This window comes from Peribacillus sp. AS_2, from assembly GCF_026891895.1.
In the GTDB taxonomy this organism is placed as follows: Bacteria; Bacillota; Bacilli; order Bacillales; family DSM-1321; genus Peribacillus; species Peribacillus frigoritolerans.
Genome location: NZ_JAPTGA010000005.1, coordinates 345803 through 397715, shown reverse-complemented (window position 1 = coordinate 397715; position 51913 = coordinate 345803). Strand labels below are relative to the sequence as shown.

42 protein-coding genes, 1 other RNA gene and 2 pseudogenes (1 of these 45 only partly in view) are annotated in these 51913 nt (G+C 39.1%); 37 read left to right on the top strand and 8 right to left on the bottom strand.

Features of this window, described 5'->3' with window-relative positions:
* Positions 1 to 386 precede the first annotated feature (386 nt).
* The gene (locus OTG27_RS12100; RefSeq protein ID WP_098185977.1) at positions 387 to 1097 is read right to left on the bottom strand and encodes a Dph6-related ATP pyrophosphatase; all 711 of its coding nucleotides are present in this window, start codon (positions 1095 to 1097) and stop codon (positions 387 to 389) included.
* A gap of 359 nt (positions 1098 to 1456) precedes the next feature.
* Between OTG27_RS12100 and OTG27_RS12095 the strand changes: the two genes are divergently transcribed.
* The 5 genes from OTG27_RS12095 to OTG27_RS12075 all read left to right on the top strand — a co-directional run bounded on the left by OTG27_RS12095 (position 1457) and on the right by OTG27_RS12075 (position 5966).
* Entirely contained in the window at positions 1457 to 2128 is a 672-nt protein-coding gene (locus OTG27_RS12095) for a GntR family transcriptional regulator (RefSeq protein WP_106026344.1), read from the top strand.
* Between the two features lie 17 nt (positions 2129 to 2145).
* Positions 2146 to 3363 (top strand): L-2-hydroxyglutarate oxidase, encoded by a 1218-nt coding sequence (lhgO, locus tag OTG27_RS12090; protein WP_268937055.1) that lies wholly within the window; start codon positions 2146 to 2148, stop codon positions 3361 to 3363.
* Between the two features lie 27 nt (positions 3364 to 3390).
* Positions 3391 to 3732 (top strand): DUF3870 domain-containing protein, encoded by a 342-nt coding sequence (locus OTG27_RS12085; RefSeq protein WP_034306813.1) that lies wholly within the window; start codon positions 3391 to 3393, stop codon positions 3730 to 3732.
* 328 nt (positions 3733 to 4060) lie between these two features.
* Positions 4061 to 4999 (top strand): glutarate dioxygenase GlaH, encoded by a 939-nt coding sequence (gene glaH / locus OTG27_RS12080; RefSeq protein WP_095392070.1) that lies wholly within the window; start codon positions 4061 to 4063, stop codon positions 4997 to 4999.
* A 208-nt stretch (positions 5000 to 5207) separates the two neighbouring features.
* Positions 5208 to 5966 (top strand): uracil-DNA glycosylase family protein, encoded by a 759-nt coding sequence (locus tag OTG27_RS12075; RefSeq protein WP_268937054.1) that lies wholly within the window; start codon positions 5208 to 5210, stop codon positions 5964 to 5966.
* Between the two features lie 314 nt (positions 5967 to 6280).
* Here the strand turns inward: OTG27_RS12075 and OTG27_RS12070 are convergent.
* A pseudogene (locus OTG27_RS12070) lies at positions 6281 to 6599 on the bottom strand (transposase); the annotation flags it as partial.
* Between the two features lie 355 nt (positions 6600 to 6954).
* The gene (locus OTG27_RS12065) at positions 6955 to 8067 is read right to left on the bottom strand and encodes an NAD(P)/FAD-dependent oxidoreductase (protein ID WP_268937053.1); all 1113 of its coding nucleotides are present in this window, start codon (positions 8065 to 8067) and stop codon (positions 6955 to 6957) included.
* A 173-nt stretch (positions 8068 to 8240) separates the two neighbouring features.
* On the opposite strand from OTG27_RS12065, the gene OTG27_RS12060 reads away from it, so the two are divergent.
* Positions 8241 to 8834, top strand: coding sequence for a branched-chain amino acid aminotransferase (locus OTG27_RS12060; RefSeq protein WP_268937052.1), 594 nt, complete (start codon positions 8241 to 8243; stop codon positions 8832 to 8834).
* Between the two features lie 443 nt (positions 8835 to 9277).
* On the top strand, positions 9278 to 10216 hold the full coding sequence (locus OTG27_RS12055; protein WP_268937051.1) for an MBL fold metallo-hydrolase: 939 nt from the start codon (positions 9278 to 9280) through the stop codon (positions 10214 to 10216).
* 201 nt (positions 10217 to 10417) lie between these two features.
* Here the strand turns inward: OTG27_RS12055 and OTG27_RS12050 are convergent, their stop codons facing one another.
* Positions 10418 to 12025, bottom strand: coding sequence for an FMN-binding glutamate synthase family protein (locus OTG27_RS12050; RefSeq protein ID WP_057277607.1), 1608 nt, complete (start codon positions 12023 to 12025; stop codon positions 10418 to 10420).
* 140 nt (positions 12026 to 12165) lie between these two features.
* Positions 12166 to 13260 carry a CdaR family transcriptional regulator gene (locus OTG27_RS12045; RefSeq protein WP_268937050.1) on the bottom strand — a complete coding sequence of 365 codons (1095 nt, stop codon included), beginning with the start codon at positions 13258 to 13260 and terminating at the stop codon, positions 12166 to 12168.
* A 300-nt stretch (positions 13261 to 13560) separates the two neighbouring features.
* Between OTG27_RS12045 and OTG27_RS12040 the strand changes: the two genes are divergently transcribed.
* The 4 genes from OTG27_RS12040 (at position 13561) to OTG27_RS12025 (ending at position 17541) form a co-directional block, all read left to right on the top strand.
* Positions 13561 to 14706 carry a glycerate kinase gene (locus OTG27_RS12040; protein ID WP_268937049.1) on the top strand — a complete coding sequence of 382 codons (1146 nt, stop codon included), beginning with the start codon at positions 13561 to 13563 and terminating at the stop codon, positions 14704 to 14706.
* Positions 14707 to 14710: 4 nt separating this feature from the next.
* Positions 14711 to 16057: a GntP family permease gene (locus tag OTG27_RS12035; RefSeq protein ID WP_063576201.1), complete on the top strand. Its 1347-nt coding sequence runs from the start codon at positions 14711 to 14713 to the stop codon at positions 16055 to 16057.
* 160 nt (positions 16058 to 16217) lie between these two features.
* Positions 16218 to 16565: a PadR family transcriptional regulator gene (locus OTG27_RS12030; RefSeq protein WP_034306796.1), complete on the top strand. Its 348-nt coding sequence runs from the start codon at positions 16218 to 16220 to the stop codon at positions 16563 to 16565.
* Positions 16552 to 17541, top strand: a complete 990-nt coding sequence (locus OTG27_RS12025; protein WP_268937048.1) for an HAAS signaling domain-containing protein — start codon at positions 16552 to 16554, stop codon at positions 17539 to 17541. The genes OTG27_RS12030 and OTG27_RS12025 overlap by 14 nt, the downstream gene beginning before the upstream one ends.
* A 175-nt stretch (positions 17542 to 17716) precedes the next feature.
* Here the strand turns inward: OTG27_RS12025 and OTG27_RS12020 are convergent, their stop codons facing one another.
* The gene (locus OTG27_RS12020) at positions 17717 to 18244 is read right to left on the bottom strand and encodes an IseA DL-endopeptidase inhibitor family protein (RefSeq protein WP_268591739.1); all 528 of its coding nucleotides are present in this window, start codon (positions 18242 to 18244) and stop codon (positions 17717 to 17719) included.
* A 646-nt stretch (positions 18245 to 18890) separates the two neighbouring features.
* Here OTG27_RS12020 and OTG27_RS12015 point away from each other — a divergent pair.
* The 5 genes from OTG27_RS12015 (at position 18891) to ssrS (ending at position 23878) form a co-directional block, all read left to right on the top strand.
* Positions 18891 to 19283, top strand: coding sequence for a sporulation protein (locus OTG27_RS12015; RefSeq protein ID WP_063576204.1), 393 nt, complete (start codon positions 18891 to 18893; stop codon positions 19281 to 19283).
* A gap of 22 nt (positions 19284 to 19305) precedes the next feature.
* Entirely contained in the window at positions 19306 to 20187 is an 882-nt protein-coding gene (locus OTG27_RS12010) for a mechanosensitive ion channel family protein (protein ID WP_268937047.1), read from the top strand.
* Between the two features lie 460 nt (positions 20188 to 20647).
* The gene (locus OTG27_RS12005) at positions 20648 to 21901 is read left to right on the top strand and encodes an MFS transporter (RefSeq protein WP_268937046.1); all 1254 of its coding nucleotides are present in this window, start codon (positions 20648 to 20650) and stop codon (positions 21899 to 21901) included.
* A gap of 204 nt (positions 21902 to 22105) precedes the next feature.
* Positions 22106 to 23587 (top strand): UDP-N-acetylmuramoyl-L-alanyl-D-glutamate--2,6-diaminopimelate ligase, encoded by a 1482-nt coding sequence (locus OTG27_RS12000; protein ID WP_268937045.1) that lies wholly within the window; start codon positions 22106 to 22108, stop codon positions 23585 to 23587.
* Positions 23588 to 23691: 104 nt separating this feature from the next.
* Positions 23692 to 23878: non-coding RNA, 6S RNA (gene ssrS / locus OTG27_RS11995), on the top strand.
* Between the two features lie 138 nt (positions 23879 to 24016).
* Here the strand turns inward: ssrS and OTG27_RS11990 are convergent.
* Positions 24017 to 24559, bottom strand: coding sequence for a ribonuclease H-like YkuK family protein (locus tag OTG27_RS11990; protein WP_034306780.1), 543 nt, complete (start codon positions 24557 to 24559; stop codon positions 24017 to 24019).
* A 623-nt stretch (positions 24560 to 25182) separates the two neighbouring features.
* On the opposite strand from OTG27_RS11990, the gene OTG27_RS11985 reads away from it, so the two are divergent.
* The 5 genes and pseudogenes from OTG27_RS11985 to OTG27_RS11965 all read left to right on the top strand — a co-directional run.
* Entirely contained in the window at positions 25183 to 26388 is a 1206-nt protein-coding gene (locus OTG27_RS11985; RefSeq protein ID WP_268937044.1) for a nitrate/nitrite transporter, read from the top strand.
* A gap of 53 nt (positions 26389 to 26441) precedes the next feature.
* Complete coding sequence (gene nirB / locus OTG27_RS11980) at positions 26442 to 28763, top strand: nitrite reductase large subunit NirB (RefSeq protein WP_268937043.1); 2322 nt, start codon at positions 26442 to 26444, stop codon at positions 28761 to 28763.
* A gap of 106 nt (positions 28764 to 28869) precedes the next feature.
* A complete protein-coding gene (nasC, locus tag OTG27_RS11975; protein ID WP_268937042.1) occupies positions 28870 to 31020 on the top strand; it encodes an assimilatory nitrate reductase catalytic subunit NasC in 2151 nt (716 codons plus the stop codon).
* 101 nt (positions 31021 to 31121) lie between these two features.
* On the top strand, positions 31122 to 31892 hold the full coding sequence (gene cobA, locus OTG27_RS11970; RefSeq protein ID WP_268937041.1) for a uroporphyrinogen-III C-methyltransferase: 771 nt from the start codon (positions 31122 to 31124) through the stop codon (positions 31890 to 31892).
* Positions 31893 to 32239: 347 nt separating this feature from the next.
* Positions 32240 to 32429, top strand: a pseudogene (locus tag OTG27_RS11965) (transposase); the annotation flags it as partial.
* 253 nt (positions 32430 to 32682) lie between these two features.
* Here the strand turns inward: OTG27_RS11965 and OTG27_RS11960 are convergent.
* Positions 32683 to 33009, bottom strand: a complete 327-nt coding sequence (locus tag OTG27_RS11960) for a MerR family transcriptional regulator (RefSeq protein WP_034311054.1) — start codon at positions 33007 to 33009, stop codon at positions 32683 to 32685.
* A gap of 204 nt (positions 33010 to 33213) precedes the next feature.
* Here OTG27_RS11960 and nirB (OTG27_RS11955) point away from each other — a divergent pair, with 204 nt between their 5' ends.
* From nirB (OTG27_RS11955) to OTG27_RS11880, 16 genes are all read left to right on the top strand, one after another.
* Positions 33214 to 35628, top strand: a complete 2415-nt coding sequence (nirB, locus tag OTG27_RS11955) for a nitrite reductase large subunit NirB (protein WP_268937040.1) — start codon at positions 33214 to 33216, stop codon at positions 35626 to 35628.
* Between the two features lie 17 nt (positions 35629 to 35645).
* Positions 35646 to 35963: a nitrite reductase small subunit NirD gene (nirD, locus tag OTG27_RS11950; RefSeq protein ID WP_268937039.1), complete on the top strand. Its 318-nt coding sequence runs from the start codon at positions 35646 to 35648 to the stop codon at positions 35961 to 35963.
* Between the two features lie 197 nt (positions 35964 to 36160).
* A complete protein-coding gene (locus OTG27_RS11945) occupies positions 36161 to 37777 on the top strand; it encodes a family 14 glycosylhydrolase (protein WP_268937038.1) in 1617 nt (538 codons plus the stop codon).
* Between the two features lie 504 nt (positions 37778 to 38281).
* Positions 38282 to 38707 carry an OsmC family protein gene (locus OTG27_RS11940; RefSeq protein WP_057277627.1) on the top strand — a complete coding sequence of 142 codons (426 nt, stop codon included), beginning with the start codon at positions 38282 to 38284 and terminating at the stop codon, positions 38705 to 38707.
* Between the two features lie 360 nt (positions 38708 to 39067).
* Positions 39068 to 39388, top strand: a complete 321-nt coding sequence (locus OTG27_RS11935; RefSeq protein ID WP_057277628.1) for a hypothetical protein — start codon at positions 39068 to 39070, stop codon at positions 39386 to 39388.
* 267 nt (positions 39389 to 39655) lie between these two features.
* A complete protein-coding gene (locus OTG27_RS11930; RefSeq protein WP_268937037.1) occupies positions 39656 to 40117 on the top strand; it encodes a hypothetical protein in 462 nt (153 codons plus the stop codon).
* Between the two features lie 894 nt (positions 40118 to 41011).
* Complete coding sequence (locus tag OTG27_RS11925) at positions 41012 to 41335, top strand: ArsR/SmtB family transcription factor (protein ID WP_034306755.1); 324 nt, start codon at positions 41012 to 41014, stop codon at positions 41333 to 41335.
* 2 nt (positions 41336 to 41337) lie between these two features.
* Positions 41338 to 41730 carry an SRPBCC family protein gene (locus OTG27_RS11920; RefSeq protein ID WP_063593577.1) on the top strand — a complete coding sequence of 131 codons (393 nt, stop codon included), beginning with the start codon at positions 41338 to 41340 and terminating at the stop codon, positions 41728 to 41730.
* Positions 41731 to 41813: 83 nt separating this feature from the next.
* Entirely contained in the window at positions 41814 to 42407 is a 594-nt protein-coding gene (locus tag OTG27_RS11915) for a YdeI/OmpD-associated family protein (RefSeq protein ID WP_268937036.1), read from the top strand.
* A gap of 1036 nt (positions 42408 to 43443) precedes the next feature.
* Positions 43444 to 45465, top strand: a complete 2022-nt coding sequence (locus OTG27_RS11910) for a transporter substrate-binding domain-containing protein (protein ID WP_308789441.1) — start codon at positions 43444 to 43446, stop codon at positions 45463 to 45465.
* Positions 45466 to 45489: 24 nt separating this feature from the next.
* Entirely contained in the window at positions 45490 to 46866 is a 1377-nt protein-coding gene (locus OTG27_RS11905; protein ID WP_268937035.1) for a sigma-54-dependent transcriptional regulator, read from the top strand.
* 162 nt (positions 46867 to 47028) lie between these two features.
* On the top strand, positions 47029 to 48036 hold the full coding sequence (locus tag OTG27_RS11900) for a TAXI family TRAP transporter solute-binding subunit (protein WP_268937034.1): 1008 nt from the start codon (positions 47029 to 47031) through the stop codon (positions 48034 to 48036).
* 19 nt (positions 48037 to 48055) lie between these two features.
* Positions 48056 to 49156, top strand: a complete 1101-nt coding sequence (locus OTG27_RS11895; RefSeq protein ID WP_034306740.1) for an ABC transporter substrate-binding protein — start codon at positions 48056 to 48058, stop codon at positions 49154 to 49156.
* Positions 49157 to 49175: 19 nt separating this feature from the next.
* Positions 49176 to 50336 carry an ABC transporter ATP-binding protein gene (locus OTG27_RS11890; RefSeq protein WP_268937033.1) on the top strand — a complete coding sequence of 387 codons (1161 nt, stop codon included), beginning with the start codon at positions 49176 to 49178 and terminating at the stop codon, positions 50334 to 50336.
* On the top strand, positions 50300 to 51244 hold the full coding sequence (locus tag OTG27_RS11885) for an ABC transporter permease (RefSeq protein WP_048684420.1): 945 nt from the start codon (positions 50300 to 50302) through the stop codon (positions 51242 to 51244). The genes OTG27_RS11890 and OTG27_RS11885 overlap by 37 nt, the downstream gene beginning before the upstream one ends.
* Positions 51244 to 51913, top strand: the 5' portion of a protein-coding gene (locus OTG27_RS11880; RefSeq protein WP_095678476.1) for an ABC transporter permease. Its footprint extends 137 nt past the window's final position; 670 of the gene's 807 nt are visible here — the first part of the coding sequence; its start codon is at positions 51244 to 51246; the stop codon falls past the right edge of the window. Before OTG27_RS11885 ends, OTG27_RS11880 begins: the two co-directional genes overlap by 1 nt.

Below are 51913 nucleotides of genomic sequence, written 5' to 3'. Positions count from 1 at the left end.
ATCTAATGAATATTTTGTCATAAAAAAACACCTCCAATTGTTAGATGGTGTCTAACAATTGGGGTGCAGTTCAAATATATAGTCTTTTTTTGATGTGACCAGTACTGATTTTAATCGCTTAATTTCTTATTAAAATAGTATATTAGAAATATTTTCTCTTCTAAAAGTCTGTTGTTCTTCTATTTAACAAATAATGAATTAGAAAGTTATCAGCAATGAATGATTGCTGCAAAGTTAAGTTACTATAATTTTATTATGTTAACTAAAATAATTTTATCCTATTGTTAAAGGACTCCTCAGATGAACTGCACCTCAATCCTTAAAGAAAATCACATAATTGGGGTGCAGTATAGAGTTGTTGCCAGGAATATTGATAATAAGTTCGGTTATAAGGTACTCTTATTCGTCATCTTATCTAGCTCCAAAGGTAAAAAAGCATACTCCCCGTCTTTAATAATCTCACATTTCCGAACTGGAATTGGCTGTTTAAAAATAGGTCCATCTATTACTGTTGTATGAAACTCTCCACCTTCGCCGCAGGGGTCAATGCCGCGAGCTTCAAGTTCCTTCACGTATTCATGGGTTAATGTTCGTCCTAAATCATCCTCTCGCATTCCCAATGATAAATTAACGGTTACAATGATCGTAACGAATCCTAGATTCATGAACTCTTCGACAGCTTCACGATGGTTCATTTCCCATAAAGGCATTCCAAGCTTCAACCCGGCATTCTTCGTAACCTTTTCATGCCAACAGCCATGGGCAGGCATATCCAGGTCTCCAGTTACCAACACTTCTGCTCCTTGATTCTTTGCATCTTCTAAAAGGCGCATAAATACCTTTTCATATTCAGTCCAACTCGCAGCCGCAGTATATACAGGCAAACCTATTGATTCAGCTTGGGCTTTTATGAGTTCCGGAGGCATTCCATGGGATCTGGAACGTTTTCCTTCCTCCTCCAGCATGACAATCAGTCCTACAGCTTCTCCAACCTTCAATGCCTTATATAAGGCTAAAACACTATCCTTTCCTCCGCTAAAAGATGCTATGAATTTATGCCCGTGAGCACTATTTTTCCAATCGATTAATTCTGCCATGCAATTTTCCCCTTTATTCTAATGACTTTTACCAATTTCAAATTTTGTATTTCATAACTATATTTGTTTGATTTTAACACGCTTGGAGCCTGCAGATAAGATATTAATGTATCTTGATACAAAAAGACTTGATTTGAATGGAATTTCATCCTAAAAAAACTTCTTTTAAATCACTAGTGTTTAGCTACATATAAATGAATGCCATAAATTATCTTTATATGAGAAAAGTAGATGTTTACCTAGTATTGTATCCAGTGTTTTTTAAATTGGATACAATTTATTTAATTTTCTGTATTGTAATCGCTTCATTAAGTTGATATAGTTTAAATTGTATCCAATATCGAAAGGTGGACGCTGAATTGGATAATGCTAATTCTAAAAGAGATAAATCTACAATCGTAAAAAATGTAACGAAAAGTCTTAGGAAAGCGATTTTGAATGGGACGTTAAAAAAGGGGGAGCGACTCATCCAAGAGGAGTGGGCAGATCGCCTGGAAGTAAGCAGAATGCCCATTCGTGAAGCCCTTACACAACTTCAAATGGAGGGGTTGGTGGAAATGGTTCCTCATAAAGGAGCAATCGTCACACCTATTACCCGGGATGATATTGAAGAAATTTATCATACCAGGTCTCTGCTTGAAGGCCTTGCTGTAGAAAAGTCGCTTCCTTATTTAACAAAGGAGGATAAAGAAAAATTAAAGGGAATTTTGATTGAAATGGAAGGGATTCAGTTATCTGATGAAACCAATGAACATTATATCCTTTTGAATGCGGCTTTTCATGAAACCCTCCGAAAAGGGTGCCCATGGCCAAGAGTTCAAAAAATGGTAGAAACGTTGGGTATCTCCCCCATTGCGCCGAATTTGCTGATTGATTATTACCCAGAAACGCAACGGGAACACCGGATGATATATGAAGCGGCACTAAGAGGGGATCCTGCAGAACTAAGGGCAGCAGTAGAATTTCACATCTTACGGACTAAGAACAATTTAATTACGTATATGGAGTTGCTGAATACTAAAAATCATTAATAAAAGGAGTGTTAATTGTGTATGATTTCGCAATTGTTGGCGGGGGAATTGTAGGTTTATCGACGGGAATGGCCCTTTATCAGCGGTTTCCTAATGCTAAAGTGGTAGTCATTGAAAAAGAGGCTGTTGTTGCAGATCATCAAACGGGGCATAACAGCGGAGTCATCCATTCAGGAATTTATTATAAACCAGGCAGTTTCAAGGCACGGTTTGCCCGTCAAGGAAGCAAATCAATGACGGAATTCTGTAGGATGCATGGAATTGATCATGATATTTGCGGCAAGGTCATTGTTGCAACAAAACCAGAAGAGTTGCCCCTTCTAGATGATTTATTTTCACGCGGTTTACAAAATGAGCTAGCTATCCAAAGAATCGGTGTGGAAGAGTTAAAGGAAATTGAACCGCATGTTAATGGACTTGGAGCGATTCGCGTCCCGCAAGCCGGCATCGTCAATTATCGTCAGGTAAGTGAAAAGATGGCGGATATCATCCGAGGCAACGGCGGTGAAATCAAGCTGAATACAAAGGTGGAGAAGATTGACGAGGATTCTGATGAAGTCATCATCGCTACGAACAACGGGACAATAAAAGCTAGGATAGTCATTAATTGCGCTGGATTGCACAGTGACCGTATCGCAGCAGCCGCGGGGTATAAAACTGATATGAAAATTGTCCCGTTTCGCGGTGAATATTTTAAATTGAAGCCCGAAAAGCGCTTTCTTGTCAATCATTTAATTTATCCGGTACCTAACCCTAAGTTTCCATTTCTAGGAGTTCATTTCACACGGATGATTAGCGGCGAAGTAGATGCTGGCCCAAATGCTGTACTAAGTTTCAAACGTGAAGGTTATAAAAAAACCGATTTCAATGCGAAGGATTTAACTGAAGTTTTAAGCTATAAAGGTTTTTGGAAACTGGCCAGTAAATTCATGAAGGAAGGGATGGAAGAATATGTCCGTTCTTTTAGTAAAAAGCAATTTACGAAAAGCCTTCAGGAATTGATTCCGGAAATTCAAGAAGATGATTTAATCCCTGCACCTTCCGGAGTCCGAGCACAGGCGTTACAGGATGATGGTAATATGGTGGATGATTTTCATATTATAATGGGGAAACGGACCATTCATGTTTGTAATGCACCGTCACCTGCAGCAACAGCCTCCATTGAAATTGGAAAAGAGGTTGTTACCCGCATTCCGGAACAAACACACTTATTGGAAGCTGTATTGACAAAATAATATTCGTTAAAGAGAGGAAGAGGCCTCATGTTCAATGGTAAAACAATTTTTATTGCAGGTCATGCACGTTTACCTCAAGGGATGGCGGCGAAAAGTGTCTTTGAAACATTGACCATCACTGCAGAAGTCGATGCTAAATATGGTGTTATCCTGGAGGCTTCTTGTACACTGGCAACAGAGCATGGACGGGAATTTATTGGGCGTTTATTAAAAGGGATCAGTTTAAATGATGGTGTTGATGAAGCGATAGAATCGATTACATCTTATTATCGGGGGAAAGCGGCAAATGCATTGATTGCTGCATTGAAGGACCTGGATCTCCATTTTCAGCAAATTAAAGCGGCAGAAAAAACGAAACTACCAAGTTAGTAAAATAATTTATCAGAATAATTTGTAAAAGATGTTGACAATTATATGAAAAAACGTTTTAATGTAATTAAGCCAATATTATGACATTAACACCTTTTGGAAACTACCTTTTCAGAATCGTGTAAAGATCTTAATTATTGGAAACAGGAAAAATAAATCATACATAAACTGCATATTCGCTGTGACTCTATTTGCATAGAGCAGTGAAGTGAATATAAGCCAGTTGTACAGTTGGATTCCCATTTTATTTGGGAATCATGTGCGACTGGCTTTTTATATTTCCTGTTAACTTTGTCACCTATATTACAAATAACAGGAGGAATCATTCATGAACATTGCAGAAAAAAAGAGAGCGAAGTTTGAAAGGAAAACAGAAAAATACGAGGTGAAAGTTCACCCTCAATCCAGCCGTTTATATCATATTGAAATTTCAAAAGAGGCGATTGCTGCTTTTTTAGAAACGGTATCCAAGGATAATCAGTCTGTTCAACATCTGGAATATACGCCATATGCACGACTCATCATTGCTTCATATCTTTTGGATCAAGTTGGGGAAGACTTTGGTGAATTGCTTCGTAACATCGTTCATGATCGTGAATCCGGCGGCTTCACCCTTGGCTTGGAGGGTGTCACGGAGAATACAGATGAATATGTCATTTTTGCAACGGCCATTTCATACTTGCTGGGAACTCCAAACCATGATTCCATGTCAGGGAAATATTATGCCCGCTTTAGTGTTCAAGACACGGATAGCAGTGATTCATATTTACGTCAGGCTTATCGTTTATTTACACTTCATACGGATGGCACCTTTGTAGATGAACCAACGGATTGGTTACTAATGATGAAGATGATCGAACAAAATGCACGCGGTGGCGAATCACGTTTATTGCATTTAGACGATTGGAAAGAGCTTGATATGTATGTGAATCATCCATTATCCAGCCACAAATTCACGTATAAAGCTCCAAAAAGTAAGAACGTTGACCAGGAAATTGAAAGATTGACCTTCTTCAATCATAATAACAAACCTGGTGTATGTTTTATCGATCAATTTGTTTATCCTGAATCAATCGAACAAGCCAAATACTTGCGCGATTTATCCAATTCATTAGAAAGTGATGAAAGTGTACTCGAACTTGAACTGCCTGTTGGAGATTTAGTTGTTGTCAACAATATATTCTGGCTTCACGGCCGCGCTGCATTTGAAAAGGATCCGAACCTGAATCGTGAATTACTTCGCCAACGCGGAAGATTCAATCAATAGTTTCAATTTGTAAACCCAAACATTTTTTTCATCCCCAAATACCATTTTTAAGATAAATTCTTTTCAATCCAAGGGTTGGAAAGCAATTTATCTTTTTTTTGAGAGGTTTCCAACAAGATTCATAATGCCCCTATGTCGGTGGCAAATCTGAATTTCTGATATACTATATTGGTCAAAATAAATAAAGGGAAGAAGGGGGTAGTAATTTATGGGGATCGCTAATTTTTCTAAGTTTACGCAATTTAAAGACTTAATTAAAGCTTTACCTGCTGTCCATACAGATGAAATGATAAAGAGTGAGCAATTTTTGCTTGAAAGAGAAGAAACGAAAAAACTCGAAATATATTATGCTCCTTTCGAATATATAAATGAACGGGCCAAAGTGGTGATTGTCGGAATCACTCCTGGTTTACATCAAATGAAAAAATCTTATTCTACCGTAATTGCAAGAGGGCACCTGCATGGTGACGAAGAGATCCTGCACGAAGTAAAAAAAAATTCCAGTTTTGAAGGAACGATGAGAAAAAATTTAGTTAAAATGTTGGATGAGCTTGGATTACACACATACTTAAACATTTCGTCCACACTGGATCTTTTTGACGAAGCGAGTCACCTCGTTCATACTACCTCAGTTTTAACCTACCCAGTTTTTTATAACGGAAAAAACTATAGTGGAACAACTCCGAACATTTTAAAGACCGAGTTGCTTAAAAAAAATATAATGGAAGGCTTTGCTACCGAAATAGGTACCATTGAACGTCCGCTTATTATTCCTTTAGGCGTTAATGTTACCAAGGTCTTAAACTATTTAGCGGGTCAAGATTATTTGGATGCCAATAACATACTTCTAGGATTTCCTCATCCATCTGGAGGAAACGGTCATCGTCATAAGCAATTTGCAGCAAATAAAGAGCAAATGAAAATGATGTTACAGCACTATTTTTCAAAGGAAATGACCGTGGGTTAAAAAGGAGTGCTGTATGCTCATTGAAGCTTTTGTAGGTATGAAAGGATGGGGAACAGTTGATTATTGAATTCTATAATTCATCTATTTGTGTTAAAAGTAAAATTAACTATTTACTACTGATATTATGGTGATTATAATAAGAACGAATGTTCTTGATTATAGGAGGCATTAACATGGATGAATTAGAGGAATTTTTAAAAACACTCACTATTGAAGAGTTAAAAGTTATTTATGAAGAAGTAAGTGAACCTGATATTAATAAATAGATGAATAAATTGAAATGGAAGAGTCTTTTTTTTTTCAAAGAACAGCATGTTTTTTCCTGAACGTGGAGTAGGAGGTACTTTATCATGAAAACCATAGCCTAAGAACCAACGGTAAGCCTTATTTGTTTCCGCTTCTTCAATCGTTTTACGCATGGAACGAATACCAAAGGTATATTGGCTAAAATAACTGGATCAATACTTGGGCGTCCTAACTCTGAATACATATCTTTCACCAAGTCATAAATGAAAGTGAAGTCAATGGCAGCCTCCATTTACGAACCAAATGGTTCGGTGGCACCAGTTGAACTAAATCTAAAGTAATCATTTCAAGTTGATCTCGCTGAATAGAATCATGTTTAGAAAGAATCTTCATCACCTCATGTTTTAATACTTCTATTTTAAAATGACCCTAGGCAGAAGTGTTCTATCTAAGAGTTCAAGCAAAGTTGATTGGAGCGGGTGTTCGAGACTCCTGCTTAGAAAAGCGCGTCTAGGGCCGACCTCCCGCGGAAAGCGATGCCCTACGTTCCAATCAACGTCCCAATTGGACAAGCCATAAAAATAGACAAACTCGATTTTCCTCGAGTTTGTCTACAGTCTGAATCAAGGACCCATTAAAGGTCCTTGATTTTTTTTTGAAAAGGACCATTTAAAAAAAACGGAACTGATCATTTTCTGATCAGTCGAGTTCATACAGCAAGTTAATTAAAGGGAAGTTAAATTTATAGCGCACCTCTTACATCATAATTATCGATTTCGATTTCAATTTCTCTGTCAAGTGCGAGGTTTGCCAATAGTGAGCCTATATATGGGCCCATAGTTAAACCTGAAGCTCCAAGACCATTGGCTACGATTATGCCTTCCCAGCCAGGTAAAGGTCCCATGACGGGAAGGAATCCCGGCGTGAATGGACGGAATCCGACCCTTGCTTCAACAAACGTGCTATCTGTCAAACCGGGGGCGGTTTGCAAGGCTTTGTTGAAAACCTCCTGCAGCCCTCCTGCGGTCATTCGGTTATCGAAAACTTCCGTATTTTCATGAGTCGCCCCAGCAACGATTTTATTGTTATCAAAAGCCAAAAGATATTGATCACTCGGAGGCATGACTACAGGCCAGTTATTTGTATTTTCATTTGCCATTTCCAGATGAATGATTTGAGCCTTTTGGAAAGTGACTTGAAAATTCACGCCCAGTGGTTTCAGTAATTCCGGTGCCCAAGCGCCAGCACAAACAATTACTTTATCAGCAGGAATGAATTCATCTCTAAGTGTTACACCTGACACTTGAGTACCGTTATATGTAAGATTAGCTTCGCCATACATAAGTTTTGCACCGTATTTTTGTGAAGCCCTCAATAAGGAATCACGTAGTGCGCGTCCATTGACCCGCGCTGCACCACTCACATGAACGGCTGCATATTCTCTGGAAAGAGGCGGGAATAAGGCACGTGTTTCCTCTGCGGAAAGTAAGGTGATCGCCCCCATCTCCGGTGCTTCTTCTTGCCGTTTTGCCGCCCGGTTCTTCATGGCATTCAGTTTAGCTTCATCTGTATGCAGACTTATGGCACCGACCTGGGCATACCCAGTCTCGGTTTCACCGTCCCGTTCAAGTTCTTCAATTAAGCCCGGGTAAAAGGCCGCACCATTTTTGGCAAGAAGATACCAAGCTTGGTTACGCCTTTGCGATATCCACGGGCAAACGATTCCTGCAGCTGCAGATGTTGCCTGACCGGCATCTTGGCGGTCAATAATGATCACTTCAACCTCATTTTTAGCCAATTGATAGGCAGTAGAAGCTCCCAAAATTCCTGCACCAACTACAATGATTTTTTGCATGATTCAACATCTCATTTCTTTCATATGTATAAACGCTTACCACTACTATATCGGAGACCAGAAATGATTGCCACATTTGATATTGTAATTTCTTTCACAAAGTTATTTTATCTATACTGAATATGCTATGATTGAAATTGTGAACGCTTGAAAAGACACTAGGAGGACATATCATGCTAAAAAAACAAATGGAATCATACATATCAGAATCCGTAATCGAAAACAAGATTGAGTTATTTAAAGAAGAAAAGGATTATGTAGAAAAGCATAAATTACTCGCCGAGGATATCATCATAGTGGAAAAAGAGAATGCATCGCGTTTTACGGATGCTTATATAGAGCGCAGTAATAAAGAGAGCGAAGAATTAATCTCTGAAGAGAACTCTGCATTTTTATCACAACCTATTGAGTATTTGAAAAAAAACAAAGATGAATTCCTTTACTTTGAATCACGATGGTTCGAATTAATCGGCGTTGAGGCACTTTCGTTAGAAGTCGATGATGTTTTCGGTACATATAACGCGATGTTCGGATTGAAATTCCAGAAAAAAATGGGAGAAGTTTTAAAAACGTATTTAACCAAGGAACTCCAAGAAGGAATTGGTTCGTTCAGTTTAATGTTTAACCAGGGCGACGGGCTATGGGATGTGAATTTAGCCTTGGATAACATTAAAGGGTTTCAAGAAGACATGTCATTGGAAGAAGCTTTTCATTTAATTTATCATTTTCTTTTCAACCTTGTTCAAACGATCGAGGAAGATATGTAAAACGAAGTGCCGTAAAAGGTAAGACAAAGTTGATTGGAGCGGGTGTACGAGACTCCTGCTTAGAAAAGCGCGTCTAGTAGGGGAGACCTCGCAGGCGAAAGCCGAGGGCCGACCGCCCGCGGAAAGCGAGTGCCCTACGTTCCAATCAACCTCCAAATTGTACAAGCCATAAAAATAGACAAACTCGATTTTCATCGAGTTTGTCTACAGTCTGCCGCCATTAATTTTAATGGCGTTTTTTTAAATTTTCATGAATTAACCATTGCGCCCAGGCTATGGCTTCTGTATTTTAATCGATTGGCTGTGGATATGATTAAAGGAAACTGACAAAATTCGTCGAATTGATTAATGATATACGTTATTTAATAAACTTAAATGTTTTGTTTTTAGCAAATTCGATTTTTTTCATGTAAATGTAGTTACATCGGAAGGGGAAGTTATACTTGCTGAATGAATTGAAAGTTACTCAAATTACGATTCCATTGCCTTTTAGATTGGACCATGTCCATTGTTACTTGGCGGAAGGTGAAAAAGGATGGACTATCATTGATGCGGGATTAAATAACAAAACGACCAGGGATTTATGGAACCCAATTATCGAAAAACACGATATTGCCGATATTATCATCACACATTATCACCCAGATCATTTCGGGTATGCAGGGACATTACAACAATTGACCTGTGCGGATGTATGGATGACAGAAGTGGATGAGCATGCGGGAACTACGTATTGGGAAGCCGATTCGCTGAATCTGCTTAAAGATAATTACAATGCGTGTGGTATGGAAGAAGATGTCGCCGCGGCCTTATCCAGTGACGAAAGCGGATTCATGCCCCAAGTAAAACCCTATCCTACCGTAAATCATCATCTTGAAGAAGGAATGAAGCTGCATTTTGGCAAATATGAGTATGAAGTGCTTTTCACTCCGGGACATTCGGACGGCCTGATTTCCTTATATAATAAGGAAAATAGCGTCCTTTTCTCGACAGATCATATATTGCCCAAGATATCTCCAAATATATCTTATTGGTTTAAAGGTTTCAGCAACCCGTTGGAAGAGTTTTATAATTTTTTGAAAAAAATACAAAAGCTTGACGTTGAATATGTCATCCCTTCTCATGGGAAACCGTTTCAAAATGCCAATAAAAGAATTGTTGAATTGTTGGATCACCACCAGGACCGATTGCATGTAATTCATGAAAACATGAAACAGCCGATTTCTGTAAAAAGTGCTTGCCAGATCTTATTTGGAAATCTGTCCATTCACGAAACCAGATTTGCTGTAGGTGAAACATTGGCACACCTAGAATATCTTCTTTTGAATGACCAATGCAGAAAGTTTAAACGTGATGGCAAATGGTATTATCAATCCATCTGAAATTTTTTCCAAACTATAGTAAAGTCATCTAAACCGCTAATTACTCCATCTTATGTTTATTATCGCTATGGAAAGCTGGCGGGTAAGGGAAAAGTGGAGACAGGGGATACTCGAATACATGCCTGATACCATTGGCCTATAACGGATTCATTGATCGAAAAAGAAAAGACCATCGCCCATCATACTTGGGCGGTGGTCTTTTCATTGCCTGGACCCTATTTGTCCATTAACTTCTTTCATAATATCTTCAAGAGATGTGACAATTCCTTTATCGTCCTTATAGCTAATGTGCTTAGGCTGAAAATGGAGAGGCGATTCTAAACCAGCTGCGGCTGAGATCCGAAATAATCCTTTTCTAAGGGTAACAAGAAAGTTAACCACACGGTATTTCTTTTCATCGATGACAAGTGCTTTCTGCAATTCCGGATCAGTGGTGGCCACCCCGACAGGACAAGCATTGGAATGGCATTTCATCGTCTGTATACATCCTATCGCAATCATGAAACCCCTGGCTATGTTAACAAGATCTGCTCCCATGGCTAGAGCGATCGCAATTCTATCAGGCGTGAACAATTTACCGGAGGCGATGATTTTGACCCTATCACGGACTCCGTATTTTTCCAGTGTCGATACTAAAATCGGTAAAGCGGATTTTATCGGCAATCCTACGCTATCGATCAACTCCTGATAAGAAGCACCGGTTCCTCCTTCACCGCCATCCAATGTAATGAAATCCGGACCTTTCCCGGTTTCTTTCATGTAGCTAGCAAGCTCTTCAACACTGTCAGTTCCGCCGATTACCATTTTGATGCCTACCGGGATTCCTGTATGGTCCCTGATTTTTTCGATAAAATCGCACATGGATTTTACGTCATCGTATTGGTGAAACCGATTCGGACTATCAATTGCCTTGTACGGAACGACCTTACGGATTTCAGCGATTTCCGGATTCACTTTTTCAGCATCGATATGCCCTCCGCGAGTTTTGGCGCCTTGGGCCAATTTGATTTCAAATGCTTTGATTTCGGGTATTTCACTTTTTCTCTTTAATTCATCCCAATCCATTTCGCCGGTACTATCCCGAACCCCAAACATGGCTGGACCAATTTGCATGATGATATCGACGCCGCCGATTAAATGGTAAGGAGATAGTCCGCCTTCACCTGTATTCATCCAGGTGCCTTTTGCTGCAGCCAATCCCTCAGAAAGCGCAGTGATTGCGTTCTTACCCAAAGAGCCATAACTCATGGCGGACATTCCGATAAGACCTTTTAGCCGAAAGGGATTCTTAGTGTTTGGGCCGATGATTACGGCATCCTCATCATCCAATAAAAATGCAGAGGAAGCTTCATCTTCCCATTTTTCTTCTCGTTGTGAGAAAAGCGGGTCTTTCAATAAAATGTATCTTTTTGTCGTCACTTTGGTTTCACGATCATATTTTTCTTCTTCGGCCAATTTTGGAAACATGCTATTTTTAACAAAGAAGCCTTCCTCATCAAAATCCCGCTTTGAACCAAAACCTATGACATCCCGTAAATATTTTGAACTTTTCACCATATGTTCATAGTCATCGCGGGAAAAGGGTTTTCCTTCGTTATCACTGTTAAACCAATATTGCCGCATCTCAGGTCCGATCTTTTCCAGAAAGTATCGTATTCTCCCAAGCACGGGGTAATTTCTTAAAATTGCATGGTGCTTCTGCATGCGATCAAAGAAAATCATATAAATTAATAGTAAAACCAAAATGATGATAATGATGAAAATAACGGTAAATCCAAGGATAATTAATACATTTGCGATGCCACTCATTCAATCCCTCCTGATATGCAAAAAAATCATGTATTTTTAATCTACTCGGTAATTCGATCAATTATACAAAATTCCAATGCAAGCTTTTATAGGATTGAACGAAAAAAATTAAATAGGCATTATCGTTCTCACAATGTCTTTCAACTTCTCCTTTTCGATTGGCTTACCCAAATGGCTAACTGCAAAGTTATGGCATCATGCAGCACTTGTGGATTATATCCGGTAATTTCCTTGATTTTTTTTAATCGGTATATAAGGGAATTACGATGGATATACATTCTTTTGGCACAATCCCCGATATTTAAGTTACTAAGGAAAAATTGATGCAGTGTCTCAATCAGCTTCTCAGATAAATTGCCTAGAATTCTTTCCTGAAATTGCTGTTTCGTCCGCTCATCTATCCTTTCCAACAGAGCTTTTGTTTCCACATCAGTATATCTAGATAAAGCTTGTTTTGCTTCACCTAGTAAAAGTGCTGTTTCAGCTTCGCGGAAAGAGTGGACGATGGATGATTCCTTATCCACGATAGAGCCCAAACCGATTCGTATAACGAAGTCTTTTGCTTTTAATTGTTTGATGGCTGAATCCAGTCTTTTGTCAATGTTATTTCCGCTAAGCGCCGTAGTGAGAATGAAAACCCGATTTACACTCAGGAACCCAACAAGGGCATACTGGGAACCAAAAACTGATTCAGTCATCTGAATCAGCTCATTCTTATTTAACGGATTTAATTTCATTTCCATTACCCCCACTTGATAGGGAGGTTCTAATTTCATTCCAATCAGTTCAAGTCTCTGATCAATCGAATGCTGATTGATATCTTCCTTTAATAAGTCTTCAAATACCAATTCTTTCAAGTGTTGTTTCCATTCGAGCTGTTCTGCCATAAAAGCTTGATGAAGCATCATTTCCGTTATCATTTTCACCAATTCGCCGAATTCCAAAAGTTCAGTCGGATCTCCGGTGATCCCGATGACGCCTATAATTACATTTTGAAAATTAATCGGCAAATTAATTCCAGGAAGGACACCTACCCATTGATGACGATCATTTTCGGGAATGATTAACGGCTTTCCCGTTTTCAGTACTTCCATTGCTCCTAAATGCAATTGGTCGATGCGTTCATGATTTCCGGAAGCGATGATGATTCCTTTATCATCCATAATATTAATGTTTCTGTTAAGTCTATTGGTGGTTTGTTTGACAATTTCCATTGCAATTTCTTGGGTCAGCATTCAAGTCATCCTTCTAGAGTTTTTTTATTTGCTAACAGAATGGTGATCATATTTTATGCAAACAAGCTATGATTTTTCATGTAAAGGGGAATCGTCGATAGCTTAAACCTTTAGCTATCTTATATTTTATGAAAATGGGAAAATAACAGAAAACTTTTCAAACAGATTATTTTTTCTGTATAGTATAACCAAAAAAATCCAATATGTCATACTTATTTTCGTTTAGAATGAACGATGATTAAAATATTTCCGAAGATTATAATTAATTGATATAAAAATATATTCAAAGGGGAACTCAGCATGAAAATTGTTATTGCACCAGATTCCTATAAAGGAAGTTTATCAGCAACAGAAGCTTCAAAGGCTATTGAGAGAGGAATCAGGAAGGCACTGCCGGATGCGGAGACAGTACTGGTTCCTGCGGCGGATGGCGGGGAAGGCACGATGGATAGTCTTGTAGCAGCTACAAATGGTCGAAAAGTTGAAGTGACCGTTAAAGGACCTTTACTTGAAGATGTTCAGGCAGCATATGCAATCTTGGGCGATCAAAAAACTTGTGTGATTGAAATGGCTAGTGCATCTGGTCTTTGCCTTGTCGATCCAGCTGAGTTGAACCCATTGATCACTACTTCATACGGGACAGGGGAGCTTATTCAAAAGGCATTGAATGATGGCTGTCGAAAGTTCATTTTAGCGATTGGCGGAAGCGCTACCAATGATGGCGGTGTCGGTATGCTCCAGGCTTTGGGAATGAAGGTGTTTGATGAAGAAGGTAAAACTCTGGGATACGGAGGTGCCGAATTATCACGGATATCCAGCATTAATACGGAGGATTTTGATTCCAGAATAGCGGATTCCGAATTTTTGATTGCCTCGGATGTCCAAAATCCGTTAGTCGGTCCTGATGGGGCATCAAGGGTATTCGGACCTCAAAAAGGGGCGACTTCTGACATGGTTGAAATGCTTGATAAGGCTTTATCATCATGGGCTGATTTGGTGGAAATCAAAACAGGCATACACTTGCATGATAAAGCAGGTGCTGGTGCTGCAGGAGGAATTGGAGGTGCATTTCAAGCCTTTTTCCGTGCAGAAACAAAAAGGGGCATCGATGTTGTCATGGAGTATACGAAACTGGGTGAAAAATTGTCCGGTGCAGATTGTGTCTTTACCGGTGAAGGACAAATCGATTACCAGACTGCTTCAGGCAAAACACCCATGGGAGTTGCACAAGAAGCCAAAAAGCATGGTATTCCGGTATTTGTTTTGGCTGGATCGATCGGAACAGGTATTGAAGTTTTATATGACCACGGAATAACGAGTGTTCATAGTTTGGTGAACGCTCCCATGCCTTTAAAGGAAGCAATGGAAAGAGGAGCTGAATTGTTGGAAGTTTCAGCCGAACAAGTAATGCGGGCTTTTTTGGCAGCGATCAAAAATAGGGGGTAATCTTATGTTATTTATTGTTTTGGCCATCGGCGTGTTCTTAATTGTTTTTTCGACAACTAAATTCAAGCTGCATCCGTTCTTATCGCTTCTATTAGGCACTTTATTTGTGGGTTTTGCTTCTGGAATGCCTCTGGATCAGATTGTTGAGAATATCAACGGCGGTTTTGGCGGATTGATGACAAGCATTGGACTTGTAATCGTTTTCGGTACAATAATCGGGACCATTTTGGAAAAGGCCGGTGCCGCATTAAGAATGGCCGAAGTTGTATTGAGGATTGTCGGCCCTAAAAGACCGCAGCTTGCCATGAGTATGATTGGCTTTATCGTTTCCATACCCGTTTTTTGCGATTCAGGTTTCGTTATTTTATCGAGCTTAAGAAAAGCGTTGGCAAGACGCGCAAAAGTAGCGGTTGCTTCCATGTCAGTTGCACTTGCAACTGGTTTGTATGCAACACATACACTTGTACCTCCAACTCCAGGGCCAATTGCGGCAGCCGGAAATATCGGAGCGGACGGATACTTGGGGACTGTCATTTTGATAGGTCTTATTACGGCCATACCAGCTGCACTTGCTGGTTATATATGGTCAATGAAAGTAGCGACCAAGATAGAAGTTGAAGATGACCGAAGTGACCTGGATTACGATTATGATGAAATTGTCCGTTCATTCGGCAAGATGCCTTCTGCCTTACAATCATTTTTACCGATCGTTTTACCGATTGTCTTGATTGGAGCCAGTTCTGTATTAACGCTCTTTGGAACGGAAGGGGGGATTGCCGCATTTTTCGTATTCTTGGGCCAGCCGGTCATCGCATTGCTCGTAGGAGTAATTTCCGCTTTGACATTGCTGCCTAAGTATGATGAAGAAACATTAACAAACTGGATAGGAGCCGCCTTATTGGATGCTGCGCCAATTTTATTGATCACCGGGGCGGGCGGAGCATTTGGTACCGTCATTAAAAATACGGGGATTGCAGACATCATCCAAAGTTGGGATATGGGCAGCATCTTTAGCGGTTCCTTGTTCCTGTTGGTCCCGTTCCTAATTGCTGCTGGGTTGAAAACGGCTCAGGGTTCTTCGACAGCATCACTGGTCATCACTTCATCTTTGATTGCCCCCATGCTTCCAACGTTGGGTATTGAAGGGGCTGTTCCTCTTGCATTGGTAGTCATGGCTGTTGGAGCAGGTGCGATGACAGTAAGTCATGTAAATGATAGCTTCTTCTGGGTGGTCACCCAATTTAGCGGGATGAAAGTGACGGATGCCTATAAAGCTCAAACAATGGCAACCTTAATACAAGGAGTGGTCACGATTATCACGACGATGATATTGTGGGTCATTCTTGTGTAATATGAATATTGGAAAAACGGAGAGGCGTGACCCGCTTCTCTTTTTTATGCTTTAAATAAAATATATTTTCATTTTTATGGTGTTGTAAGAACTAAAATAGTGTATGATGCATAGTATAAGGTATGGTGTACGTCACATAGTATAGAGAAGGGGTGATTGGATGAGCACTTTACTGAATTCATTAACCACTGAGCTGCGCAGAGGCACTTTGACGTTAGCTGTCTTAAGTCAGCTCAAAACTCCGCAGTACGGGTACTCGCTTGTCCAGCGTTTAGAGAAGTCTGGAATTACCATTGATCAAAGTACTTTATATCCTTTGCTTCGCCGCCTGGAAAAACAAGAATTGGTGACCAGCAGCTGGGATACTTCTGAAAGTAGACCGCGCAAGTACTATTCTTTAAGTGATTATGGGGGAGAAATCTTCACGCAGTTAAAGGAAGAATGGGAAAAAACTTCTCAAGAGCTTTATATATTATTAAAAGGAGAGGGAGAAGATGGAGCTGATTGAACTTTATATTCAGGAAGTGACCCGAAGGCTGCCAGAAAAAAACCGGGCGGATATTGCGCTTGAGCTTCAATCCACAATCGAAGATATGCTTCCGGAGGATCATACGGAGCAAGACGTGAAAGCGGTACTTTTAAAATTAGGAGATCCGGTTACACTGGCAGGTGGTTATCGTGATCGGCCAATGCATCTGATCGGACCTCGTTATTATGATGTTTATATCTGTCTGTTGAAGATGATTTTACCAATCGCTGCAGTCATTTCACTAATCGCATTAGTAGGGGACAATCCGTTTCGGGATACGGGGAATACGGTTATGGAAGCAATTTTAAAAATAATCGGGAAAGGAATTTCAGGTATCATCAGTACAGGTATCCAAGTGTTTTTCTGGTTAACGCTTTCATTTGCCATTTTAGAACGCTTTGATTCTTCAAAAGACCAGTCGCCCGTAACAAAAGACTTGAAACCATGGACACCGGAAAACTTAAAAGATATTCCATACATTTCAAAGATAAAAGCGGTCCCTATGATCGAGGTTTTTGCAAGTTTGTTAGGCCTTTCCGTATTCGCAGCCCTTTATTTCAATGCAGCAAACCTGTTAGGCGTCTATGAAAAAAGAAATGGCAGTCTCATTTTCGTGACACCTTCTTTTAATCAAGATGTATTGAATTCCTATTGGCTTCTGGTATCCTGCGTCATAATCATTGGGGTGCTCTTAGCGATATATAAATTATTTTTAGGTCGATGGACCCTGAAATTAGCTTTTTTTCATGCCATATACCAGCTGTTGTACACACTGGCTTTCATCATCATCATCAGTAATCCTGATTTATTGAACCCGGAATTCCTTGCATACCAAAGAACACTATTCTCAATCGATGAATGGAAAAGCTCGATATACTGGGGTCTCATACTCCTCTCCATCATTTTTGCCGCCTACGATACCTATCAAGGCTTCCGAAAGGCAAAAATCCGTTAAGGCACAGCATCCTAGCTGTGTTTTTTTTTGAATGTTTTGTGAAGTGAAAGGTGAGCTGATACAAGCCAGAAAGATTATTTCTCAAGATATAATGGTCAACAAAAAAACACCTCATATGTCATATAGTTTTTAACTAACTATACAGCATATGAGGCGTTACATTTAAACCAATGTTTTATTGAACTGCATCGAACTGATTGACTTTCCAAGTAGATCCGGACTTATAAAAGGTCACCGTTCTTTTTACTGACTCACCGTCGACTGTAGGTACTGTTAAATTGTATGACCTAACGTTTTGTTTTTGATAGACTAATTTAATTTTTGCTTTTTTCCACTCTAACATGCTAAAGCCGTCTCCGACTGGACGGGCTAATTTCCCTTTATGGGTAATGTAATTATATTTAGTCAGCCCTTTTTCAACTGCATTATTAGTAAATGTCTCTGCTAAGTAGGCAGTCAATTTATCTTTTGTATTAAACTCTTGGCAAAGGTATGAATACTCTGTCCCTTTATAATTGAAAGTTTTTTGTGAACATGAACGGGTTTTGTATCCATATAAAGCATTCCAAAAATGTTTGCTGGCATTATCGGCTATCTTTAATGCATTTGTGTCAGACAATGATGTCGTTTTTGCGGTAACCGGACCACTTAATGTGAAAAATAAAATGATAATGGATAATAACATACCTAAAAGTTTTTTCATATCATATCTCCCCAATCCCTAATAGGATACTTATGTAACGAAAGTTTAATAAATATTACAATTGTTACATTTATATTACAACATATGTGGCATAAGTAAAAGAGAAATCTTGTAAATTTTTAAATAAATTTTAGGTTTTATTACATATTCATAGTTTGTTCACTATATTCTTTTTGAAAGGGCGTTCACAGATTTGCAATAAAATGAGGTTACATACTTCCTATTCCACCAACTGACCTTTTTAAAACCAAGAAGTGAATACTTTCAACGGACAAGTTCAATCATTATATTTTCATTAATAACAAGATATGTTCAAATAACCCGAATTACCCGGGCAGAGCCGAAAAAAATAAAATATAATGGTTTGACAAACTTTCTAATTCTACCGTATTATAAATTATATACTTGAATACATTCTCCAAAGGGGAGTAGCTTTTACAACAATGTCGTCATTACGGAGCTCTTTGCTCTCGGTGTTGTTGGCAGCATATTGTTGTTAGCCAGACCTTACCTATTGGTAAAGGTCTATTTTGTTTTAGTAAACCTTTACCCAAGTGGTAAAGGTTTTTTTGTAGTCCCCTTAAGGAAATGTATAAACATGTAGGTTTTAATAGAAAAACAAATAAATATAAATGGAGTGTATTCTTTGATACTTAGAAAATCTTTGCTACTTTTAGGAATAGGTTCTGCACAAATAGATTTAATCCTTCCGAAAAATACGTATAAATCCGGTGAATGCATAAATGGATATTTTTTGATTAAGGGAGGTACCCTTGCGCAAAGAATAAGAAGGATTGAATGTGATTTGATCATGGATACTCATTCTACGGGAATGGAAGAGATCCTTAAAACGAGCACCATTTTGTCTACAAGGGAGATAAATTCAGGGGAAAGCAACGAAATTCCTTTCAACTTTTGTCTGCCTATATTGAAGGAGCCTTATAAGCGAGGGGTATCTTATCGCCTTAAAACGAGACTTATCCTTGATAAAGGGATAATCGGAAAGGATGATGACTGGATTTTAATCGAATCTGAATAAACGTGAAAATGGAGGTGAAAACATGAATATCTTGAAACTTTCTGAGCTTGCTGTGGATTACTGGGAAGAATTTTTATTATTGAGGCTTTTCATTTTGGCTATACTGTTATTGGCTGTTTATTATATTTTGAATAAACTGGTTGAATGGTTTTTTAGAAGATCCAATTTTTTCGACGAAGAAGTCGAAAAAACAATACAGGGGGTTACTCGTTCTTCTCTTAGGTACGGTATATCCGGGCTTTTCCTTATATATTTGATTGGACAGTTTATAGACCTAAAAGGAATTTTAGCTGGAGCTGGTATTTTAGGGGTCGTGATCGGATTTGCCGCTCAGCAAATGCTTAAGGATATCTTATTGGGATTTGTAAGGCTTTCGGATAATGAATTCCGAGTCGGGAATTTCGTGACATTCAACGGGACAAGTTCCGGGACGATTGAGGAAATCGGTATCCGGTTCATGCAGATCAGGGAATGGTCAGGAAAATTGCTGACCATCCCACATAGTGAAATCAGGACGATTCAAAATTTTAATAAAGGGAGAATGCGAATCATTGAACGCATTACAGTAAGTTACCAGGAAAATCCTGAAAAGGTAAAACGGCTGTTGGAGGATATATGTATTATCTGTAATGATAAGTATGGTGAAAGCCTTCTAAGGCTGGAAGATGGTACACCCGAAGAGGATTTTAGATACATAGGCATTACGGATTTAAATCCGAATCTAAAATATGTTGGATATGAACTATGCATAGTGGGACTTGTGAAACCTGATGATTACTTTGAAACATCGAGAAGCGTGAGGTTTGAAATGATGACTGCTTTATATGAACATCAAATTCTAATGCCATCTTCCCATTTGCTTGTACAGGGCAATCCTAATCAAGAACGTTTATTGGAAAACTGAAAAGAAGAAACACATTTGCTTGAGATATTCCGGGAAAAGATCAAGAAAAAATGATGGATAAGGTAACAAAGGGCAGAAGCCATATTCGGCGGCAGCCCTTTGAAGCTTAAGGATATTAAAGGGCTTTCTTTTAAAGGAAGTCCATTTTTTATATTAGAAAAATAGAACAAACCCATCCCAAAAAATAGTTTTATTTTATTAATTTTTCCCTTGATTTATCAGATTAAATAAATTATTATGAAAATAACATTAAATGGAAGGGTGACCTTTAAACAATGATCATTTAATCCTATTTTTTAAGAAAAAATGCGTGCTTAAAACGAATTTTTTTCTGGATAGGATTAGTCTGTACATTAAAATACAAACAAAGATCATTGTGTCCTTCGATTAGGGATATTTTTCCTTGTTATATTTGTATTGTACTGCCTCCTGTCCAGATATTTCACAGGGGGTTTTTATATTGGCGAATAACACATCTGAAACATTAAATAATAAGGAACCTAACATTTTTAAAAATCGAGTATTCCAGGCCATTATCTTCTCAGGGCTGTTTTTACAAATAGGGATATGGGTACGGAATTTTGCCGTTTTGTTATTCGTCATGGAGAAGACAAATGGAGATGCCTTTGCCATTTCCATGATATCAGTAGCAGAATTCGCACCCATTTTTATTTTTTCATTTATTGGAGGCACATTTGCTGACCGCTGGAGTCCGAAAAAAACGATGGTTTGGTGTGATGTTTTAAGTGCAATGTCCGTATTTGCTGTGCTTATTTCGCTAATCTTCGGCAGTTGGAAAATGGTTTTCTTCGCAACTTTAATTTCGGCGATACTTTCTCAATTTTCTCAGCCATCAGGCATGAAGCTATTTAAGATGCATTTGCCAGAAAGTCAAATCCAGACAGGGATGTCAGTTTATCAGACCGTTTTCGCAGTATTTATGGTTTTAGGTCCAATTCTTGGTACATTTGCCTTCCAATCTTTCGGGATCAACACCTCGATTGCGATTACTGGCCTGGCGTTTCTACTTTCAGCTGGCGCACTCGCCTTTCTTCCAAAAGATCGCAAACTGAATGAGGGGACAGCAAAAACAACATTATGGCAGGAAATGAAAAGCGGTGTGAGCTACGTATTAGGAAAAAAAGAACTAAGTTTGCTTGGTTTATGTTTTCTGGCTGCCGGGCTCGGACTGGGTTTCATTCAGCCGCTCTCGATATTCCTTGTTACAGAACAACTGGAACTGCCTAAGGAAAATCTCCAATGGTTATTTATGGTGAATGGGTTTGGTATGATTTTAGGCGGAGCCGGTGTAATGATCTTTGCCAAAAAGGTGGCACCTCAAAGATTATTAGCTTTCGGAATGCTTGTGAATGCCATAGGATTGGCGGTAATGGGGCTTTCGACAAATCTTTGGATTACACTTACTGCCGAGTTCTTTAATGGGCTAATGCTTCCTTGTATCCAAATCGGGATCAATACATTGATATTGCAGAGGACCGAGGGAGAGTTCATCGGAAGGGTCAATGGAATCTTAAGCCCATTATTCACTGGATCGATGGTGTTGACCATGAGCGCGGCAGGCGTGCTGAAAGAGCAATTTTCACTCGTCGCCATATTTGAAACCGCCGCTTTCTTTTTTATTCTAGGAATGTTTTTCATATTGCCATTGTACAATCAGAAGGCCGAAACGAAACCACTGGAAGTTCAATCGTAAGCATCTTGCGGTGTGCCAGCACCTAAATACAGCTACAACCATTAGAAAAGCAGCCAAAATTGGCTGCTTTTCTTTCTTTTTTCTTCATACTGTCATTGAAATTTACAAATTCTGGATTTACATTTATTTTAGGAGTACTGGTTAATACTAAAAATGGGCTTATTGTACTTATGCAAGTGAATAGCTTACAAAGGAGAAAAGTTAATGATCCTTAAAGACATATTGAAAGAAGCGATAAACGGGGATTTGCCAAAGGACGTTGAACATATATCCATAACAGGTGTAACCGATAACTCTAAAGAAATAAAAAAAGGATTCCTTTTTGTTGCCGTAACCGGATATAAGTCCGATGGCCATAATTACATCAATGATGCAATTCGCTTAGGGGCATCGGCTGTGATTGGCAATCGAGATATTAAGGGTTTGGAAGTTCCTTATTTAAGAGTGGAGAACAGCCATAAAGCATTAGGACAAATCGCCAAAAGGTTTTATGGAGATCCCAGCAATAAAAAAATAATGATAGGAATTACGGGCACAAATGGAAAAACTACAACTAGCTATATGCTTCAGCAAATATTAGAAGAGAATGGAGTAACCTGTTCAGTCATTGGTACGATACAGCATATTATCAATGGAAACAAAGTTGATTCCCATAATACGACTCCAGGTACCATGGAATTGAATTCCTTGCTGGTTGAAAGTAGGGACATGGTTGTCATAATGGAAGTGTCTTCACATGGATTAGCTCAATACCGTTTAGAAGGAATTGAATTTGATTTCTGTGTTTTCACGAATTTGTATCATGACCATCTTGACTTCCACGGTACGATGGAGGATTATTTCCTGGCAAAATTACTGCTTTTTGAAAAATTGAAACCTAGTGGTCTTGCGGTTATTAATGGAGATGATTTCTGGGGGGGGAAACTGCAAGAATACTTATGGGAGAAGAATGTCAGAGCCTTTGTTTTTGGAAAATCCAATCGCTGCGATTTAGCCATAACCAATTATAATACCGCAACGAACCCCTTTATTTTATTGAATGAGAAACAAGACTTTGTGAAAATTGAGTTACCTTTACCTGGACTTCATAATTTATATAACGCAACAGCTGCCTATTCCGTAGCGAAGATGTTTCCAATTTCAAAACAGGATATTCTCACTTCATTGAAACGATTTTCCGGTGTACCAGGAAGGTTTGAAATATATAAGAAAGCATCTGGGCCGACTATAGTCATCGATTATGCACATACTGCAGATGCCATTCATCACATGCTTCAAACGGCCAAAGAATGTGGGGCCAAAAAGATTTATCATATCTTTGGTTTCCGGGGTGGACGAGATACAACCAAAAGGGCTGAAATGGTTAAAGTATCTTCGGAACATAGTGATGTTTTGATTTTGACAATGGATGATCTGAATTCGGACGGGATGGACGGGATGGAATCCACACTAAATAAACTGCTTAGCGATTACTCAGCTGGAAATGGGAAGGTTATTCCTGATCGTACCTTTGCTATCCAGGAGGCGTTACAAGCAGGAAAAGAAGGGGATTGGATTATCATTACAGGTAAAGGAATTGAGAGGTATGATCAAAAATTCGGACTGCCAACCATTTCTGACAAAGAAACGGTATTATATCTGCAAAATGAGGACCAAGGGGATTTTATCGGTTATTTTGATCAATAGTTGATTATAACGAATCCAGCTTCCATCCATTCCACAGCAATTAGCGATTTTAAAATGGTGATTATTAACATTGTAACATGTGAGTAATTCAGGTATTATATTTATACAAGCTGCACTGTTCGTAATGATAATAAAGTTTTAACCTTTAAGCTGTAATAGGGAGTTTTATATTGAAACAGGAATGTTATGCCTCGTCACTGACTTGGACAACAGGATTTTTTCTGCAAACACCCACTTTGAGGAGTGGTGGTTTAAAACTTTCTTACTGAATACGGCATTGGCGGCTTATATCTTAAAATGTTAAAACCGGTCTCGGTCTGAGGCCGGTTTTTTGCTTATTTAAAATTGCATACCGAAAAAAAGTATGTAACGCTTTGCCGTCTGAAAACTCCCAAACCATATTGTGCAATTACATATTTTTGTAAACATTCACTCTTGTTTTGTATAACGGTTGGCATAACTTGAAGCTACGAAAGCATCCGGTTTGATTTTTGGTTCCACCCCCATGGATTCCATCCTGGCTACCATTTCTTTTACAAACTCACTGGTTTTGTTTCGCTTTCCAACCCCGATATCAATGTGACCTTCCATTGTGAACGTCGCACCTTGATATACAGCAGGCAGGACAATATCGATTAATTGATTTTTTCTTTCTTCCGTAAACAGTGATACGATTTCCTCTGTTAACGACAACTCTTGAGAAATACGTTCATGTAAATGCAGCATCCTTCTAGGGATCATCACTTTTCTTATACAACCCCATACACCATTTCCGACCTGCCGTATTACGATGCCTGTAATGAAAACCGTATGTTTTTTATGTACTTGCGAATCTGTCCCGACCATTAATTGATAGTTACCGGAAGGATTTAATTCCATAAACTCAACAATATGAACGAATACCTCTTCAAAGGACATATCCTTTTTCTGAAGATTTTGAAATGGGATGTTCTGAAATGGATATTGCTTCATATTATTGCACCCAACCTTTCCCCGGATAGAATCAGATTATTAAATATCTCATGCCGTTCATAACACATCATATGAAGGAGGTCCTTGTTTCGTGCCGTGGGAAGAACCCGCGTTTAAAGAAGGGGCATCACTACTTTGTAAATAGCAACAAAGTATACGAAAACAGCCTAAACAAAAAAGACTGTAGGCAAAAGGAGTTCTATCTTATGTTAAACAAAGTTGTTTGGGAACGGGTGGCTGGAATGAATTAACGGACAAATATAAAACTGGAAACAAACTCTATTATAGTCGGGTTTATCTACAGGCTGGAAGAGAAGCTTAAGCATTAGGCTTCTCTTTTTTTGTATGGAGAATATTTCAAAATGTTCTTGGAGTTTATCCGGCTATAAATGAAAAGTTAAAAAAGCCTGTAACTTTACATCACCTAAGTAAACCACAATATCATGCGATTTATATAAGAAAAAGGAAATGAATTTATTAAATTTTGACCAATACCTACTTTAAACAATTTAATAACTTACAAAAAAAGTGTGTGATGTTTTCTTACATAAACAAAGAAATCTTACTTTTATAAGAGTAAAATAAACGAATATTCAATTAATAAAGTATTGGAGAGATGAAAAATGAAAATATCTGAATTGAAAAAAAGCGGTCATGCTCCGTCATTATTAGCTTCATTCCTTTATTTTGATATCAGTTTTATGATTTGGGTATTATTAGGGGCACTCGGTGTCTATATTACAAAGGATTTCGGACTTTCCCCAGCTGAAAAAGGCTTGATTGTGGCTATTCCGATTTTGGGAGGCTCGTTTTTTCGAATCGTCCTTGGTTTTTTGACTGACCGCATCGGCCCGCGGAAAACCGCAATCAGCGGGATGCTTGTAACGATGATTCCACTTTTTTGGGGATGGTTATTCGGTGAAAGTTTAGCGGAGCTTTATTTAATAGGGATATTACTAGGGGTGGCAGGAGCAAGTTTTGCTGCAGCACTTCCTATGGCCAGTCGTTGGTATCCCCCGCATTTGCAGGGTCTTGCGATGGGCATTGCAGGTGCCGGTAACAGCGGAACTCTTTTTGCGACATTGTTCGGACCTCGTCTTGCAGAATCTCTTGGCTGGCATAATGTTATGGGATTAGCTTTGATTCCTTTAACCATCGTGTTTATCATTTATATTTTAATCGCAAAAGACGCGCCATCTCAACCGCCGGCAAAACCACTAAAGGAATATTTCAACGTATTTAAAATAACGGACACTTGGTATTTTTGTATTCTTTACAGTGTGACTTTTGGGGGCTTTGTCGGGTTCACTAGCTTTTTAAGCATCTTTTTTGTTGATGAGTATGGGTTAACCCGAATAAGGGCGGGGGAATTCGTTACATTATGTGTCATCGCCGGAAGTTTCTTTCGTCCCGTCGGAGGATTTATTGCCGATAAAATAGGTGGAGTTAAACTGCTTATGTTTCTATTTATTGGACTCACTATATGTATGTTTGGGATTAGTTTTCTTTATTCTCTTACTGTCGTTACAATCCTTCTGTTCATCGGAATGCTATTTCTCGGTATGGGCAACGGAGCTGTCTTTCAGTTAGTTCCACAGCGATTTTCTAAAGAAATAGGTTTTATCACAGGGATTGTGGGAGCTGCCGGAGGTGTTGGCGGATTCTTGGTTCCAAACATACTAGGTACGTTGAAACAGATCACTGGCACATATGCTACAGGATTTTTAGTATTTTCCGCAGTTGGAATCGTGGCTTTGCTTATCCTGGGCCTAGCTCAGCTTTCATGGAGAAAAACGTGGGTACTCGGAAAGAATTCAGTTAAGATCTAGAACTTTGTTTACTTTGTTTGGCTTTTTACAGCACTTGTTTTTGGGGGGATAAAATGTATAAACAAAAACTGATCTTAGTAGGGAACGGAATGGCAGGATTACGTTGTGTTGAATCCATCATTAGTAAGGATCCGACTGCCTTTGAAATTACTATTTTCGGAAGTGAACCGCACGTTAACTATAACCGAATCTTATTGTCGACTGTGCTTCAAGGCAACACCTCTTTTGAAGATATTACGATAAATGATCGAAACTGGTATACGGAGAATAATATCCAATTGTTCACAGGTGAAACGGTCATAAAAATCGATAAAGAGACCAGGAAAGTAAAAACAGACAAAGAACGAGAAGTTTACTACGATAAGCTGATAATTGCCACAGGTTCTGTTCCGTTCATTCTTCCTGTCAAAGGTGTGGATAAAGAAGGCGTCATTGCATTTCGGACGATTGAAGATTGCCAAAAGATGATTGAAACTTCACGCAAACATAAAAAAGCAGTCGTCATCGGAGGCGGTTTGTTAGGTTTGGAAGCAGCGAGAGGGCTGTTAAACCTTGGTATGGAAGTGCATGTCGTTCATATCGCTGATTATTTAATGGAAAGGCAGCTCGATTCAACGGCATCAATTTTACTGCAAAAAGAGTTGGAAAACCAGGGAATGAACTTTCTTTTAAAAAAGGAAACACAAGAGTTAATCGGTAACGAACGTGTAGAGCGCGTCCGTTTTAAAGATGGAACGGAGCTGGATGCAGATTTGGTCGTTATGGCTGCGGGAGTCAGGCCGAATATTCAGTTGGCCAAAGAAAGCGGAATTGATACAAATCGTGCGATTATTGTAAATGACTATTTAGAAACCAGCATCCCAGATATTTATGCGGTTGGTGAATGTGCTGAACATCAAGGCATGGTTTATGGGCTTGTTAAACCTCTATACGAACAAGGTGAAGTGCTGGCAAAGCATATTTGTGAGATGAAATGCAGCGGATACCAAGGCTCGGTCCTTTCGACCCAGTTGAAAATATCAGGAGTTGAGCTATTTTCTGTTGGTGATTTCCTTGGTGACCAAACAACGAAATCCATCACAACTTTTGATGAATTGGATAGTGTTTATAAAAAGTTGGTTTTTCAAGGAAGAAAAATCATAGGTGCTGTGCTTTATGGAGATACAAACAACAGCTCACGATTACTCGATATGATTGTAAAGCGGCAAGAAGTATCGTCAGAGGAAAGGCGTTCAATGTTCCAGTCACCAAATACGGCTGAGGGATTAATCGCTTCGATGGCAAATCATGAAATCATTTGCCATTGTAATGCTGTTTCAAAGGGGGAAATCATTGAAGCGGTTCAAAATAAGGGATTAACGACAGTGGAACAAGTTAAACAATGCACAAAGGCTTCCGGTTCTTGCGGCGGATGTAAGCCGGCAGTGACCGAGCTTTTGACCTATATTCAAAGTAATCTTACTACTCAGGATGAGAAGCAAACTGCATTTTGCTCATGTACGAAATTAACGGAAGATGAAGTTGTGTATAAAATGCAGCTCCAAGACGTATCGACTGTCCAAGAAGCGATGGATGCTCTTGAATGGGAAAATACAAAAGGTTGTTCAACTTGCAGGCCTGCATTGAGCTATTATTTAGGGATGATTCATCCAGAGTACGAGATCAGACAGCAAACTCTTTTCATAAACGAAAAAAAGAATGCAACAGTTCAAAGTGATAACCGATACTCAGTTATCCCGCAAATGTACGGCGGGATGACGAATGCAAATGACTTGCGAAAAATTGCTAATGTTGCCGATAAATATGAAATATCCCAGGTTGCGATAACAAGTGAACAAAGGATTCATTTAATGGGGGTGAAAAAAGAAGATCTCCCAGGTGTGTGGGCTGATTTAGATATGCCGTTAAGTTCGAAATATGGTAACACCGTTCAAAACGTCAAAACATGTATCGGTGAACATGTTTGCTCTTGTGATAAACAGCAATCCCTATTACTTGCTGTAGATTTGGAAAAAAGATTGGAGCAAGTATCTACACCATGCCGTATAAAGATGGGCATATCCGCTTGTATGCATAACGGTGCAGGATCAACAACGAAAGATATAGGTGTTATGGGCATTGACAGAGGCTGGGAAATATATGTGGGCGGAAGCAGCGGGCGTGATGCACGTGCAGGTGAACTGCTATGTGTAGCCGGCACAAATGAAGAAGCCATTGAAATCATCATCGGCTTTATTCAATATTATCGGGAAACAGCCAACTATTTAGAACGGACTTGGCAATGGATTGAACGATTGGGTTTAATTCATGTTAGAGAAATATTGTTTGATGATGAACTTAATCAGCAACTCTCTCAACGATTGGAACTGGCCTAGATCAGGGAGTGAACAAAGGGGAGAACTAGATGCAAGTCTTAGTAAGCGGTTAAATGTTTGTGCCATGAAAAATCCATAGAAATCCATGAGTAAAGGGTGAGGAGCCTTGACCGAATTATTATTAAAGTATTTCCGCACGAAGCAACAAGAGGTCCAATCAGAAAAACGATATGATACACAATGTCCATTTTGCAGCATGCAATGTAAGATGCAGCTGCTGGAACAAACAATAGTGACAAGAAAAAAGTATATGACGATTGGGAAAGATAATCCAACCTCAGAGGGGCGCTTATGTATTAAAGGAATGAATGCACACCAACATGCTTTGCATAAAGATCGAATTAAATACCCATTATTGAAAAAAAATGGGGAATTTGTTCGAATATCATGGGAGGAAGCATTAAGCCACATTAAAGAGAATTTCACTAAAATACAAGCGGAAGATGGGGTAAATGCATTATCTGTTTATGGGAGTGCATCCATTTCAAATGAAGAAGCCTATTTGCTTGGGAAATTTGCAAGAGTGGCTTTAAAAACAAAGTATATAGATTATAATGGCCGTCTGTGCATGTCTGCAGCTGCTTCGGCAGCAAGCCAAACATTTGGTATGGACAGGGGCCTGACCAACAGCTTATCAGAGGTTCCGTTCACAAAGTGCATAATCTTGGCGGGTACGAATATAGCGGAATGCCAGCCCACAATCATGCCGTACTTTGAGCAAGCGAAACAAAATGGGGCATATATCATTGCTGTAGATCCCCGGGAAACAGCAACAACGAAAATGGCCGACTTACATCTAAAAGTGAAACCAGGGATGGATGCCGCCTTGGCAAACGGATTATTGAAAGTGATCATTGAAGAGGATTTTACTGATGAAGCATTTATCCGGGAACGTGCAAATGGCTATAAAGAAGTTAAAGAGTATGTTACATCTTTAGAGTTGGAGGAGATTGCCGAAATGACAGGGGTTCCTAGCGACCAAATCCAAAAAGCGGCTGCCATGTTCGGGAAAGAAGAATCAGGGATGATTTTTACAGCTAGGGGCGTTGAGCAGCAAACAGATGGTTCGGCCGCCGTCCGTAATTTTCTTAATATTCTTATTGTTACAGGAAAAATCGGAAAAGTGAATTCGGGCTATGGAGCTATCACTGGACAGGGAAATGGGCAGGGAGCAAGAGAACATGGCCAAAAGGCAGACCAACTGCCGGGGTATCGCATGATTGAAAATGAGGAACATAGATTACATATTGCAAGTATATGGGGAATTGATGAGGCTGATTTGCCGCGTAAAGGTGTATCGGCATACGAAATGATAGAGAAGATAAATGAAGGTGAAATTACCGGCATGTTTTTAATGTGTTCCAATCCAATTGTTTCAAATCCCAATGCTAACTTTGTCAAAAAGGCTTTGAAAAAATTAAAGTTTCTTGTCGCAGTAGATATGTTCGTTTCTGAAACTGCTAGATTGGCTGATTTAATTTTACCTACTTCGTCTTATTTAGAGGATGAAGGAACGATGACGAATTTGGAAGGACGGGTAACGTTGCGGGAAGCAAGTTTTTCATCACCTGGGGAAGCGAAGCATGATTGGCAAATCATTTGTGATATAGCTAAAGCTCTTGGGAAAGGGGAGCATTTTCCCTTTCAATCTGCAAATGAGATATTTGAAGAACTAAGAGTGGCAAGCCGCGGGGGAACCGCCGATTATTATGGTATAACGTATGATCGCTTAAGAAAAGAAGGAGGCATTTTGTGGCCATGTCCATCCATTGACCATAAAGGGACTAAAAGGTTATTCGAATCGTCTTTTGCCCACCCGGACGGAAAGGCGGCCATGGTTGTGGTTAATAACGTGCCTCATGTTCCAAAAGAAAAGCCATGTACGGAATTTCCGCTTTATTTAACAACAGGAAGAATCATGTCACACTATTTAACAGGAGTACAAACGAGAAAAAGCTCATCATTAGCCGCAAGAAACTTTGAATCATATATGGAAATCCATCCGGAAACAGCCAAGAAATATCATATTTCAGACAATACTTTGGTGAAAATTGAATCAAGGCGCGGAAGTATTGTTGTAAGAAGCAAATGGTCCGCAACGATTCGCCATGATACTATATTCGTTCCTTTTCATTGGGCAGACTCCCAAAATGTCAATCGCCTCGTTTCACAGGATTTAGACCCGACATGCAAAATGCCCGGGTTTAAAGTCAGCGCTGTAAAAGTACATCCTATATTAGAGTTAACGTCTCATTAAGGGGAGGGGATCTTCCCCTTCACCATATTTTTTTGATTCAATCATAATCGAAAAATGGAGCTAATCACATTTCATGACTAAACAACAAAAGGGGATAAAGGATGGAAAAAGGTAAGGTCTATATCGTTGGTGCCGGACCTGGTGATCCGGACTTAATTACTGTCAAGGCAATCAAATGCATCGCGGCAGCGGATGTCATCTTGTATGATCGATTGGTAAATCGTGAATTGCTTTCATACGGCAAACCTGAAGCTGAATACATTTATTGCGGTAAAGCACCTGGTATACATTGTGTCCCCCAAGAGGACATTCATCAATTGTTAATAAGTAAATCAATGGAGATAAAAACGATTGTTCGTCTAAAAGGGGGAGATCCTTTCATTTTTGGCCGAGGCGGTGAGGAAGCAGAAGTGCTGGCAAAGCACGGAATTCAATTTGAAATAGTCCCTGGAATCACATCTGGAATCGCTGCGCCAGCTTATGCTGGAATTCCCCTGACTCACAGGGAATGGGGGAGTTCCTTCGCAATTGTCACAGGACACTGCGTGACTGGCAAACCTGATAACATCAACTGGCATCATTTAACACATGGTGTTGACACCATTGTTATTTATATGGGTATGAAAAACCTTCCATATATCTGTAAACAATTACGCTCCTGCGGAATGAAGCCTGAAACTGCCATTGCAGTCATCGAACAAGGAACGACAGGTTTTCAACGGACTATTACAGGAACAATCGATTCAATAGTGGCGATCGTTACAAGAGAGCAGGTTGCCAATCCCGCCATGATCGTAATAGGAGAAGTGGTGAATTTATCCGGGAAATTATCATGGTTTTCCGAGAAAACAAAAGATAAGGAGTTCGCTTAGAAAGGAATTTTACCTAAAAAACTTTTACTGTAATGAAACTGGAAAACTGGACATGAAAGTCATCATGTCTTCAGTTTTTTTGCTTGTACAAATTTGGACGTTGATTTCCACTTCAGGCACTCGCTTTCCGCGGGCGGTCCGGAAGCCTCCTCGGCGCCTTTGCGCCTGCGGGGTCTCCCTTGGACTCGCTTTTCCCGCAGGAGTCTCGTACCTTCCGTTCCAATCAACTTGTTTTAACTTTTAGATAGTATCCTTTTGCCTAAAGTCTTCATTGTTTTGAAATAGCATTAATAAAACTTGAAGTGATCAGGATGCTTTCTTAACATGATTCTATTTAATGAGATCAACTGGTGCCAGCGAACCATTTGGTTCGTAAAATGGAGGCTGCCATTGACTTTTCTTTCATTTTGATTTGGTGAAAGATATGTATTCAGAGGTAGGATGCTCAAGTATTGACCCGGTTATAGTAGTTAAACTGACTTCATTCAATATACCTTCGGAATTCGATCAATGCGTAAAACAATTATGAAGTTGAAACAAAAATGGCTTAACATAGTGGCTCGATGAGACCAAATCTCTTAACCTTTGGTCAAAATTCTAAGGGAATTTTAAAAGGGGTTCGGAATCTTTTAATTCCGAACCCCTTTTGTCTGCAAACTGACTGGACATGAAAGTCATCATGTCCAGTTTAAAAATGTTAATAGCTATTTTAATATTTCAAGGTGAAAATTTTGTCGAAAAGTGAAATATGGACATAGAACAGCTAATAATTCGGGTCCATAGGCGAAAATCAATTGCGCAGGCCAAAGTGTGCATTCAATTGGCCCTGCAGCATTTTTTTTCGCATTTTTTCCTGTTCAATTTTTCTTTTCTCTTTTAATTTTTCCTGTCTAATTTCATGGGTTTGCACTCCATCCTCTATTTTATCGGCGATTTCCACTAATGCCTTGACGTCGGAAAAAGAGTATTTACGGTTACCACCCTTAGACCTTTCGGGGAAAACGAGTTTTCTTTCTTCATAATACCGGATTTGCCTATCGGATAGTCCGGTTAATTCTCTGACCACACCTATGGAAATTACCTTTCTATCTATATAAGATTCTTTTTGCTGGACGATGAAAATCACCTCATTTTGGATTTATGCTGAATCAATAAGGATATTATATCCTAATTTTCTGAATATTTGTAATAAAAACTAACATTAATGATCAATTTTTAAAAACTATGTAAGATTTTATAACACACTAGTGGCGATAAAAAGTGACGTCACCTATAATCAATCATATCATCCTTTCAAAAAAATATTATTGGAGGACAAAACATGTCTAAGCAGAAATTGGCGCTCATTGGGAATGGTATGGCTGGAGTAAAATGTATAGAAGAAATTTTGAAAATTCAACCGGAAAGGTTTGAGGTGACTGTCTTCGGAAGTGAGCCGCATCCGAATTATGATCGAATCCAACTATCGAATGTATTGCAAGGGGCTACGACGATAGATGATATTACAATAAATGATTGGAACTGGTACAAAGAGAACAATATTACACTTTTTTCAGGTGAAACAGTCAAGAACATCGACACCACTAAGCAAATCATATATTCAGATGCTAATCGTGAAGTCGCATATGATCAATTAATTTTAGCTACCGGATCAATCCCTTTCATACTTCCGATAAAGGGAGCTGATAAAAAAGGAGTGACCGCCTTTCGAAATATTGAAGATTGCGAAAAGATGATTGAATACTCAAAAAATAACAAAAAGGCCGCAGTCATTGGTGGAGGATTGCTGGGTCTTGAAGCAGCAAGGGGGCTTTTGAATCTAGGTATGCAGGTAGATGTAATTCACCTTTCGGAATATTTGATGGATAGGCAGTTAGATCCAGCAGCAGGAAAAATGCTGCAAAGGGAACTTGAAAGCCAGGGAATGAATTTTTATCTCGGGAAACAGACTCAAGAGGTTTTAGGTGAAATTGATGTCAAAGGATTACGCTTTAGTGATGGCGAGGAAATTAGCGCCGACTTAGTGGTCATGGCAGTGGGGATTAAACCAAATGTTGCAATGGCCCAAAATTCCGGCATCCCTGTCAATCGAGGAATTATCGTGAATGATTATATGGAGACAAAGATCCCGAATATTTTTGCGGTGGGTGAATGTGCGGAACACCGTGAGATGGTGTATGGTTTGGTCGCTCCCCTATATGAACAGGGCAAAGTATTAGCCAAAAGGATTTGCGGACTGGAAAGCAAACCTTACGAGGGGTCCGTGCTTTCTACTAAGTTAAAAATATCTGGTGTTGATGTATTTTCGGCTGGAGAAATTTTCGAGGATGAACAAGCCAAATCAATCAAGGAATTTAATGAATGGAATGGTACTTACAAAAAAGTAATGATTCGAAATGGGGAAATTTCTGGGGCGGTATTATTCGGGGATACAAAGGAAAGCAATATCCTATTGAGCATGATCAATAAAAATGCCGACGTTTCGGAATACTTGAATGTTGGAACAAGTGAACCCAGTGTCAGCCTTGTCACTTCGATGTCAAATGAAGAAATCATCTGTGGTTGTAATGGTGTAACGAAGGGTGATATTGTGACGGCTATCGAATCTAATGGTTTAACAAGCATTGAGGAAGTAAAAGGCTGCACAAGTGCTTCGAGATCATGCGGTGGTTGTAAACCGTTAGTCGGTGATATTCTAGAGCTGACATTAGGCGCTGATTTCAGTAAGTCGAACCAGAAGGAATCCATATGTACGTGCACCACTTTATCAAGAGATGAGATTGTTGCCGAAATACGCGAAAAAAATCTGACACATACTCGTGAAGTCATGAATGTTCTCGGCTGGAATACAAGTGATGGATGCTCGAAATGTAAACCGGCACTGAACTATTACTTAGGCATGATCCATCCTGTTGACTATGAAGATGAAAAAGAATCCCGCTATGTCAATGAAAGGCTACATGCTAATATTCAAAAGGATGGTACATTTTCCGTTGTGCCAAGAATGTATGGCGGCGTCACAAATCCCGATCAATTACGGAAAATAGCAAATGTTGCCGATAAGTATAATGTTAAGTTACTTAAGGTAACAGGCGGTCAAAGAATAGATTTGTTCGGCGTTGAAAAAGAGGACCTTCCAAGCGTATGGGCCGACCTGGATATGCCTTCTGGATATGCGTATGGAAAAACGCTTCGAACTGTGAAAACATGTGTTGGTGAAAACTTTTGCCGGTTTGGCACCCAAGATTCAATCGGTCTGGGTATTGCCATGGAAAAGAAATTCGAACGTGTTGGCACACCGCATAAGGTTAAGATGGCTGTGTCGGCATGTCCTCGTAATTGTGCTGAATCCGGTATCAAAGATCTTGGTGTTGTCGGTGTTGACGGTGCATGGGAAATTTATATTGGCGGCAATGGCGGTACCCATTTACGAGCTGCTGAATTATTATGTAAAGTGAAAACAAGTGATGAGGTAATTGAAATTACGGGTGCTTACATCCAACATTATCGAGAGACTGCCAATTATTTAGAAAGAACGTCTGTCTGGGTTGAGCGTGTCGGGTTCGATACCATTAAGGCGATTATTGGTGATAAGCAAAAAAGGATGGAGCTTAACCAACGTTTGGATGAGGCCTTATCCGTATTGCAAGAACCGTGGAAAGAAATCATTGAGAGCAATGCGATCCAAACCGGTTTATTTCAAAAAGTGAAAATTCCTGCTATATCAAACAAATGAATATGGGGGCAGCCTAAATGGGGAAAACACTTCAAAAGATAAAGGTTTCAACCGTAAGTGAAATGCCAAAAAACCTGGGGAAAACAGTAACCATAGGATCTCATGAAATTGCTCTTTTTCATTTAGCAAATGGTGAATTCCGGGCTATTGAAAATCGTTGCCCACACAAAGGTGGGGTACTTGTGGAAGGCATCGTGAGTGGTGATCACGTATTTTGCCCGATGCATGACTGGAAAATCAGTGTCAAAAATGGAGAAGTCCAAAAACCTGATAATGGTTGTGTAAAGACATTCCATGTTGAAATAGAAGATGGTAATGTTTATATAGTTTTATAACCAGTTGCTATGGATAGTCTCTAAGACTATCCATATTTTCTTTGCAGTTTTTTGAACAAATTTACCCGGCAGAATAATTGATAAATATTTCCAAAGGCAATATACTTTCAAGTATAGGAATTCTTTTATTAAAACGAATGAATGTAAGCGATTTCGAAGAACAAATGAATAAAGTTATAGGGGAAGGTTGGCGTTTTATGAACAAATTATCGGTTGGCGTTTTTACCTTTATGTTGTATTTTGTTCCTTTATCAAATACACCTGGAATGGCAGAAGTACAACCAGATTACAAGCTTTATGTGATGGCCCCCTTGGGTGAAATAACAGATTGGGAGGCATTTAAAGCAGAGCTGACCCAGTTGAAGGAAAATGGAGTATATGCAATAACGACAGATATCTGGTGGGGATTGGTCGAGAGTAAAAAAGATAATCAGTTTGATTGGTCCTATTATAAAAAATATGCGGAAACCGTGAAAGCTTCCGGTTTAAAATGGGTGCCCATTTTATCTACGCACCAATGCGGCGGTAATGTGGGGGATGATTGCAACTATCCCATCCCGAGTTGGCTCTGGAATAAAGACACTGCCGAAAACATGGCTTTCAAGAGTGAAAGTGGTTTCTGGAATAAGGAAGTACTTGCTCCTTGGTGGGAAGGCACAGCCGGTCAGTACAATGAATTGTACAAATCCTTTTCAGAGAACTTTGCTGATAAGAAGGATTTAATAGCAAAAATATATCTAAGTGCAGGACCGGCAGGGGAATTAAGATATCCCTCCTACCAGAATGCCGATGGCTGGGATTATCCTGAGAGGGGACAGCTTCAAGTTTATACAGAAGGAGCAAAACGGGATTTCAGGCTTGCCATGAGAGAAAAATATTCCACGATAAAAAAATTAAATGCTGCTTGGGGCAAAACGTATAAAAACTGGAATGAGATTCAGCCGCCAGGAAATGGGGATGAATTTTTCACCAAGGGAGGAGCAATCGACACTAGATTTGGATACGATTTTATGCAGTGGTATCAAGGGGCACTCGAAAAGCATCTTGCAAAAATTTCGAAGTTTGCCCATAAACATTTTGATGAAGTCTTTGGCGTGCCAATTGGAGCTAAAATCTCAGGAGTCCATTGGAAAATGAATGATCCAGTAATGCCGCATTCAGCAGAATATAGTGCCGGGTACCATAACTACTCCAAATTATTGAATCAATTTAAGAAATCGAATATGGCCCTCACATTCACCTGTCTGGAAATGGGAGATCAAGACGCACATACTGCACCGTCCTATAGCGCCCCTAAGACTTTGGTGACCCATATTGCCTCTTTAGCTAATGAAAAAGGAATTTCTTTAAACGGGGAAAACGCACTCCCTCTCATCGATAATGAATGGGGCTTTGACAATGTGGCAGAAATGCTTTTTAACCATGGTTTTGAGGGATTTACATTGCTTAGGATGTCTTATTTATTCGACGATGAAGGAAATCCAACTAATGAGTTCAGGATGATGGCTGATAAATTGGAAGGCAAGTCGATTTCCGTTACATTCACAGTTGAAAATGTACCTGCCACACAGGGCGTTTACTTAATTGGGAACAGAGGGGAAATCGGCCGATGGAATCCTGAAGATTACGAATATAAACTCACTCAAAACACAGAAGGCAGCTGGAGTGGAACATTTCGTTTAGCTGCAGATCGATTCTATGAATTCAAGTTCGTTCTGAAAGATGAAAATGGCACCATTACTTGGCAAGATGGGGAAAATAATAGGTATAAAACTCCTTTGAATGGAAAAGGAAACTATAAAACTTCATGGTAAATGGGTTTATAGGGCTATTCAGACGACAAAAGGTGGTTCGGAATGCTCTCAGAACCATGATTAGTAAACTTAATATCCTTCTGTTTTTTTTACTGCTTTGTATAAATCAATCCCTGAATAGATTAAAAAAATTTGCGACAATCATGCCGAATAACTGTTTGCCAAGCCGCTTTGCTTTGATGCGGCTCGGCAAACAGTTGGCGGAAAGGGAGCGGATTTCTGAAATCATCTGGAATATTTTTTTAGGTTTTAAAGCCTGAAGAGGTAATCAACGTTCAAATTTTACAGTATGACTAACTAAGCAGGACTTGTGGGAAGAATATAGGGTATGGAAAATCATCACAAGTTAGGGTATAAAAAATCCAGAATCCAAGTGATGTATATTTGCATACTGACCCCATTACGGCAATATTTTTTAGTACTTAAATGATATAAATATACATTAGTTGAAATTCGGTCCATTTTTTTTGAACAAAACAACAATAAAGGGAGGAATCGAAATATATGAAGACAATGATTACATGGGCAGGGGAACTGGCCTTTTCTGGCACAACTCCGTCGGGACATGAAATAAAGATGGATGCCGCCGAAGAAGCAGGTGGTAAAAATAGTGGAGCAAGACCCACAGAATTACTTTTACACTCTCTTGCCGGCTGTACAGGAATTGATATTGTCATGATTTTAAAGAAAATGCGATTTGAAACAAAGGCCTTTCAAATAGAAATAGAGGGGGTACGGTCAGAAAATCATCCTAAACGTTTTACCGATTTTCATATCCATTATTTATTAGAGGGAGATCTACCTGAAGATAAAGTCGTCCGTGCGATTCAATTATCCAAAAATACGTACTGTTCAGTGTATCACTCATTAAATGCCAACATTAAAATCAGCTATTCAATAAATGGTGTTAAAGGAAAACAAGACATATAATATGTAATTTAAAGGACTATTGTTTAACAGGAAGTTGTTTTACATCCGTATAATAAAAACAGCCCCATTTTTGAACATGGGGCTGTTTTGACTGAAATGAACATCCTCATTTCAAGAATAATCATCTTTACCAAAACGCGCAAACCACAGGAAATAATCCCTCTCATGGTAATCCTAGGGTATTATACTGAAAATATCAATCTAAAATTGGTTTTCAAGGTTAGCGAACTCCATTTTACGGAAGGAAAGGGATAATTCAGTAAGCAAGTAATCAAAATGTAATGGTTTGGTCATTGGAATGCCCTTGATGTTAGGAGTTTATCCATATAAACTTTAGATACTATTGAGGAGTGGTTAAAGTTGAAAGAGATAACAATTGACAAATTAATTTTTAAAAATCATTTATCGATGATTGAGCAATATTCATTGAAAGATTTCATGTTTAAGTGGCTTGGCAGCCCCGAAGAAGGTTTAGATGATCTTCTCCCGCTTACATACACAGATGAAGTTTTTGCAAAAATGGAAACGACATCGGAGACTAAAATCAAGATTCATGGAGAAGAAACCTTCAGATATGTCACCATTACGGAAGATAATCAAATTGTAATAGGGGGCTTGGATCCGAATCAAGAGTTAAAGTTTAGGATTGTGTCCCTGGAAGAGCGTTTGAAAAGCTACTAAAACTGAATCAAATTTTCAAAAATACCTTAAAAAGGCCGTTCCTGTGGAATGACCCTTTTTAAGGTATTTTTTTCATCACGTTAAGAGAGTCGTTAATACCACTGTTAACTGTACTCGAAAGTAATTGAAACCTTATCTTATGCAAGTTAAGCGAGTAACTCTTTAAACTCGCGATATTTTTGGATTAATTTAACAAAATATAAATGTTTATTGGTTTGTCTTAGTATATTATAGATAATGAAGGGACTAAACATTGGGGGGAATGAGATGAGCGAGACGTTGGCAAGTTCAATAAAAACGCTTTTGAAGGAAACGTTTGAAGGACCGGGAAATGAAGGAAGCTATTATACTGAATCAAAACCGAAGACCGGGGTTTTTGGTACACTTGATGGTTTAACCGCAGTAGATGCTTCACGTTCCATAAACGGATCGACAATTGCGGCACACGCAGACCACACCCGGTATTATTTATGGGTGATCCAATCGATGATCAATGGCACAGACTTTGAAAAAGATTGGGAAGAAAGCTGGACCATCACTACTGTTGATGAGGTGAAATGGGCTGAAATCAGAGAGGAATTACATAAAGAATATGTATCTCTTTTCGCAGAAATCGAAACAATCGATTTAGGAAAATGGCTGACAAATGTAAATGCGACCATTGCCCACTCAGCTTATCATCTTGGAGCGTTACGGCAAATGATAAAAAGCCTTGAAATAGAAAAATAATATAATATATTGAGAGTTTTTAAACTGATTGGAACGTAGGGCACTCGCTTTCCGAAGGAAGTCCACCCTCGGCACTCTTGCGCCTGGATTCTCCTTTCGACACGCTTTTTCCGCGGGAGTCAGGTACACGCGTTCCAATCAACTTTGTTTGAAAAACCCAGATAGATACTTTTAGTCTTAGTCGATAAGAGGGGTTCAAACGATCTCATCCCTAAGTTGAGGGTTTATAATATCAGATAGTTTATTTCCTTTTTCATACTTTTGAATGAGTCATTATTGATTTATACTTACTTCGTCCGAATCTCGTGCCGTAATTCTTCTCCTTCAATTCCATTTGCCTGTCATTTGCTTTTTTACTTTCTTGCTCACCCCATATGAAAGCAGAGTTAAAAATTGGGCCTCCTTATAAAATCCCCAGTAACACCCATATCTCTGAATTTCCGCAATTAAAAGAGTCTCTTTTTTAAGTACCATACATAATATCTGAGTTCAGATCTCTAGTAATATACTTCCATTCTCCGAATGAATCATCATAATCCCTACCCAATCCGTCTAGTGAATCAAGGAATAGTAAGCGCCTTCACGAATGATTAAGTGCATCCCAGATATGGAAACCAGTAAAACTCTTTTCCGCTTTGCTTATTAATGAAGATATAATTCCAAAATACTCCTTTGCTGAAACACGAGCATATCCAATATTCAAAAATAGCAATTGATCATATATGAATCACTTTAACTAACGGGGCCAATTTAGTTGTAAAAGGATTTAATAATATACTTGATGATATTAGAATAAAACAAATAAAGTGTGTCAATAATAAAATTGACAGGACACCAATCAGTGTCATATAATAAAAGACACCAATTGGTGTCCAATTAAAAGGGTGGGTGATTTTGAACGAGAAAAATCAAGAACGTGATATTTATGTAGCCATTGCTGACCCAACAAGACGTAAATTGCTACGTTTGTTGGCGGACGTGGAAGAATTGCCACTAAATGAGTTGACCGTACATTTTGAAATGGGCCGTACTGCGGTTTCAAAGCATTTGGCAATCCTAAAAGAGGCAGGTCTAGTAATCAGCAGAAAAGTCGGCAGGGAAACCCGTTATCGACTGAATGCTGGTCCGTTGAGAGAAATTGAGGATTGGGTATCGTTTTACAGAAGATTCTGGAGTGAAAGAATATCACTTTTAAATCAAATATTAGAGGAGGAATAGTAATGAGTTTAACAGTAACACAAGATTTTAATTTTAAGAGCCCGATCGAGAAGGTATGGCTTGCCTTAACGGATGCAAATACTCTTGGGAAATGGGTAATGGCTAATGATATTAAACCTGTCGTCGGACATAAATTCCAGTTTCGGAATGAACAGTGGAATTTAATTATTGATTCCGAAGTTCTTGAAGTCGAGGAGCCTTATAAGTTATCTTACACCTGGGTAGGTGGTGGTATAAACACTACAGTCACATGGACCTTAAAGCACGAGGATGGAACAACCCACTTACATCTCGAACAAACAGGATTCGAAAAAGAAGATCAAGCGTTCAATGGTGCGAAATATGGTTGGGCGAAAATGGGCGAAGAACTTAATAACGTGTTAGAGGTATTGTAAGTCCAAACCTCTGCCTTGTTTTTTTAGTATTTAGCTAACGTATAAGAAAAAAGCAAACTGCTCGGAAAGAGGAGTGTTCCGTGATGACAAAAAGTAGAACGAATCCTAAGGTTGATGAATTTTTAGGTAAAGCTAAAAAGTGGAAAGAAGAATATGAGACGTTAAGAAATATCGTTCTTGACTGTGAACTGACTGAAGAATTTAAATGGATGCATCCCTGTTACACGTTTGAGAAAAAAAACATCGTTTTAATACATGGATTTAAAGAATATTGTGCGCTTCTGTTTCACAAAGGTGCCTTGTTACAGGATGCCCACGGGCTTCTAATTCAACAAACGGAGAATGTACAGGGGGCGCGCCAGATTCGGTTCACTAATGTTCAAGAAATAGTTGCAACGGAATCCATTCTGAAAGCCTATATTCATGAAGCCATTGAAGTTGAAAAAGCCGGGTTGGAAGTGGAATTTAAAAAGAATGAAGAATTCATAATTCCTGAAGAACTTCACAATAAATTCGATGACATCCCTGCCTTGAAAACTGCTTTTGAAGCATTGACCCCAGGAAGGCAAAGAGCATACATCCTTTATTTTTCACAAGCCAAACAATCCAAAACCCGAGAGTCAAGAATCGAAAAATGCATGCAGAAAATTCTCGATGGGAAGGGTTTAAAAGATTAAAATATTTGATGAATAAATTAATCATGTTTTGGATTTCACCCCACTTTGCGTTCATTCGAACTCCTTTTTGGAACGCAAGTAACCACTCAACCGAATAATAAAATGGATAAAAACAAAAAAGTGATCCATAGAGTGTAAGCGATCTGCCGTGAAAAAGCCTACTTGTTGCAGCTAAGGAAAGAAAAAAGCTGCACACCAAAGTGTACCTTGTTTTTTTGCTTAAAGGTCACTTTTTTTTGAGCTAAAGGGTGCTTATCTTGAACAAGGTTTAAGTAATGATTTCAACATATTACCAATAAAATATGGTACTTTTATGGAGTAGCAAAAAAGCCCAATTTCTCAATTTTATTACTGAGAAATTGGGCTTTTTTCGAATATTTCAATTCAGGAAAATGGTAATGACCATGGCCCACTTCGCGTATCATCTTGGAACGTTACGGCAAATGATAAAAACCCTTGAAATGGAAAAATAAGATAACAATTTGATGGTTAACATGATTGGAAAATTGGGCAATCTTTGTATTCTTGGGCACACTTTTCCCGCAGGGTTCTCGAACACCCATTCCAATCAACTAACGGGTTTTAAATGAAAAAAATGCAGGCTGATCTTATGCCGAACCATGTTTAAGACTAGTTTATCCTTCATGTTTTTCTCCTATAATCCTTATTGGATGGAAGAAATTTGCGACACTCCTGCCGAATAACTGGCTTGACGATACCCCACAGGCGCTTGCGTCGAGGAGGCTCAGCAGACAGTCGGCGGAAAGGGAGCGGATTTCTGAAATCAAGTGAAATTTTTTTAAGAAAAAAACTGCAGGCAAACGCGTTTTCTTCGTACTTATCTAAAAACAAGACAAGAGTAACCTTCATGTTTTTTACTGCCATCCTTATTGGATATCGCAGCTTATGCATTCAGAAGCACACTCTTTTGTAGGTTATTGTTATATTGTGTCAGATTATACTAAGAATTCTTTACATATTAAAGGGTTCAAGTCTTAATTGGAGAAGTATATAATTATGATGTTTTTAGCAAAGGATTACTGACTGCAAGGATTTTGACGTAGAAGGAGGGCTCTTAATTAAAAGGCAGCTGCTTAAACTAAGTATATTTTGCTTTATAATTTTTGTTCAAACATTATGGTCTCCCGCTGTTTTTGCTGAAGAAAAAACATTTATAATTGCTGGAGAAAGTGCCCTTCCTCCATTTTCATTTGAAAATGAAGCTGGTGAACTGACAGGCATCAATATTGATTTAATGGAGGAAATAGCGAAAAATAATGACGTAGACTTCAAATATATTCCGATGAGGATGGAAGAAGCCGAAAAAGCCTTAAGTAACGGAACAATTGATGCAATTGTTGGAAGTACCTATAATACCGAAAAAGATAACCAATTTGATTTCACGCAATCCTATTTTACAATGTCCCAATCCATAATCATTCCTAGTAAAAGGAAACAGGATATTCATACGTTAACGGATCTACGTGATTCACATGTTGTCCTTGACCATAACACACCAGTTATCAGTACATTTCTCAATATGAGGAATACAAACTTAACGACCGTTTCAAATCAATACTCCGGAATTTTAACATTATTGAACAACCGAGCTGATGTGTTCATCGGAAACAAATGGACTGCTGATTTCTATTTAAAAAAATTCCGCCAAGAAAAGAATTACATCATTCTTGATGAAGTCATTGAACCTGCGGATTATACGATTGCAGTGAAAAAGGGAAATCAATCGCTTCTTTTCATGATGGACAATGCACTCACAGAACTTAAGGCAAACCGTAATATCAATGGGATAATCGATAAATGGGTAATGCCGCAATCCAATCAGAAAATTGCCAGACTCGAACAATTCATATTTTGGTTGATCATAATCTTAACTGCCGTGGCCCTTATCCTTCTAATCATTTACATATGGAATCAAAAGCTAAAAAAATCCGTACATAACCAGACTTTGAAATTACATTTATTAAATAAGGATTTAGAGAAACAACGGCAAAACATCGCTAATGCTGAAGCGTTCAAAGATCAAATCTTAAACAATATCAATAATGGCATCATAACATTCGATCTCGATTTCATGATTACCAGCTGCAATGCAAAGGCATCGGACATTCTTAACATTTCCAAGGAAATGATTCTGAATTTTACGAATCATTCGCAATTGATGAAGAATTTCAAAGCTTTACACCAGGATCAAAATGAGAATAAATGTACGGGTTCTTTTCGAATCTTGGTATTAAATGAGGAAAATGAACAGAAGATGATTTCTTATTCGTTTCATAAGATGTTCAATACTGAAGATATACAAACCGGATACTTACTTTCCATGAATGATGAGACGGAAAAGAAAACATTGGAGAAAAAATTGGTCACACAAGAAAAGCTGCACGCTCTTGGTCAACTCGTTGCAGGTGTCGCACATGAAATAAGGAATCCTTTAACATCGATTAAAACATTCATTGATTTACTTCCGAGTAAATATGATAATCCTCAATTCCGACAAGTTCTAATGGAACACTTACCTACTGAAGTTAACCGCTTGAATGGGATTGTTACCGATTTAATTGAATATGCACGTCCGCGGCCGCCAAATATTACAAATTGCCACGCTCACGAGCTTATATCCTTACTTGCTTTTCATAAGGTGACAATGGAAAAAAAACAAATAAATTTCGAGCAGATGATCGAGGAGGACTTTATTTTTTATATAGATTTACAACAAATTCAACAAGTACTTCTTAACTTGGTGTTGAATTCAATTCATGCCGTTGAAGAAACAAAGGAAAAGACCATTAAAATCACCATTGATAAAGTGAACGAAAAGACAGGGCGGATTGCCATATCGGATACGGGAAAAGGGATGAAGCAGGAAGAACTGAACCATATTTTCGAGCCTTTTTTCACAAATAAAGAAAAGGGCGTCGGTTTGGGACTTACGTTATCGTATAGGCTCATTAAAGAAAATAACGGAGATATCCATGTTAAAAGTTATCCTAATTCAGGAACGACATTCACCATTTTAATCCCTATATATATTGAATAGAAGCCTGGAAAGAGGAGGAGTCATATGAAAATGCAAGTATTGGTGATTGATGATGAACCTGCTATTTGCACCGCTCTTAGCTTTGCATTGGAAGATTCTTATGATGTCATGACAACTACAGACCCGGATGAGGGTCTACGGAAAATCGACAATCAGCACTTTGATATTGTGTTACTTGATTTGAGAATAGGAAATAAAAGTGGACTTGATGTCCTACAGAAAGTCAAACAAATATCACCTAACGTAACAGTCATCATGATGACTGCCTATTCATCCATTGAAACTTCCATTGAGGCCATAAAAAAAGGAGCCTACTACTATATTGAAAAACCAATTAATATTGAAGAACTTTCTTTGTTGTTGATGAGGGCAGCCGAATTCAAACAGATGTCCAATCAATTGGAGACATTACATGAAGAATTAGAGATTCAAAAGGGATTCGGTAACTTCCTTGGTAACAGCAAGGCGATGCAGCGTATTTTCTCAATGATCGAAAGAGTGAAAGATATTGATTCCAGTGTTCTCATCACGGGAGAAAGTGGTACTGGAAAGGAGCTTGTAGCCCGAAATATCCATACGTTGGGAAGAAGGAAAAACAATCCAATACAGATCGTCAACTGTGCAGCAATTCCTGAGATGCTGCTGGAATCTGAATTGTTCGGTTATGAAAAGGGAGCATTTTCGGGTGCAACTCAGAGGAAGGAAGGGAAATTCGTTGCTGCTAATGGAGGGATTCTTTTTCTGGATGAAATCAGTGAAATGCCCCTTCCACTTCAAGCCAAATTATTAAGGGTATTGCAGGAACGGGAAGTGACGCCTCTGGGATCCAATTCAAAAATCTCATTGGACGTCCGTATTATAAGTGCAGCCAATAAAAACCTTGAACAAATGGTGATGGAAGGGGAATTTAGGGAGGATTTGTTTTTCAGGCTAAATGTCATTCCTATCTCGATGCCGCCACTAAGAGATAGAAAAGAAGATTTACCGATCCTTATGGATTATTTTATAAAAAAACACGCGAAGGATATGAATCGTGAAGAAAAGATGTTCTCGGCAACCGCACGTCGGATTTTACTGGATTATCATTACCCTGGGAATGTCCGGGAGCTTGGAAACATTATAGAATATGCTGTTGCCCTATCAAACTCAAAAAAAATGGAAGAAACCGACTTGCCGCAATATGTTCAAGAACAGAAGTTCATTCGTCAGCCGGATGGCACGGACGACGATTTCAACAGTTTCAGGATTCCCATTGGCATTTCCATGAAAGAGATAGAAGAAAAGGTTATAACGGCCACTCTTCAATATTGTAATAATCATCGGCAAAAAACAGCCCAAATCCTAAAAATTTCTGAAAGGAGCCTTCGTGATAAAATCAAGCTCATTTCAAAAGAAGAATAAAGGGTTCATCGCGTAAACCGGCAATTTTTTCTGGAAAACCGGAAAAAATTGCCGGTTTATCCTTGTATGACATTCTTGAAATCGGCAGGATTTGCGTTTTAAAGCAGAAAATCGACTTGGCATGGCATTTGCATCTAAATTCATTAAGAAAGGAGGATCACGATGAAAAATGGCGCACTCTTTATAAAAGTCGCTTTGTTATTTTGTTTCATGACAGGATGTTCTTTTATGAATGAGCAGCAGGAAATATCTAAACCTGCTACTACCTTGATCCAGAGGCAACTAACTTCTGAAGGACAGGATTTAAATAACAGGATGTTAATCATTGGAACCGGAGATATGACAGGTGTTTACTTTTCATTGGGACAAAGATTATCAAATATGTATGAAAAATACAACGGGGCTGTGTCAGGTACCCAGGTCACCGATGCTTCCATCGAAAATACTGAATTGGTTAGCCGTCATCGGGCAGAAATTGGTTTTACCTCAGTAGATGTACTGGATTTGCCTGAAACGGATAAATCCAAGTTAAGAGCTTTAACGGCCCTATATTCCAATTATGTTCAAATTGTTTCTACTAAACAAAATGATATTGATTCCTTGGAAGATTTAGTGGGTAAACGCATTAGTGTAGGAACGGCTGGAAGCGGTACAAGGCTTATTGCAGAGCGGATACTGTTAGAATCCGATTTACCGACTGATCAATTGAATTTATCCTATCTTTCTTTTTCTCAATCTGCAGAAGCATTACGAAATGGTACCATTGATGCAGCTTTCTTTTCTTCGGGAATCCCTAATAATGAAATCGCTTTCATATCCAAACAGACGGAACTAACTTTCATTCCAATACCGGGAGACATCATTGAACGCCTTCAAAAACAATATGGAGTTTATACCCATAATGAAATTCCCAGAGATACATACAGGGGGATGAAAAAAAATGTACAAACGATTTCAATTAAAAATGTCCTGGTAACCTACAAGGAAATGTCTGATCCTCATGCTTACAATCTTGTGAAAACATTATATGAACATCTGCCTGAACTGCAGCATACACATCGTGCTGCTTCTGATATTTCAATAACGGAAGCAACTAAACAAGTTCCCTTGGATTTTCATCCAGGGGCCGTGAATTATTTCACCGAACAAGGAATTATTGGAAATCAATGAAAAACGGGAGGTAATGATTATGAAAAAGCTGATGAGTCTTTTATCAATAATAGTATTGATCGCTCTTGCGGGATGTGGTAATCCTACTCCGCAAAAACCAGGGGAATCCGTACAAACGGGTGCGGGTGAAAAAGGAGAGAAAAAAATAACGATAGCCGGTAATGGCGGTGTCATCGAAAGTGCCATCCGAGATGTGATTGCCCCAAAATTCAAAGAAGAAACGGGAATTACGGTTAATTATATTTCCGGTTTATCAGGTGAAATCCTATCCAAAGTGGAATTACAGAAGAATGCTCCGCAAATAGATGTTGCCCTTTTTGTACCGGTTGATGTTATACGCGCTAAGGAGAAGGAACTGATCGTACCAATTGATGAGTCCAATGTTCCCAATATGAAATCGGTGGATTCACGGTTCATTCCGGTTGAAAATGCGGCCGCTCCAGCATTTGGTTTGGTCATTGCACCAGCTTATAATACGGAAACCTTTAAAAAGGAAGGCTTAAAATCAATTGAATCATGGAATGATCTTGTCTCTCCTGATTACGAGGGTAAAACGGCATTTTCAGATATTACGAATGATTGGGGTTTCAATACCCTTAATGGTCTGGCCATTTCAAACGGCGGCAGTACGGAAGACATGGAACCAGGTCTCGAAAAGGCAAAAGATCTTGCAGCGTATTCCAATACATTTTATAAAAACTCAACGCAAATGATGCCAGCGATCCAACAAGGAGCTGCTGACGTAACGGTCATGGGAAGTTATTCCATCGGTGAATTAGCCGTTTCAGGTATTCCGATTAAGATGGCCGTGCCTAAAGAAGGGGTGCCGCTTCAAGCTTTCAGCGCTGGTCTAGTGAAAAATACGCCAAATAGCAAAGAAGCCCTAGAATTCATCAACTATGTAATCAGTGAAGAAGCACAAGCATTAATTTCCGAAAAAGGATTTTATCCGACAGTGGAAGGCATGAAAATTCCAGAAAAATATGAAGAGTCAATCGGGCTTAAAGCAGGTGATAAAACATTCAAACCTGATTTCGCCAAGTTTGCCGAGATCCGTGCAGAGGTGTCAGACAGATGGGCGAAAGAGGTTACTCCTGAATTAGGGAAAAAACTCAAATAAAAAGGAGCGTGTTGATCACATGGAAGTATTAAAAAAAGATGTGGAAATTAATAGGCAACACCTGGAGGCAGTTCAGGGGGTTGGCTCAAATAAAAATGATGTAGAGATAAAAGGCGCGTTTAAACAATTTGGAGCGAATGTTGTCCTGAATGGCATTGATTTGGAGGTGAAACAAGGAGAGCTACTCACTCTTCTTGGTCCTTCCGGGTGCGGAAAGTCCACAACCTTAAACCTTATTGCCGGGTTCCTCGATCCGGATCGGGGCGAGGTCCATATTAAAGGCAATAATGTTACGAAGGTTCCGCCTTACAAGCGTGATTTAGGAATGGTTTTTCAAACCTATTCGCTTTTCCCCCATATGACAGTCTATGAAAATCTCAGTTTTGGCTTGAAACTGCGCAAAGTCGGAAAAGCTGAGCAAAAAAAGAAGATTAGTAAAGCGCTTGAATTAGTGAAGATGTCAGGATTGGAGAATCGTTATCCAAGGGAATTATCAGGAGGTCAGCGTCAGCGTGTAGCGATTTCAAGGGCACTTGTTGTTGAACCGGAGCTCCTTTTGCTTGACGAGCCGCTTTCAAACCTTGATGCAAAGCTGCGTCATGAACTAAGGGCCGAGATTAAGCGTTTACAAAAGGAAATTGGCGTAACGACCATTTTTGTGACTCATGATCAAGAAGAAGCTCTATCCATGTCTGATCGAGTCGTGGTCATGAATGCAGGGAAAATTGAACAAATCAGTACTCCGACTGAAATATACAATCATCCGAAGACAGAGTTCGTCTTTCAATTCATCGGGAAATCGAATTGTTTTGAAGGGAATGTGTCTGCTATCGATATGCGGAAAGTTGCAGTCAAGATCGGTTCTGATATCACTCATGTCGACACAAATAACGTCATGGGAAATGCAAGTGATCTGAAAACCGGGGATGAGGTAAAACTTTATATTAGACCGGAAAAACTGCAAATTGTTTCTCTCGATGAAAAATCTTCATCTCCAATGGATTTCCATCGTGCCAAGATCAGCCAAATGAACTATCTCGGTACCTCATGGGAAATCAATGTTCTGTTACAGGGGAAAAGTATTCAAGTATTGACTTCCGCTTTCGATTCATCATGGCAAAATGGAAGTGAGGTGTTGATTGGATGGAGCCCATCAGAAGTTATGCTAGTCAAGAAATAGAACAGCAAACGAGTCCTATCGAGCCGCAAAAGAAGCCTAAAAGCAAGAAAAGGAAAGTCTGGGTGCCGGGATTACTTCTTTTAACGCCGATTCTGCTTTTCATATTTGGTTTCTTTGTCATACCGATGTTATACATTTTATATTTAAGCTTCATATCCACAGATAATCTTGGAGGAGCGGAGGCAGTTTATAGCATTAAAAACTATACACAATTATTTTCCGATAGCTATTACTTATCTTCATTATGGCTGACAGTGAAGATCAGTTTATATTCGGTCTTGGTTGCTTTATTTCTTGGATATCCAGTAGCTTTGACAATGGCCAAAAGTTCAGCGCGGATCAGAGGGTATATCACTCTCTTGATCGTGTCACCGCTCTTGGTAAGTATAGTTGTCCGTAATTTTGGCTGGTACCTTTTGCTCTTGCCTAATGGAACGATTAATCAAACCTTGATGGCCCTTGGCATAATAGATGCACCATTGAAACTATTGTTTTCGGAGATAGGAGTTGTGATTGGGCTTTCCAATGCATATCTTCCTTTCATGATCTTATCCATCGTAGCAAGTCTTTATAATATCGATCCTTCTCTTGATAAGGCAGGAGCCATACTTGGGGCAAGCCCATTCAGAAGGTTCTTTTCCATTACATTGCCGCTAAGCATCCCAGGTATCGTATCTGGCTGCATTCTCGTATTCAGTTTGTCAATGAGTGCTTATGTGACGCCTGCACTAATGGGGGGAGCCAACGTGCCCGTGATGCCTGTTGTCATCTATGATCAAATTAATAACCTGCTGCATTGGACATTCGGATCTGCTCTTTCTTATATTCTATTAGCAACCACTGTCATATCGGTAGCCGTCTTTACCAGAGCGTTTGAAAAAGGGAAATTCAAGGAGGTATTCCGATGATGAAAACGTTTGGCGGCCTTCGGGTTGCAGTAGCCGTTTTGGCCATTATCTATATCTTGATCCCGCTCATTGTCGTTATTCCCGCTTCTTTTACAAGTGCCAATTATCCAAGTTTTCCGGCTGAAGGCTTTTCACTGCAATGGTATGCCAAGATCTTGGAGCGCCCTGAATTTTTGGAAGCATTTTTGAACAGTGCGAAGTTCGCGGCATTAGCTGCCCTTTTCTCCGTCATATTCGGTACTTTGGGTGCCCTTGGCATCGCAAAGTATGATATTCCGGGAAAATCGTATATTACGGCCCTTTTAACTTCTCCATTAAGTGTGCCGCAATTAGTCTTAGGGATTGCACTCTTAATGTACTTTACACCAATGATGCTTGCCGGTACGTCTACAGGATTTTTAATTGCCCATATCGTGATTTGCATACCATATGTCATGAGGCTCGTATTAACCGGTTTAAGTGGATTTGATTATAATCTCGAAAGGGCTGCGGCCATACTTGGAGCCAATCCACTAACGGTATTCATGAAAGTGACACTGCCGCTAATTGGATCCGCGGCCATCTCAGGGGGATTATTCGCATTTTTGACATCATTTGATAATGTAACAGTCTCTCTTTTTATGGTATCACCTGAAATGAGAACGCTGCCGATCGAGATTTTCTCGCAAA

Coding starts and splice junctions, on each gene's coding strand:
- OTG27_RS12100 (WP_098185977.1), bottom strand. CDS start 1,097: ATGGCAGAATTAATCGATTGGAAAAATAGTGCTCACGGGCATAAATTC.
- OTG27_RS12085 (WP_034306813.1), top strand. CDS start 3,391: ATGTTCAATGGTAAAACAATTTTTATTGCAGGTCATGCACGTTTACCT.
- glaH (WP_095392070.1), top strand. CDS start 4,061: ATGAACATTGCAGAAAAAAAGAGAGCGAAGTTTGAAAGGAAAACAGAA.
- OTG27_RS12075 (WP_268937054.1), top strand. CDS start 5,208: ATGGGGATCGCTAATTTTTCTAAGTTTACGCAATTTAAAGACTTAATT.
- OTG27_RS12065 (WP_268937053.1), bottom strand. CDS start 8,067: ATGCAAAAAATCATTGTAGTTGGTGCAGGAATTTTGGGAGCTTCTACT.
- OTG27_RS12060 (WP_268937052.1), top strand. CDS start 8,241: ATGCTAAAAAAACAAATGGAATCATACATATCAGAATCCGTAATCGAA.
- OTG27_RS12050 (WP_057277607.1), bottom strand. CDS start 12,025: ATGAGTGGCATCGCAAATGTATTAATTATCCTTGGATTTACCGTTATT.
- OTG27_RS12045 (WP_268937050.1), bottom strand. CDS start 13,260: ATGCTGACCCAAGAAATTGCAATGGAAATTGTCAAACAAACCACCAAT.
- OTG27_RS12040 (WP_268937049.1), top strand. CDS start 13,561: ATGAAAATTGTTATTGCACCAGATTCCTATAAAGGAAGTTTATCAGCA.
- OTG27_RS12035 (WP_063576201.1), top strand. CDS start 14,711: ATGTTATTTATTGTTTTGGCCATCGGCGTGTTCTTAATTGTTTTTTCG.
- OTG27_RS12030 (WP_034306796.1), top strand. CDS start 16,218: ATGAGCACTTTACTGAATTCATTAACCACTGAGCTGCGCAGAGGCACT.
- OTG27_RS12025 (WP_268937048.1), top strand. CDS start 16,552: ATGGAGCTGATTGAACTTTATATTCAGGAAGTGACCCGAAGGCTGCCA.
- OTG27_RS12020 (WP_268591739.1), bottom strand. CDS start 18,244: ATGAAAAAACTTTTAGGTATGTTATTATCCATTATCATTTTATTTTTC.
- OTG27_RS12010 (WP_268937047.1), top strand. CDS start 19,306: ATGAATATCTTGAAACTTTCTGAGCTTGCTGTGGATTACTGGGAAGAA.
- OTG27_RS12000 (WP_268937045.1), top strand. CDS start 22,106: ATGATCCTTAAAGACATATTGAAAGAAGCGATAAACGGGGATTTGCCA.
- OTG27_RS11990 (WP_034306780.1), bottom strand. CDS start 24,559: ATGAAGCAATATCCATTTCAGAACATCCCATTTCAAAATCTTCAGAAA.
- OTG27_RS11985 (WP_268937044.1), top strand. CDS start 25,183: ATGAAAATATCTGAATTGAAAAAAAGCGGTCATGCTCCGTCATTATTA.
- nirB (WP_268937043.1), top strand. CDS start 26,442: ATGTATAAACAAAAACTGATCTTAGTAGGGAACGGAATGGCAGGATTA.
- cobA (WP_268937041.1), top strand. CDS start 31,122: ATGGAAAAAGGTAAGGTCTATATCGTTGGTGCCGGACCTGGTGATCCG.
- nirB (WP_268937040.1), top strand. CDS start 33,214: ATGTCTAAGCAGAAATTGGCGCTCATTGGGAATGGTATGGCTGGAGTA.
- nirD (WP_268937039.1), top strand. CDS start 35,646: ATGGGGAAAACACTTCAAAAGATAAAGGTTTCAACCGTAAGTGAAATG.
- OTG27_RS11945 (WP_268937038.1), top strand. CDS start 36,161: ATGAACAAATTATCGGTTGGCGTTTTTACCTTTATGTTGTATTTTGTT.
- OTG27_RS11940 (WP_057277627.1), top strand. CDS start 38,282: ATGAAGACAATGATTACATGGGCAGGGGAACTGGCCTTTTCTGGCACA.
- OTG27_RS11930 (WP_268937037.1), top strand. CDS start 39,656: ATGAGCGAGACGTTGGCAAGTTCAATAAAAACGCTTTTGAAGGAAACG.
- OTG27_RS11920 (WP_063593577.1), top strand. CDS start 41,338: ATGAGTTTAACAGTAACACAAGATTTTAATTTTAAGAGCCCGATCGAG.
- OTG27_RS11915 (WP_268937036.1), top strand. CDS start 41,814: ATGACAAAAAGTAGAACGAATCCTAAGGTTGATGAATTTTTAGGTAAA.
- OTG27_RS11905 (WP_268937035.1), top strand. CDS start 45,490: ATGAAAATGCAAGTATTGGTGATTGATGATGAACCTGCTATTTGCACC.
- OTG27_RS11900 (WP_268937034.1), top strand. CDS start 47,029: ATGAAAAATGGCGCACTCTTTATAAAAGTCGCTTTGTTATTTTGTTTC.
- OTG27_RS11895 (WP_034306740.1), top strand. CDS start 48,056: ATGAAAAAGCTGATGAGTCTTTTATCAATAATAGTATTGATCGCTCTT.
- OTG27_RS11890 (WP_268937033.1), top strand. CDS start 49,176: ATGGAAGTATTAAAAAAAGATGTGGAAATTAATAGGCAACACCTGGAG.
- OTG27_RS11885 (WP_048684420.1), top strand. CDS start 50,300: ATGGAGCCCATCAGAAGTTATGCTAGTCAAGAAATAGAACAGCAAACG.